The 57,671-nt window shown below is 58.7% G+C and carries 45 protein-coding genes (2 of these 45 running past the window's edge); 27 read left to right on the plus strand and 18 right to left on the minus strand.

The genetic code is table 11. The features are described from left to right. Both IPH10_11605 and IPH10_11610 read right to left on the minus strand, forming a co-directional pair. On the minus strand, positions 1-1,869 hold the 5' portion of the coding sequence (locus tag IPH10_11605; protein MBK6911551.1) for a hypothetical protein. The gene continues 765 nt to the left of window position 1, outside the view; only the first 1,869 of its 2,634 coding nucleotides appear in the window; the start codon lies at positions 1,867-1,869; its stop codon lies off the left edge, out of view. Positions 1,870-2,078: 209 nt separating this feature from the next. Next, the gene (locus tag IPH10_11610; GenBank protein MBK6911552.1) at positions 2,079-3,929 is read right to left on the minus strand and encodes a T9SS type A sorting domain-containing protein; all 1,851 of its coding nucleotides are present in this window, start codon (positions 3,927-3,929) and stop codon (positions 2,079-2,081) included. Between the two features lie 306 nt (positions 3,930-4,235). Between IPH10_11610 and IPH10_11615 the strand changes: the two genes are divergently transcribed. Further along, on the plus strand, positions 4,236-5,702 hold the full coding sequence (locus tag IPH10_11615; GenBank protein MBK6911553.1) for a deoxyribodipyrimidine photolyase: 1,467 nt from the start codon (positions 4,236-4,238) through the stop codon (positions 5,700-5,702). Between the two features lie 299 nt (positions 5,703-6,001). Here the strand turns inward: IPH10_11615 and IPH10_11620 are convergent, their stop codons facing one another. The 3 genes from IPH10_11620 to IPH10_11630 all read right to left on the minus strand — a co-directional run bounded on the left by IPH10_11620 (position 6,002) and on the right by IPH10_11630 (position 8,429). Beyond that, entirely contained in the window at positions 6,002-6,502 is a 501-nt protein-coding gene (locus IPH10_11620) for a transposase (protein MBK6911554.1), read from the minus strand. Between the two features lie 719 nt (positions 6,503-7,221). Further along, positions 7,222-7,734, minus strand: a complete 513-nt coding sequence (locus tag IPH10_11625; GenBank protein ID MBK6911555.1) for a hypothetical protein — start codon at positions 7,732-7,734, stop codon at positions 7,222-7,224. A gap of 53 nt (positions 7,735-7,787) precedes the next feature. Further along, positions 7,788-8,429 (minus strand): hypothetical protein, encoded by a 642-nt coding sequence (locus IPH10_11630; protein ID MBK6911556.1) that lies wholly within the window; start codon positions 8,427-8,429, stop codon positions 7,788-7,790. A 444-nt stretch (positions 8,430-8,873) separates the two neighbouring features. Between IPH10_11630 and IPH10_11635 the strand changes: the two genes are divergently transcribed. From IPH10_11635 to IPH10_11665, 7 genes are all read left to right on the plus strand, one after another. Next, positions 8,874-14,681, plus strand: a complete 5,808-nt coding sequence (locus tag IPH10_11635) for a glycosyltransferase (protein MBK6911557.1) — start codon at positions 8,874-8,876, stop codon at positions 14,679-14,681. 76 nt (positions 14,682-14,757) lie between these two features. Continuing rightward, on the plus strand, positions 14,758-15,183 hold the full coding sequence (locus IPH10_11640; GenBank protein MBK6911558.1) for a methylglyoxal synthase: 426 nt from the start codon (positions 14,758-14,760) through the stop codon (positions 15,181-15,183). Between the two features lie 138 nt (positions 15,184-15,321). Beyond that, positions 15,322-16,755, plus strand: a complete 1,434-nt coding sequence (locus IPH10_11645; GenBank protein ID MBK6911559.1) for an OmpA family protein — start codon at positions 15,322-15,324, stop codon at positions 16,753-16,755. A gap of 144 nt (positions 16,756-16,899) precedes the next feature. Continuing rightward, entirely contained in the window at positions 16,900-18,465 is a 1,566-nt protein-coding gene (locus IPH10_11650) for a tetrathionate reductase family octaheme c-type cytochrome (GenBank protein ID MBK6911560.1), read from the plus strand. Then, the gene (locus tag IPH10_11655) at positions 18,462-19,100 is read left to right on the plus strand and encodes a cytochrome b/b6 domain-containing protein (GenBank protein ID MBK6911561.1); all 639 of its coding nucleotides are present in this window, start codon (positions 18,462-18,464) and stop codon (positions 19,098-19,100) included. Before IPH10_11650 ends, IPH10_11655 begins: the two co-directional genes overlap by 4 nt. Further along, positions 19,100-19,621 carry a YeeE/YedE family protein gene (locus IPH10_11660; GenBank protein ID MBK6911562.1) on the plus strand — a complete coding sequence of 174 codons (522 nt, stop codon included), beginning with the start codon at positions 19,100-19,102 and terminating at the stop codon, positions 19,619-19,621. Before IPH10_11655 ends, IPH10_11660 begins: the two co-directional genes overlap by 1 nt. A gap of 18 nt (positions 19,622-19,639) precedes the next feature. Beyond that, positions 19,640-20,833 carry a YeeE/YedE family protein gene (locus tag IPH10_11665; protein MBK6911563.1) on the plus strand — a complete coding sequence of 398 codons (1,194 nt, stop codon included), beginning with the start codon at positions 19,640-19,642 and terminating at the stop codon, positions 20,831-20,833. A 97-nt stretch (positions 20,834-20,930) separates the two neighbouring features. Here IPH10_11665 and IPH10_11670 read toward each other — a convergent pair whose 3' ends face one another. The 3 genes from IPH10_11670 to IPH10_11680 all read right to left on the minus strand — a co-directional run bounded on the left by IPH10_11670 (position 20,931) and on the right by IPH10_11680 (position 25,321). Then, positions 20,931-22,409 (minus strand): DUF438 domain-containing protein, encoded by a 1,479-nt coding sequence (locus IPH10_11670; protein MBK6911564.1) that lies wholly within the window; start codon positions 22,407-22,409, stop codon positions 20,931-20,933. A gap of 174 nt (positions 22,410-22,583) precedes the next feature. After that, positions 22,584-24,611 (minus strand): carboxypeptidase regulatory-like domain-containing protein, encoded by a 2,028-nt coding sequence (locus IPH10_11675; GenBank protein ID MBK6911565.1) that lies wholly within the window; start codon positions 24,609-24,611, stop codon positions 22,584-22,586. A gap of 80 nt (positions 24,612-24,691) precedes the next feature. Continuing rightward, entirely contained in the window at positions 24,692-25,321 is a 630-nt protein-coding gene (locus IPH10_11680; protein MBK6911566.1) for a helix-turn-helix transcriptional regulator, read from the minus strand. Between the two features lie 156 nt (positions 25,322-25,477). Here IPH10_11680 and IPH10_11685 point away from each other — a divergent pair, with 156 nt between their 5' ends. The 8 genes from IPH10_11685 (at position 25,478) to IPH10_11720 (ending at position 34,130) form a co-directional block, all read left to right on the plus strand. Continuing rightward, complete coding sequence (locus IPH10_11685) at positions 25,478-25,663, plus strand: DUF378 domain-containing protein (GenBank protein ID MBK6911567.1); 186 nt, start codon at positions 25,478-25,480, stop codon at positions 25,661-25,663. Positions 25,664-25,700: 37 nt separating this feature from the next. Further along, on the plus strand, positions 25,701-26,267 hold the full coding sequence (locus IPH10_11690; GenBank protein ID MBK6911568.1) for a fasciclin domain-containing protein: 567 nt from the start codon (positions 25,701-25,703) through the stop codon (positions 26,265-26,267). Positions 26,268-26,373: 106 nt separating this feature from the next. After that, positions 26,374-28,974 carry a DUF4397 domain-containing protein gene (locus IPH10_11695; protein ID MBK6911569.1) on the plus strand — a complete coding sequence of 867 codons (2,601 nt, stop codon included), beginning with the start codon at positions 26,374-26,376 and terminating at the stop codon, positions 28,972-28,974. Between the two features lie 173 nt (positions 28,975-29,147). Beyond that, complete coding sequence (locus IPH10_11700) at positions 29,148-30,554, plus strand: MBL fold metallo-hydrolase (GenBank protein MBK6911570.1); 1,407 nt, start codon at positions 29,148-29,150, stop codon at positions 30,552-30,554. Between the two features lie 82 nt (positions 30,555-30,636). Next, positions 30,637-31,134, plus strand: a complete 498-nt coding sequence (sixA, locus tag IPH10_11705) for a phosphohistidine phosphatase SixA (protein ID MBK6911571.1) — start codon at positions 30,637-30,639, stop codon at positions 31,132-31,134. Then, on the plus strand, positions 31,134-31,847 hold the full coding sequence (locus tag IPH10_11710) for a thymidylate kinase (GenBank protein MBK6911572.1): 714 nt from the start codon (positions 31,134-31,136) through the stop codon (positions 31,845-31,847). The genes sixA and IPH10_11710 overlap by 1 nt, the downstream gene beginning before the upstream one ends. Continuing rightward, on the plus strand, positions 31,840-32,568 hold the full coding sequence (locus tag IPH10_11715; GenBank protein MBK6911573.1) for a thymidylate kinase: 729 nt from the start codon (positions 31,840-31,842) through the stop codon (positions 32,566-32,568). The genes IPH10_11710 and IPH10_11715 overlap by 8 nt, the downstream gene beginning before the upstream one ends. Then, positions 32,565-34,130 carry a Ppx/GppA family phosphatase gene (locus tag IPH10_11720; protein MBK6911574.1) on the plus strand — a complete coding sequence of 522 codons (1,566 nt, stop codon included), beginning with the start codon at positions 32,565-32,567 and terminating at the stop codon, positions 34,128-34,130. The genes IPH10_11715 and IPH10_11720 overlap by 4 nt, the downstream gene beginning before the upstream one ends. An 83-nt stretch (positions 34,131-34,213) precedes the next feature. Here IPH10_11720 and IPH10_11725 read toward each other — a convergent pair whose 3' ends face one another. The 8 genes from IPH10_11725 to IPH10_11760 form a co-directional block, all read right to left on the minus strand. Next, entirely contained in the window at positions 34,214-39,076 is a 4,863-nt protein-coding gene (locus IPH10_11725) for a carboxypeptidase-like regulatory domain-containing protein (protein ID MBK6911575.1), read from the minus strand. A 337-nt stretch (positions 39,077-39,413) separates the two neighbouring features. Further along, positions 39,414-40,778 carry a vanadium-dependent haloperoxidase gene (locus tag IPH10_11730; GenBank protein MBK6911576.1) on the minus strand — a complete coding sequence of 455 codons (1,365 nt, stop codon included), beginning with the start codon at positions 40,776-40,778 and terminating at the stop codon, positions 39,414-39,416. A gap of 69 nt (positions 40,779-40,847) precedes the next feature. Further along, positions 40,848-41,378 (minus strand): dCMP deaminase family protein, encoded by a 531-nt coding sequence (locus IPH10_11735; protein MBK6911577.1) that lies wholly within the window; start codon positions 41,376-41,378, stop codon positions 40,848-40,850. A 205-nt stretch (positions 41,379-41,583) separates the two neighbouring features. Then, positions 41,584-42,120, minus strand: a complete 537-nt coding sequence (locus IPH10_11740) for a hypothetical protein (protein MBK6911578.1) — start codon at positions 42,118-42,120, stop codon at positions 41,584-41,586. A 24-nt stretch (positions 42,121-42,144) separates the two neighbouring features. After that, positions 42,145-42,543 (minus strand): glycosyltransferase, encoded by a 399-nt coding sequence (locus IPH10_11745; GenBank protein ID MBK6911579.1) that lies wholly within the window; start codon positions 42,541-42,543, stop codon positions 42,145-42,147. A gap of 52 nt (positions 42,544-42,595) precedes the next feature. After that, entirely contained in the window at positions 42,596-43,180 is a 585-nt protein-coding gene (locus tag IPH10_11750; GenBank protein ID MBK6911580.1) for a hypothetical protein, read from the minus strand. Between the two features lie 9 nt (positions 43,181-43,189). Beyond that, positions 43,190-43,813: a hypothetical protein gene (locus IPH10_11755; protein MBK6911581.1), complete on the minus strand. Its 624-nt coding sequence runs from the start codon at positions 43,811-43,813 to the stop codon at positions 43,190-43,192. Then, complete coding sequence (locus IPH10_11760; protein ID MBK6911582.1) at positions 43,792-44,202, minus strand: hypothetical protein; 411 nt, start codon at positions 44,200-44,202, stop codon at positions 43,792-43,794. The genes IPH10_11755 and IPH10_11760 overlap by 22 nt, the downstream gene beginning before the upstream one ends. 220 nt (positions 44,203-44,422) lie before the next feature. Between IPH10_11760 and IPH10_11765 the strand changes: the two genes are divergently transcribed. From IPH10_11765 to IPH10_11780, 4 genes are all read left to right on the plus strand, one after another. Beyond that, positions 44,423-44,968 (plus strand): hypothetical protein, encoded by a 546-nt coding sequence (locus tag IPH10_11765; GenBank protein MBK6911583.1) that lies wholly within the window; start codon positions 44,423-44,425, stop codon positions 44,966-44,968. Positions 44,969-45,071: 103 nt separating this feature from the next. Continuing rightward, a complete protein-coding gene (gene mutY, locus IPH10_11770) occupies positions 45,072-46,154 on the plus strand; it encodes an A/G-specific adenine glycosylase (GenBank protein ID MBK6911584.1) in 1,083 nt (360 codons plus the stop codon). A gap of 153 nt (positions 46,155-46,307) precedes the next feature. After that, on the plus strand, positions 46,308-46,937 hold the full coding sequence (locus tag IPH10_11775; GenBank protein ID MBK6911585.1) for a GyrI-like domain-containing protein: 630 nt from the start codon (positions 46,308-46,310) through the stop codon (positions 46,935-46,937). Between the two features lie 112 nt (positions 46,938-47,049). After that, the gene (locus tag IPH10_11780; protein MBK6911586.1) at positions 47,050-47,961 is read left to right on the plus strand and encodes a hypothetical protein; all 912 of its coding nucleotides are present in this window, start codon (positions 47,050-47,052) and stop codon (positions 47,959-47,961) included. A 41-nt stretch (positions 47,962-48,002) separates the two neighbouring features. Here the strand turns inward: IPH10_11780 and IPH10_11785 are convergent, their stop codons facing one another. Together IPH10_11785 and IPH10_11790 are read right to left on the minus strand one after the other, a co-directional pair. Further along, positions 48,003-49,430 carry a fibronectin type III domain-containing protein gene (locus IPH10_11785; protein MBK6911587.1) on the minus strand — a complete coding sequence of 476 codons (1,428 nt, stop codon included), beginning with the start codon at positions 49,428-49,430 and terminating at the stop codon, positions 48,003-48,005. 98 nt (positions 49,431-49,528) lie between these two features. Further along, the gene (locus IPH10_11790; protein ID MBK6911588.1) at positions 49,529-49,861 is read right to left on the minus strand and encodes a DUF3467 domain-containing protein; all 333 of its coding nucleotides are present in this window, start codon (positions 49,859-49,861) and stop codon (positions 49,529-49,531) included. 97 nt (positions 49,862-49,958) lie between these two features. Here IPH10_11790 and polA point away from each other — a divergent pair, with 97 nt between their 5' ends. The 7 genes from polA to IPH10_11825 all read left to right on the plus strand — a co-directional run. Then, positions 49,959-52,712, plus strand: coding sequence for a DNA polymerase I (gene polA / locus IPH10_11795; protein ID MBK6911589.1), 2,754 nt, complete (start codon positions 49,959-49,961; stop codon positions 52,710-52,712). Positions 52,713-52,784: 72 nt separating this feature from the next. Then, positions 52,785-53,219: a hypothetical protein gene (locus IPH10_11800; GenBank protein MBK6911590.1), complete on the plus strand. Its 435-nt coding sequence runs from the start codon at positions 52,785-52,787 to the stop codon at positions 53,217-53,219. Continuing rightward, positions 53,216-53,578 (plus strand): hypothetical protein, encoded by a 363-nt coding sequence (locus tag IPH10_11805; GenBank protein ID MBK6911591.1) that lies wholly within the window; start codon positions 53,216-53,218, stop codon positions 53,576-53,578. The genes IPH10_11800 and IPH10_11805 overlap by 4 nt, the downstream gene beginning before the upstream one ends. A gap of 500 nt (positions 53,579-54,078) precedes the next feature. Next, positions 54,079-54,372: a hypothetical protein gene (locus IPH10_11810; protein ID MBK6911592.1), complete on the plus strand. Its 294-nt coding sequence runs from the start codon at positions 54,079-54,081 to the stop codon at positions 54,370-54,372. Between the two features lie 112 nt (positions 54,373-54,484). Continuing rightward, a complete protein-coding gene (locus tag IPH10_11815; GenBank protein MBK6911593.1) occupies positions 54,485-56,131 on the plus strand; it encodes a hypothetical protein in 1,647 nt (548 codons plus the stop codon). A 2-nt stretch (positions 56,132-56,133) separates the two neighbouring features. After that, the gene (locus IPH10_11820) at positions 56,134-57,348 is read left to right on the plus strand and encodes an MFS transporter (protein MBK6911594.1); all 1,215 of its coding nucleotides are present in this window, start codon (positions 56,134-56,136) and stop codon (positions 57,346-57,348) included. Then, positions 57,348-57,671, plus strand: the start of a protein-coding gene (locus tag IPH10_11825; GenBank protein MBK6911595.1) for a DUF4433 domain-containing protein. 327 nt of this gene lie beyond the right edge of the window; 324 of the gene's 651 nt are visible here — the first part of the coding sequence; it begins with the start codon at positions 57,348-57,350; the stop codon falls past the right edge of the window. Before IPH10_11820 ends, IPH10_11825 begins: the two co-directional genes overlap by 1 nt.

Raw genomic sequence — 57,671 nt, forward strand, 5'->3', positions numbered from 1 at the left:
CGTGTAATCACGCAGGTGATAACCCAGCTCGTAAATGCCCGCCGGCTGAACGTCAACGGCCATGTTGTAACGGCTGTTCAGCGGTACGTTGATCGGCGAACGCGTCGTGTCGTTGCTGCGATCCTGCTCGCCAAGATACGACGAGTAGACGCGAATGCGGTACGAACCCGCCACGTCCGGAGTCCACGTCGCCGGGACCGTCAGGAACTGGTTCGTCGTCAACGTGCCCGTCGCCTGCTTCAGCGAGTCCGTGCCCTGATTCACACCCGTCGGACGAGTGTAGAGCTGACGGTAGCGCAGCGCGTTACCGATCGTGTTGGCGCCCGCGTTGACGTAATCAAACGACCACGTGCGAGCCAAGCCAACCGTCACCGGGAACGGCACAATCATGTTCCGCGTCGCCGCGTCCGTCGCGAAAGCGCGCGTCGCGATGAAGAACGGATAGTCTATGTAGAGACCCGAACCTGTGCCGCCGTCATTGTTGCAATCCGTCTGCAAACGGAACTGCAGGCGAATCGTCTGCTCACCGTACGGCGTCAGGTCAATGTCGCCCGAAACACCGCCGGTCTGCAGACCGCGCGTACGACCAACCCAGCCCAGCAGCGAATTGCCGGCATCCGGATAAACGTCGCCCGTCAACGCCGTCGTGCCGTAGTCATAGGCAATGCGCGTCCACGTCACGCCGTCGTCCGTCGAAACGTAAATTTCGTACAAGTCTTCCAGCGAATTGTCGTCGTCGCCGTCGCTGTCCAGCAGGTCCGCCCAGACATAGTAACCAAGGCGCAAACGCTGCCAAGCGCCCGGACCACCCTGACCCGGAAGGGCCGTGTCCGGAAGCGTGATCGGCGGCGAAATCAACGCGTTCTCGATCAACGACAAACCGCCGTGCGACGCGTGCCACGCGTTCACCTGATCCGGAATCATCAACATGCCCGTCGGGGCCGTGCTGTCCGAAAATGCCCACGTGTTGCCCACCGGGGCCACCGGCAGTGCTTCAATCGTCCAACCCGTCGTGTTGTCACCATCATTCGCCAACAGCGTGGACGATGAGTTGGTCACGCGAATCGAGTCCACGATCAGACCAAAGTACGACGAATCGTCTTCGGCGCTGAAACCCGGATCCGAAAGCAGTCCGTAGCGGAAACGCACGTTGCTCTGACCCGCATACGCGTTCAGATTCACCGTCATCACGGTGTACGCACCGGCATTCGCAACGCCGCCCCAGCCCGCGTAGCAGCCCTCGAAGCACCAATCGTCATAGGCAAACGCGCACGTGCCCGTGTACGGAAGCGATACATCGCTGGCCGCCGGAATCGTCCACGTGTTGCCGCCGTCCGTCGAAACCTGGACATTCCAAACGTCCCACATGTTAAACGGAACAGGCTCGCCGCCCGGAGCTTCAAGTTTCCAACGAGCCTTGAACGCCAGCGTAATCGGCGCGCTCGAACCCGACAAGTCCAGCGTCGGGCTCTCAAGATAATGCTGCTGGTGGTTCAAGTAACCACCCGGAGCCACCAGGTTGTCCGTGACTGCCGCATCGCCGCACCACAGTGCGGGAGCGTTCGGATCACCGAACGGAACCGCCGCCGACTGCCAGTACGGCGTGCCGACAAGAGTGTAGTCCGTCGTCGTCCAGCCCGTGGACGTCTCCATATCGGAGATAATCGTTGTCGAGTCGAAGGCGTCAAGACCATGGCGCGGAGTGCGCGAGATAAACGCATCCAGCGGAATCTCGACTTCCTCTGCCGTTTCCAGCGCGTAACCCGTCGTCGAGGTGCTCGCCGGCGCCATCACGAGATTCGCTCCTGCGTACGCAAAAGCAGCGATTCCTGTGATCAGCGCGAGCCGGAAAATAATTTTGCTGACCATGCACTTCTCCGGAAAAAGATTGTTTTTGTTTCGGTTGGGACCGGTTCGCCCGAAAGCATACCGGAAAAACGTGCGGGCATAAGAGCCTGCTCCTATGCCCGCATCTGGTACTTGATTAGACACCGGACGGATAGACCGAGGTGCAGTGCACAACGATCTATCCGCCTCAGTTATTCCATTCTACGGGACCAGAATCGGGCGATGAAGGGTTACTTCATCAACACCATCTTCTGAGTCGCCGTGAAGCCGTTCACCGACAGCTTGTAGAGGTACATACCGCTGGCCAGACCCGAAGCGTCGTAGTCAACGCTGTAGCTGCCCGCGTCCATCGCGCCGTCAACAAGCGTCGCAACTTCGCGACCGTCAACCGTGTAAACCTTCAACTGAACCAAACCGGCTTCGCGCACGGCGTATTCAATCGTCGTCGTCGGGTTGAACGGGTTCGGGTAGTTCTGCGAAAGCGCGTACTCGGTCACAACACCCGCGCCGGCCATCGGCGTCGCGGTCTCGATCTGCGTGAACACCGTCGCGACACCCTGGTAGTCATAAGCCGTCAGCGTGTACGAATAGCTCTGGCCGTTCACCACGTTGTTGTCAACGAAGTTGTAACGGTGACCCGATTCGTTGTCGCCCAGACCCGCGACTTCGGCGAGGAATTCGCCGTTGCGCGTGATGTCCCAACGCTCAATGTTGCTCTCCGAAGCCGTCTGCCAGTTCAACGTCACCTGACGGTCGCCGGCCACCGCGTCAAAGCTCGTCAGCTCAACAGCCAACGGAGCGTCGCCCGCGAAGTCAACCTGAACCGGGCAGCAGCACGGATAACCGTCAACATACAGCGTGTAGACGTCCGGGAAGAAGCAGCCCAGACCGCTGCTCGTGAAGTCATAGGTCTGCGGAGCGTTGATACCCGGGTACTGCGGCGTGCCCCAGTAAAGCGGGCCAAACGAATCCGTCAACCACGTGCGCAGACGAAGCGCCTGTCCCGGCGGGCACAGCGGCGTCAGCGTCACGGCGAAGCAGGCTTCCGGTAACTGCGTGTCATACGAGAACGTCAACACGGCATCACCGCCACGGCCCGTGAAACGGCGGGTCGTCGTCGCCGGGGCACCGGCGTCAAAGTAGTAGTTGTAATCGCTGGTGAACTGGCAAAGGTCCACAACACCGGTCCACGGAGCAGAGTCAATCACGATCGGATCCGAAGCGTCGTCACCCGGGTAAACATTCGGACGAGCCACGCAGCTCGCGACCGTCTCGCAACCCATTTCCGGAGCCGCAAAACCGTTCACATAGAGGGTCGCGGCGCCCGGGAAGCAGGCCGGGAAGCCCGGCGACGGGACGCACGTTCCGCCGTAACCAATGTCAAAACCGGACAACAGGAAGCAATCGTAGCCGACACCGGCGGGCAGCGAAATCCAATTGTCGCACAGACCTTCCGGCGGCGTCGAAGCCGCGGCCTGCGTGTGCCAGCCCATCTGAGCAGCACCACCGGTACCGGTGTAACCGGTCTGGCGAGCCACGACGAAGAACGGACGGTCAACACAAACACCGACGGGAAGATTGAACGGAACGAAATTGACGGAATTGATAAACGCCGAGTCGTAGACCATCGTCAGCGTACCGGTCCAGAACACATTGCCCGGTCCCTGGCAGTCTTCCGTCGCCGAACCCGAGCTGAAATCCTGCGGGCAGGCCAGCGTGACTTCGTACGTACACACCGCGCCGACATTGGCGAGGTCGCCCGTATACTCCGTCATGAACAGGTCAATGGACGAAACGAAGAACGGATAGAACGGAGCCGAGCAGCCGCCCGTGCCGCGCTGATCCACTGCGGGGTCAATGTACATGGCGTGCGCCGAGCCAGTCGGGCCCCACGTCGCTACGTTCCAAATGCTGAAACCAGCCGCTGTGTCCGACAATGCGGACAGCGAGCATGAGCCGTCGCGGGCCGACGAGCGGACCAAAGCCTTGTCAACCGAGAGGGCTTCGCCAACCTCAGTGGCCAATGCCATCGAGGCTAAGCTCATGCAGGCCAAAATACACAAAATCAAATACTTACGCATACCGGGACTCCTTTTTGAGGATTTACGTTCACCAAGATCGGTTTATTGCCTATTGTTGCGTCTTCAGATGTACCCAGGATCGGTATGTAAAATATACTAAGGCTACTTAATCGTCAAGGCTTTGTGTAGCACTCCTCAAAAAAGTTGCACGAGGTCTCATAACAACCTCAGACCCACTTCAGGGTACTAACTTGCGGTTCTCCTTTAGTTTGCTTTAATAACCCTCAGGATTTCGACAGGTTGTCATATGGAAACAGAGGCATGACCTCCCCACCTAAGTCACCCAAACCTAATAATAAACAACTAATGACCCTCGCGCCGACCCCCCGTGCGCTACGCCTCCGGGCTGTGAACGGCTCTTCGCAGCAACCCGGCCGTTTTGTGCTTTATTGGATGCTCGCCCAGCGCCGGACGCACTACAATTTTGCCTTGGAACGCGCGGCGCAGTGGGCTGAGCATCTGGGCTTGCCGTTGCTGATTCTCGAGTCGGTGACGCTGGTTTATGAACTGGCCAGCCCGCGGCAGCATGTCTTCCTGCTGCAGGGGATGCTCGACAACCAGCAGCGGCTGGCCGGGCGCGGCGTGACTTACTACCCGTTTGTCGAGCGCATTCCCGGCGAACGCGGTGATCTCCTGCGGGCTTTGGCGGAACAGGCGGCGGTCGTCGTTACGGACGATTACCCGATGGCGATGCATCAGGAGTTGATTGCTGAGGCTGGGCGCGAGTTTTCGTGCAAGGTTGAGGCGGTGGATTCGTGCGGGCTGTTGCCGTTGCGCGCGGCGGAAGTCACATTTCCGACGGCGTTTGCGTTTCGCAGATTTTTGCAGAAGAATCTGCGCGAGCACTTAGCAGTTTTTCCGGTAGCGGATCCGTTGGCGAAAGTGAAGTTGCCGAAGCTGCAGATTGACTCGCGCATCACTTCACTGTGGCCCGTGGCGCAGGTTGAACCATTGCTTGCGGACCGACGCTGGATGAACGATTTGCCGCTCCTGCAGGATGTCGCGCCGGTTTCCGCTGTGGGAGGAACCAAGGCGGCGGAGAAGTTAATGCGGGAGTTTTTGACGACGAAGCTCGAGAACTACTCGGAACGCAATCAGCCGGAAGCGGATTATACGTCCGGTTTGAGTCCGTATTTGCACTTCGGGATGATTTCAGTGCAGCAGGTTTTTGGCGAGCTGGCGCAGCGGGAAGGTTGGACGATCGAGAACTTGAGCGCGAGCGTGGCGGGCAAGAAGGAGGGCTGGTGGGGCATGAGCGCGAACGCGGAGAGTTTTTTGGATGAACTCGTGACGTGGCGCGAGGTGGGTTACAATTTCAACCATCTGCGCGACGACTACAAGCAGTTCGACTCGCTGACGCCGTGGGCCCTCAAGACGTTGCATGAGCATTCACGGGACCCGCGCAAGTGGACGTATTCACTGCGGGAGTTTGAACAGAGCGGGACGCATGATCCGCTGTGGAACGCCGCGCAGACGCAGTTGCGCTGCGAAGGGCGGATGCACAACTATTTACGAATGCTGTGGGGGAAGAAGATTCTGGAATGGAGTGAATCCCCTGAGGCCGCGCTCGAAGTGATGATTGAACTCAACGACAAGTGGGCGCTCGACGGGCGCGATCCGAATTCTTACAGTGGCATCCTCTGGTGTCTGGGCCGCTATGACCGTCCGTGGTTTCCGGAGCGTGACATCTTTGGCCAGATTCGCTACATGAGCAGTGAGAATACGGCGCGGAAGGTGCGGGTGAAGGGGTACGTGGAGAGGTATGGGGGATGAGGGATCGGGTTGGCGGTGCGGTGCCGTCTGTATAGTGGCTTCGTGTCCCTTGGCGGGATAGTGGGGCGCGTATCAGCGTCGGCAAGTTTCGTGTTCATGGTCTGGCGCTTCCACGTTGGGCCGGTCACGGTTGATCACTCCGCCGGGTTCCTCGGTGGGAGAGCTGTCGCATGTTCTGTTGCTAATATAATACTGAAAATACGAAAAGTCAAGTTTTCCGCGTGTAATATTAACAGATATTTGGACATTTGGGCAATTATTGGGGAGGCGTTAGGGGGCAGACCGCATCCCTAAGCCAATCACACAAAGTCTGTGTCTAAACAAATCGTTACCGAACCCGTCTGTTTGCCGTTATGCCAATCGCGGGCGCTCGACCACGGATAGAATTGCGGCTCTGTGACAAGTCCTTTGCGCACTGGATTCCAGTGCACGTAACGCAACTTTGTCTGGAGGGCGCGCGTGCCGGGAAGCGACATGCAGTCAAATCGGCGGCGCCAGAATTTCTGCTCACGGGGATAGCCAACGGGTTTGCAATATCGGGCCGACTGACTCTTGACGCGCTTCATGAAATTAGAGACCGCCAGGCCGTCCTGCCGCTGATTCAAAATGAGATGGATGTGATCCGGCATCAAGCAATAACCGATGCAAAGCAGGTTGTAGTAAGCCCGGTATTCCTCGATGATCTCGGAGAGACGATTGCAAACCTCCGGTGTGACAAGCCAGCTCCCCCGCTCAACGATGGTCGTGGTCACAAAATACGTCGTATGCGCGACATTGTAGCGGCTATGACGGCGAAGCACGGGTTCAATTCAGTTATCTTATGCGCCCGGAGTTAGGGGCACCCGCAGCGGGTGCCGCCGCGGAATGGACGTGCCCACGACGATATACACATTATGAGTATAAATATCCGCATCACACGCCTTTGGGAGCCAAAGCGATGTAAAGCCCCGAGGCAAGATCAGCATCAGGCGTGAAAACATAATCTGCATGTCCTGCAAAAGGTTGCATGGTCGTGGTCATGACCTGTTCGCCAAGCACGTTGTAAATACGCAGACTAATTTCGCGTGAGCTGGATGGAACATCAAATTTTCGCCGTGCTGATGAATTGAACGGATGAGCAGATGCCCAGATGGCAAATTCTCTGCAAACACAGGTGCAGGGGTTCGGATAAACATGAGCAGGGGGGGGGGGGGGGGGGGGCGGACCATCGTAATGCAGAATCTCCCGCAAGCAACAATCGCCTTGCCACGGGCGGTTCCCTGGAAAGGAGCTATGGACTCGGTGGCGCCATCATCCATAAAGTATCTACACCGTCATGCATTAAGCTATCGCCTAATGCCCGCCGCATATGTAGGGACCCAATAATTCATAGGGAAGCTTGACGACCCGGTAATCCCCTGTAAACAACTGGTAAGCTCAGGGTTAAAGCCAATGATATCCCACAGGTAAAGAGAGAATCCTCCACCCCATTGTTATTACTCATTGTTCATTGGTTGAAACAAGATAATTGAATCCGTCATCATCCAAATCGCCATTTATACTCATGCAAAGGAATTGGCACGTTCGATATCATCCCTGTAAATGTTGTATCAAAAACAGCGATTGGGTTCTGTACTCGAGAAGCGGTGCTCCGGCAAACCAAACCAAAGATTTGATACTGCACCCCAAGTTCAATGACATCAGTGCCAACGAGCTCTGCCGACCCATCACCGTTAAGATCAGGAACTAGAGATGCGTACACAACTGATGAGTGAAAAGGAGAAATCAATTGCTTGGTTGTATCGGGTTCGTCTGCTCCCCAAAATACATAAACAGAATCACTATTCACGTCGTAATGTAGAAGATCAGCATATCTATCTCCGTCCAAATCGCCCCACGACCTGATGGATAGGTCGAAAACCTTCTTCGTTGCCGGTTCAAAATCCGGGATCAAATCAAACTCTCCGAACCCAAATAAACATAGATGCATCCCGTCACGGGAAACAGGTGACCAAGTTTCGCCTGCGGCATACAGCCTTCCGTCATCGCCCATACCGTTAGCGCCTCGCCAACACCACTCAATTTCCGCCGCAAGTAGCCCGGGAGTTAAAGTATGGTCATGGTCCGCGCTGAACGCGTTAGAGCGGATCCGCCTCGTCCTATCACGGTGTCGAATGCATCGGGCGTGATGAGATCATCTACCGAGGACCAGCCATCCAAAGCAAAATCAATCAGATTGTCACCAGAAACATAAAGCTGCGCCCCCAGAGGACCGGATCTTCCGAGTTTGCAGATGGCCGTAAAGTCGAAGCGATGAACGCCATCAGGCCCAAAATGGCTGCAAAACGGGCGGCCGGATTGCCGCCATAGAGCGGAGTTTGCCGACATCGCTAGGTTTGACCCGCGGCATAGTCCCCGGGAGTGGGACTGACAACAAACACCCCAATTGTTTCCTCCCAGATATGTCCCATACAGCAATTCTGATGCAGGGCAGGGCGCAAAGCAGAGCAGGCCCCATAGGCGCCATTGCGGCAATTTCTTCATGATATCCTCAGTTGAATTCTCAATCACCGCCGCCTCGATGCTACGCCCCAACAACAAAACCGCGAACCCCACCCGTTTCAGCAAACTGAATACAGATAGAATTCGCGTTGACATTTTCGTGGCCTCGAGGCTAAGTTTTCCTGCCCGCTTCCCAAGACCTGATGGGAAGGTACTGAACGGCCGGATGGAAGTCAAGTTGTCCATATTTCCCTCGAGGTTAGAATTGCCGCAGGTTGGAGTGAAAAGAACTTCACACTTACGCCGAGTGACTTCAGAATGCACAAGCATTTGTACGAAGCACCACTGGCAAACAACAATGTAAGTGTTTCGAGGATTCCGGACAACGAATGGCGGGGCGTGTAGCGCCTGGGGAACTCGAAGGCGCTCGGTGTTCGGGGCACCCGCAGCGGGTGGTGCCGGGGGATACGGTGCAGGGACTGGCGTGTCGGGCCGGAGGCCCGACACAGGCTTAGGGGTGGACGGCCGGGGGGAATCTACCGGGTGGTAGTTTCTGCCGAGGGTGGTGGATATTAATATCTTAATTCTTTAAAAACAGTAATAAAAACTTGCGGGTGTGATGGTACAGTCCTTGCTCTTTGTTATACGACATTTTACTTCGGCTCGCAATTTGACCCAAAGGCATCTGCCATGGCCATCACCCACACCTTTCAGAAATCCCCGTTTGAGCTGCTACGGCAGCGTCGCGAGGAGCTTTTTACCAGCCGCCAATCCGGAACCGACGCGTTTCTCGGCATGTCCACAGCCGCACCGCGCGGGCTGACCAACGCCGCGCTCGGCGCTATTCAGCGTGACGGGCGCGTGCTCATGCTGGGCAACGGGCGCAGCGAAGCGCTGGCCGCCCTGGCTACCCACAATGCCGCAACGATGCTGGGCGACTGGTCGTCCAGCGCCTTGGCCGCGACTGAAGAAGCGCGGCGTCAACTGTCCCGCCGCGACGCTGAACGCGTGCGAGCCACCCTGATCACCGGCGCCCGTCTGCCGTTCGCCGACGCGAGTTTCGACGGCATCACGCTGACCGGCATCGCCTGTGAATTGGAACACGCCACGCCACTGTGGAAAGAGTGTGCGCGACTGCTGGCCAATGACGGGCAATTGATCGTCAGCGTGCCCGACGAACTGGCGCATTTTCATTCGGAATTCACGCGGCTGTGGAATCGCACGTCGCTCGAACACGAACTGATGACGTGGTTCGAAGAGGTCGAAGTGACGAGCGAAGATGGAATTTTGATCGCGCAGTGCTCGAACCGGCTGAATACGCGGCATCCGCGCATCACAACGATGATGAACATCCGCAACGAAGACCGCTGGCTGCGTGAAGTGCTCGACAGCGCGGCGCGGGTGAGCGACGCGATTGTGGTCTATGACGACGGCTCGACAGACAAGACGCAGGAGATTTGCCAGATTCACCCGGCGGTGGCAATCTACCAGCGCGGCGAAGAGAACGAGACCGACAAGGCCCGCGACAAGAACCGGCTGTACGATCTGGCGCGGGGCTGTCCGGCGGACTGGGTAATGTGCCTGGACGGCGACGAGGTTCTGGAAGCGAGCGCACCGCGCCGCATGCTCGAGTGCATCCAGAGCGCCGCGCGTGACGTGACCAAGATTGAGTTTGAGTTTCTGTACCTCTGGAATGACCGCGCGCACTATCGCACCGACGGCATCTACACCGGCATCTTTCACCCGTGTCTGTTCCGGCCGGGGACGCAGGCGTGGGATGAGCTGCGTTTTGAAGCGACCGGACACGGCGGAAATCTGCACTGCGAGCGCGTGCCGCAGAATCTGCGCGGCGAAGCGCTCCGCGCGGATCTGAAGATCGAGCACCTGGGCTACATGTACGCCGAAGATCGTCTGCGCAAGTATTACTGGAACAAAGGCAAGGACCCGAAGCATGCGCAAGCAGGCTACTACGAGCATCTGCTGGATCAGCCGCACATGACGCTGGCGGCGTGGACCGGTCGGCCCGATGCGGCGACGCCAAAGCGCAACGCGACGCAGAAGCAGACGCTGAAGCCGGACTACTACTACGCGAACGCGCGGCGCAATCTGGCCGAACGGGTGCCCCGCGCGGCGCGCAACGTGCTCGATGTGGGCTGCGGCAACGGCGCGACGGGCAAACTCATCAAGGAATTGACGGGCGCACGTGTGACGGGGATTGAGATTCATCACGAAGTGGCGGCCGTGGCGCGGCAGGTGCTCGATGAAGTGCATGTGCTCGATGTGGAGGCGCAGGAGCTGCCCAACGGCGTGATGTACGATTGCATTTTGCTGGGCGACGTGCTGGAGCATTTGATTGATCCGTGGGGCGCGCTGCGGAAGCTGGCGGCGCGGCTCGCGCCGAACGGTTCGATGATCGCGAGCTTGCCGAACGTGCGCAACCTCGGCGTCATCTCAAAGCTGCTGGAAGGCTCATGGAACTACGCCGAGTACGGTATTCTGGACAGCACGCATCTGCGGTTCTTCGCGAAGAACGACATGATCACTCTCTTCGCGCAAGCGGGATTGCGGGCGGAGGTCGTGGAGATCGTGCGCGATCCGCTGTTTGAGCAGAAGATGCCGCCGCGCGAAACGCGGACGCTCGACATGGGCGATCTGGTCCTGCGCAATCTGGCGCCGCAAGACATTGACGAACTGACGGCGCAGCAGTTTATCTTTATGGCTATTCCCGACGCGAGCGTGCTGCCGAAGCCTGAAGCGGTGGCGTCGGTCGTGATTCCCGTGTTTAACAATCTGCGATTCACGCGGACCTGCCTGGAATCGCTCTATCACGCGAATGAAACCACGGCGCATGAGATTATCGTGGTGGACGACGGCTCGACCGACGGCACGGCGGAATATCTGGCCGCGCAAGGCGAGCGGATTCGCGTCATTCGGCATGACCGCAACTACGGATTCGCGCGGTCGTGCAACGACGGCGCGCGGGCTGCGGCGGGTCAGGTTATCGTATTCCTAAACAATGATACGGAAGTGCTGCCGGGCTGGCTGGACGCGATGGTCGAGGCGCTGCGTTCCGACCGGCGCATCGGCATCGTCGGCAATTTGCAGATTTTCCCCGATACGATGCGGGTACAGCAGGCGGGTATCGTGTGCGACGAGCATGGACAGGTTCACAGCATCTACAATGGGGTGCTGCCCGCCAATCATCCGGTCGTGCAGAAGCCGCGTGAGTTCCAGTTCATCGCGGGAAGCTGTCTGACAATCTGGCGGCAGCTCTTTATGGAGGTGGGCGGTTTCGACGAAGCCTATCTCAACTCGTGCGAAGATATTGACCTGTGTATGCGGGTCACGCAGACCGGGCGCAAGATCTGGTACTGTCCACAGAGCCGCATTTATCATTACGAATCCCGAACCGTCGCCGGCCACGACAAGAATGGCGCGAACTACAGATTGCTGTTGTCGCGCTGGAAAGATAGCATGGTCGCCGACGCTGAACAAGTTTATGCATCCGACGGATTTCAGATGCTGCCGGACGGCCGCGTCATTCCGCTCGAACAGGAGACTCCATCCATGCCCGTTGCTTCGACTCCCGACCGCCAGGCGCGCGTCGCCCTTCTGAGTACCTATCAACAGCGCTGCGGTTTGGCGATTTACGCCGAGCAGCTGCGCACTGCGCTGGAAACGGCCGGGGAATCGGTGCTGGTGCTGGCCGAACGTACCGACGACGTTACCGCAGTGGCGGGCGCGGACGTCATTCGCTGCTGGTCGCGCGACGCGCAAGGCGGCGGTGAAATCGTTCCGCTCTTGCAAGCGCACCGGATTGGCGTGCTGCACGTCAATCACGGCGGGATGTTCGCGTTGGACGGGTGGCTGCTCGACGTGCTGAAGCAGGCGCGGGCGCTGGGCATTCGCGTGGTCACAACCTTCCACTCGACGGAAACGCGCGACGAACGTCTGGCGGATATTGCGCGGCACAGCGAGCAGTGCTTTGTGCATCATCGTCAGAACATCGTCGAGCTGGCGGCGCTGGGCGCGCCGGCCGAACGGATTCAGTGTTCACCGATTCCGCTTCCGGATTTGCAGTTCGCGGACCTGGCCGAAGCGAAGCTGCTGCTGGAATGGGATCCCGCACAGAAGATCGTTGCGACGTTCGGTATGATTGACCCGCATAAGGGCGTGCGTGAATTGATCGAGGCGCTGCCTGAGCTGCGCAAGTTTGAGCAGGCGAAGCTCTTGATTGTGGGCGCACCGCATCCGGACAGCGCGACGGGAACGCAATACCTGATTGAGTGCATGCAGCGCGTCAAGGAGCTGCAGCTTGAAGATCACGTGCGCTTCTTGACGGATTTCATTCCTGAAGACGAACTGACCGTGACGCTGCAAGCGTGCGACGTGCTGGTGCTGAACTATCTGAGCAGCCGGTTTGAGGGCTCGGCCTGTTTGACGCGCGCCTTGGCTACGGGCCGCCCGGTGGTTACATCCACGGCGCCGGCGCTTGACGTCGCCGCACCGGTGACACTGTGCACGACGGAGCAATTTGACCTGCCGCGAGCGATGCTGCGCGCGTTGACGAATCCGTTCCTGACGCAAGCGCTGCGCGATGCCGTGATGGATCTGGCGGCGCGCTCGAATTGGCAGGCGACGGCCGACACCTACCGCAGCGCCTACGACGCGGTACTGGCCGGGGAACAGGCATGCACCACCGATCTGTTGAAATTCTACGCGACACATCCGGACGAGATTTACAACGAGCCGTTGCAGCGTGAACGCGTGCGCTGGCTGGCGTCAAAGGCCGCGGGGCGGATTCTGGAAATCGGACCCGCCAACGGCTACGTCGTGCAATTCTGCCATGGTCATGAAGCGGTGGATATTTATCGTGAGCGACTGGATGTTGCGCGCGCGCTGCGCCCCGGCATCGCGTTCAATTACGGAAATGTCGTCTGCGGACTGCCGTATGGCGATCAGAGCTTTGATACCGTGATGTCGCCGGAGATTTTCGAGCATGTGGAATGGGAGATGGCCGTCACCGCGCTTAAAGAGTGCATGCGCGTCGGCAAGCGGGTGCTGATCACGATACCCAATGCCGATAAACCCAACTACAATCCTGATCTGGTGCATAATCCTGAGCATCGCTGGTTGGTGACCCGGCAATTGGTGGACGCCTGGCTGGCGGCCGCCGGAGCGGTGGACTATGAAATGGACTGCTCGCGCGATCTTGATTTCTACCTGCTCGATATTAACAGCACGTCCAAGACGCCGTCGCGACGGGTTACCGAACGCGCCGCGGCGCTGCCGCATTTTGAAGTCACGCCCGGCCCGCAATTGACGGTGGCCTTTGATGCGTCGTCGTTGGTTGAGGAAACTCTGCTGCAAACGGAGTCGGCGCGCTATTTTGTGGAATTGCTGAATCACCTGCGAGACGCCCGGCCTGAGTGGAAGTTGCTGCTGGCGACGGAGCGAGTGAATGAGCTTAAGCAGAAGCTCGCGCAGGCGGGCGGTGCGAACGCCTTTCAAGTGATCGGCTGGCAGCAGTTGTCGCAAGCGGATGCGCAGGCGGTATTCCTGCCCAATCCGATACTCGAAGACGCCGCCGACTATTTGCAGATGGCGAAGCAGTGCGGCATGATCACAGCGTGTGCGATGAATGATCTCATTCCACTGGCGTATCCGCAGCTTTATCTGACGCACGACCCGCTGGCGCGCGAGCGTTACGTGCAGGCATTGCGCGCGGTCAACCAAGTATGCGATCTGTTGTTCTGTACGACGCAGGCGACCTTGCAGGAGTTGCAGATTCGCCTGGGCATGCCGTTAGCGCGGCTGCGCACGATTCACGGCGGCCCGACGCTGCTGCGCGGTGAACCGCTGTCGCACTATGAGAATGCCGAGTTGCGGACGACGCTACATGGTGACACGCCGTTCTTCCTGTGCACCGGCGAGTTGGGGCCAGTCAAGAATCTGCGGTTGATACTCGAGGCGGCGCGGGCGCTGCCGGGGCATGTCAAGCTGGTGTTGGCCTATCCGCTCAACGCGCAGATGGCGGCGCAGTTGCGTGAAGCGGCGCGACGCGACGGATTCCCGGCAGAGTCATTGTTGATTCCAACGGCGTTAAGCGACAACGATCTGGCGCGACTGTTTGCGCGGGCCACGGGGCTTGTGTCGCCGAGTCTGATGGAAGGTCTGGCGCTGCCGTTGGTGAATGCGCTGTCGTTCGGCACGCCGATCATTGCGGGCGATACGCTGGCGCAACGGGAAACGTGCGGCGATGCTGCGCTCTATGTTGATCCGCTCAATAGCGGTGAACTTGCGCAGGCGATGCGGTCGCTGCTTGGCGAGCATGAGCTGCGGCGATCATTGAAACAGGCGGCTCTCGCTGAAGCGCCGCGTTTCGATTGGTCGCGCAGCGCCGAGAAGTTAGCCGTGTATATCACCGAGGCGGTGGTCAAGAGCGGCGAGCTGACACAAGTCAAACAAGGTCGGCGCTTGACAAGCCAGCCGCAATAGCGTATCTTTTCATTTTGCTGCTTTCACATTACAGCCCGCCGAATTCCGGCGGGCTGTGTTCCTCAGGGGAGTGTCCATGAACATCGCATTGATCGCGCATGACGCTAAGAAGACGGATATGGCGGAGTGGGCCGACTTCAACAGGCTCACGTTAAGCGAACACACGCTGTTCGCGACCGGCAATACGGGCAACATCGTCCACGTTGCGACGGGATTGCCCGTGCATCGGCTCAAGAGCGGTCCACTGGGCGGCGACCAACAGATCGGCGCGATGATCGCTGAAGGGAACGTGGATATGCTCGTGTTTTTCTGGGACCCGATGGACACTCATCCACACGATCCCGACGTGAAGGCGCTGTTGCGACTGGCGGTGCTCTATGATATTCCGACAGCGTGTAACAAACGCACGGCGGACTACCTGATTTCGTCTACGCTGTGGGGACCGACTTCGGCGGACCGGCGCACTGAGCGCGGTGGCGGAAGGGCGCGGGGTTTTGTGTGACAGACGCACATAACGGCGCTGACGTGTGCGGTTTGTGGACCGCTAACTGGCCTTAACTTGAAGTTCGTTGGCTAAAGTGATATATTTGTCGGTTAGTCAACGAAACTGCCCCGGAAACTCACTCTCTTGAGGTGTCACATGCGTAAAATGATGAATTTGTTTGTCTTAGGGATATTAGCTTGGCCGTTAATGGCATCGGCCCAGTTCAAAGAGCTGGGCCTGGAAGGCTACCTTGGTGTCGGCGCGGCGACGCCGACGAACGAATCAGAAGGTTCGACATTCGGTCTGAATGTCCGTCATAGCTTTGGATATCCCGTGGCAGATCCGCTGCAAGTGGAATTGGGATTGGCCTTCGCCCGGTTGCGCGCTGACCAATATTCCGGCGAGATTATGCCGCTTGATCTGCGAGCGCGCTTCGCTCCGTTCAAGCAGGAGAAGTGGTTCCCGTTCGTGTATGCGGGGATCGGCTTGCTGCACCATGACGTTTCCGACGTGCCGGATTCAGCGGACGCGGAAGCGAAGGTTGACGGTTGGAATCCCGTGGTGCCGCTGGGCGTCGGTATCCAGTATCATCTCGACGAGTATCTTTCGCTCGATGTACACGGCGGTTACAATCTGATTTTCTCGGACGACGTGAATCCGGTCTATGATGACACGGACGACGCGTACATGAATATTCTGGCCGGTCTGCGCATTCACCGCGGAAATCCCAACAAGGATACTGACGGCGATGGCATCACGGACCGCGATGAGAAGAAGCTCGGCACGGATCCGAAGAATCCGGATACGGACGGCGACGGTTTGAAGGACGGCGAAGAGTATTACACGCTGAAGACCGATCCGAAGAATCCGGACACCGACGGCGACGGATTGACCGACGGCGCGGAAGTGCTGACGCATAAGACCGATCCGCTCAAGGCGGACACGGACGGCGACGGGCTTTCCGACGGCGACGAAGTGAAAACCTACACGACCGACCCGCTGAATCCGGATACGGACGGTGACGGGCTGACGGACGGTGATGAACTGAACACCACCAAGACGGATCCGAAGCGGGCGGACTGTGACGGCGACGGATTGAGCGACGGCGCTGAAGTCAACACGCACAAGACCAATCCGCTGGATCGCGACACCGACAAGGGCAGCGTGGATGACGGCACGGAAGTCGCGCGCGGTGACAATCCGCTCAAGGCGGAAGATGACGTCGAGAAGCTCGTGGTCACCGAAGTCGGCCAGGCGATCACTCTTGAAGGCATCGTCTTTGAAACGGCGAAGGCGGATATCAAGCCGGAGTCGGAAGTGATCTTGATGAAGGCGTACAACACACTGCATCTGAACCCCGATCTGGAAGTTGAGATTCAGGGACACACCGACAACAAGGGCAAGAAAGCGTACAATCAGAAGTTGTCGCAGTCGCGGGCCGAATCGGTGAAGGCGTGGCTTGTGGCCAAGGGCATCAGCGACGCGCGCATCACGACCAAGGGTTTGGGCATGGACAAGCCGATCGCCAGCAACGACACTGAAGAAGGCCGCCAAACGAACCGCCGCATTGACTTTGTACGCACGAAATAACATCTGCGGCCGACGACCCCGGTGCGGGGTCGTGAATAAATTACCCGCGGACTGACATCGCGTAGCGCCTGCTTTTCATCTTTGTAAGCAGGCGCTACTTGTTTAGACAGGTTTAACCGAACTTTACGAAACAGACAACCTGACATGAGACGGATCGTCGTGGCCTTGGCGTTGTTGGGAGGACTGCTGCTGCTGACGCTCAGCATTTTGCCGACGCGCTCCGTGGAACGCACGCCGCTGGAAGTACTGCGCGAGCGTTACGCAATCAAACACAAATCCTCGGTGGATCACACCAAATTTGCCGTGCTCGACGGCCCGTTCGCCGCGCCGCAAGACGTGACGCGCGCTTGCATTGGCTGTCACACCGAGCGGCATACCGAGGTGATGGCTTCCTCGCATTGGAATTGGGAACGGATGGAGTATGTCGAAGGGCAAGGCATACGCAAGGTCGGTAAGAAGAACATCGTAAACAATTTTTGCATCGGCATCGCGGGCAACGAGCAGCTTTGCAACCGCTGTCACATCGGCTACGGGTACGGTGACGCGTCGTTCGATTTTCAAAACGCGTACAACGTGGATTGCCTCGCCTGCCATGACAACAGCAATGTGTATATGAAGGCCGGGGCGGGTATGCCCGATCCGACGGTGAATCTGGCGGACGTTGCGCGGCATGTTGGCAAGCCGACGCGCACGAATTGCGGCACTTGCCACTTCTTCGGGGGCGGCGGCAACAACGTCAAGCACGGCGATCTTGAACAGGCGTTGTTTGAGCCGTCGCGGGAGTTGGACGTGCACATGGCGGTGGAGGGGCTGAACATGCAATGCGTGGCCTGTCACACCGCGGAACAGCATCAGATGCTGGGGAAGTCGTATTCGGTGTCTTCGATGAACCGCGACCGTGTGGCGTGCGAGTCGTGTCACGGCGGGCTGCCGCATGTTGACGACGTGCTCAACAATCACACGCTGAAAGTCGCGTGTCAATCGTGTCACATTCCGACTTACGCCAAGGAGAATCCCACGAAGCTCGAATGGGACTGGTCCACGGCCGGGCGGCTGCGCGAGGGCGAACCGTTCAAGATTCACGACGATTCGCTCGGCGTGGAAACGTACATGAGCACGAAAGGTTCGTTCGTGTGGGGAAAGAACATCCGGCCCGAATATGCGTGGCACAACGGACGCGCATCGCACTATCTGCTGGGCGACACTTTTGATCCGGTGGATACGCTGTTGATCAACGAACTGCATGGGTCCTACGATGATCCCGACGCCAAGATCGTTCCGGTGAAAATACATCGCGCGAAGCAGATTTATGATGCGAAGAACAACTATCTGATTCAACCGAAGACCGTGTCCAATGCGCCGGGCGACAGCGGCTACTGGCGCGAGTTTGATTGGTCGCGGGCGGCGGCGGCGGGCATGAACCGGCTGGGTTTGCCGTTCAGCGGCGAGTACGGATTTGCCGCGACGAAGATGCATTGGCCAGTCAATCATATGGTGGCGCCGGCGAGTAAGTCCGTGCGCTGCATCGAATGCCACACCCGTGAGAACAGCAGATTGGCCGGTTTGACCGACTTCTATATGCCGGGTCGTGACCGCAGCGTGTGGCTTGACCGCGTGGGAGTCGGCGTGCTGGTGCTGACGCTTGGTGGAGTGTTGACGCATGCGCTGGCGCGCCTGATCGTGGCGCGGCGCGGAAAGGAGCGGCCATGAAACGCGAATATGTCTATCCGGCGTTTGAGCGGTTTTGGCATTGGTCGCAAGCCGCGTTGATTATTCTCCTGGGCGTGACCGGATTTGAAATTCACGGATCGCTGGAGTTCTTCGGCTTCGCGCAGGCAGTGAGCATTCACAGTTCAGCGGCGATTGCCTTTCTGATTCTGATTTGCTTCGCGATATTCTGGCACTTGACTTCCGGTGAATGGCGGCAATATGTGCCCTCGCTCTTGAACGTCAGAGCGCAGGTGGACTACTATGTCACGGGAATCTTTCGCGGAGCACCGCATCCGACGCGCCGCACCGTGTTGAGTAAACTGAACCCGCTGCAGAAGCTGGTCTACGCGGGGCTTAAGGTGCTGGTGATTCCGGTCATGGTGCTGTCGGGTTTGATTTACATGTTCTATCGCTATCCGCAGCGTCACGAGATCATCAGCCTGAATATCGAAGGACTGAGCACCGTGGCCGCGCTGCATACATTTGGCGCATTCATGCTGGTCGCGTTCTTTATTGCGCACATCTATCTGTCCACGACGGGGCACTCGCCGACCGCTAATCTCAAAGCGATGGTCACGGGTTACGAAGAATTGCCCGCGTCCGCCGATCACACGCCGGAGCAGGAGACGATTTAATGCAAGCTGTTGAAACGAAATACATGAACCCGTATCTGGCGGGATTTCTGCTGGGATTGGTGCTGCTGTTGAGCATTTTCATCACGGGCCGCGGACTCGGCGCGAGCGGCGCGATCAAAGACGGCATCGTGGCCATCGTGGGAACCCTCGCACCCGATCACGCGGCCGCGTCGCCGTATTATGGGCCCTATTTAGAACAGAGTGCGGGGCATCCGCTGAAGTCGTGGCTGGTGTTTGAACTCATTGGAGTCGTGATCGGCGCATTTCTGTCGGGACTCATCTCGGATCGTCTCGCCTTTCGCAGTGAAGGCGGTCCGCGCATTCAAACGCGCATGCGGTGGATCTTCGCGATACTCGGCGGCGCATTGTTCGGCATCGGCGCGCAGTTCGCGCGCGGCTGCACGAGCGGCGCAGCGTTGAGCGGCATGGCCGTGTTATCGAGCGCCGGATTCATCACGATGATGGCGATTTTTGGCACGGGATATATGGTTGCGTACTTTTTCCGCAGACTGTGGATTTAAGGAGACAGGAGCAATACCATGGGACCTTTTGTACCGGACCTGATCTCCAGTGAAATGAACCTGGTCGTCGCTTTGCTGATCGGCATCGGCTTCGGCTTCGTGCTTGAGCAGGCAGGCTTCTCGTCGTCGCGGCGACTCGCGGGTTTGTTTTACGGCTATGACTTCACCGTCCTGCGCGTGTTCTTCTCGGCGGCAATTACGGCGATGATCGGCATTATGCTGCTGGGATATGCCGGCTTGCTCGACACCGAAGCGATTTATGTCAATCCGTTGTGGCTATGGCCCGCGGTTGTGGGCGGCGCGATCATGGGTGTGGGGTTCATCCTCGGCGGTTATTGCCCGGGCACGAGTATCTGCGCGGCGGCGATCGGAAAGATTGACGCACTGTTTTTTATTGGCGGAATTTTTGGCGGCGTGTTCGTGTTTGCTGAGATGTTTCCATCGTGGGAGGGGTTTCATTTTTCCAGCGCACTCGGTCCGCAACGCGTCTACGACTCGCTCGCCATGTCGGCGGGGGTGTTCGCCTTCGTGCTCATCGCCATTGCGCTCGTCGCATTCTTTGTTACGGCGATCATTGAGAAACGCACGAATCCGAACGCGCCGTCGCGGGCCTTTCGGCCCAAACCGCACGCATTGGCGGCACTGGCGGTGCTGCTGATGGGTGCGCTGTTGATCACGCTGCCTGATCGCAAGTCACGTATCATCGCGGCGGTAACAGTACCGGAGTACGCGGCGACGCATGAGGTACAGCGCATGTCCGGCGACGAATTGGCGTTCCGAATCATGGACGGTGCGACGAACATGCAGATTGTGGACGTGCGCAGCGCGGATGAGTTCAAACAGTTTGCGCTCCCGCGCGCGGTGAATGTGGGAACACGAGATCTGTTCGCCAAGGAATGGCAGAAGCTATTCGCGCAGCGGCACGTGACCAAGGTGATCGTCGCCAACGATGATAAGGATGCGGCGACGGCCTATCATGTGCTGCGCAAGATCGGTTATGACAATCTGGCCGTGCTTGACGGCGGCTTGACCCAATTCAAGCGCGAAATTCTTGAGAACGACCCGCCCGCAACGACGGCCGGCCGGCATGCGGCGGATGTGCAGGAGTTCCGCGCGCAAGCCGGTCCGATGATTCGTAAGATGATTGAAGCGGAGCGCAACAAGCCCGCGCCGGTCGAGAAGAAGGCAAAAAAAGTCGCCGGCGGTTGTTGATCCGCGGCAAGTTACTGAACGACAGCGGCCCGCTCTGGTTAGAGCGGGCCGTATTTTTTTAACTCATTGCTGGTGCGGCGGTGAACACCGTCCGCCGCTACTCTTCGGCGAGCAGGCGGCGTTCACCTTCGAGCTTGCGAATATCCGAGACATCCTGCACAACTTCGAGTGAACCTCGATAGTTGTCCTGCGCATCACGAATGGCAAAATAGCGGATGTGCACGAATTTCGGGCCGAAGGGGATCCAGAACTCGGCGACGCTGCGTGTGCCCGCGCGGAAATCGGTTAGGATCTGATTGACGATATGCACACTCTTGGGCGGATGGCAATTTTGCACTTTGCGGCCGATGGCATCGGGCGTGCGCGCGAAGATTTTGTGCGGTTGATTCGAGTAGAAGCGCACGGCGTCGTGCTCGTCCACATACGACAGCTCGACAGGGAGATGCGTCATGATGAGATTCACCTGTTCGAGCGTCAACGCGCCGACGTTCATGTCGAGCACGCCGGTCCGCTGGGCGCCCGCGGACGCCGCCCGTTTGGCACCGGGTGCATGTTCCCACTCGTCGCCGACGCTGAAGGCTTCCATGAAGCCGATTTCGTGCTCCGCGAGCTTGATGCCAATCCAATCTTTCTCACTGAGCAGCTTGAGTGCGGTCGGCAAGAGGATCGTCTCTTCCTTTTGAATCATGCTGGAAACGGCATTGAGCAGCGGCGGCAGATTCGCGGCAACGAAATCGGTATCGTGCTGTTCGACCGCTACGCGCACGGCTTTGAGTTGCGCGCGGATGTCGTCATGCACGGCCCACATGACTGTGGACGGACCGGTAAACCCATAGCGTTCCAGATAGGCGAATAGCTGGTGTTCTTTGCGCAGGTAGTGCTTGTCAATCTCGGCGAGTTTGCTCAAATAGGTGGCCAATTCGCGCCAGGCCTCGGGGTGCGCGGCGGGCGACGGCGCGTTGTGGGTAGCTGACAAGATCGCGCGAAGATGTGACACCGTGAGTTCGATCAGTCTGTTTTCGGAGACGAAGGAATGCACGGGGTGCCCGGCCGGCGTGACGAGCGGTTCCTGCTTTACGGATTGTTGCACGACTTGCAGATGCACGTCGCACATGTGCTTGATCTCGCTGACAGGAATGCCCTCCTTGATGAGATGCTGTTCCATCTCGGCGATTTCACCGGGCAGCGATTGCTTGACCAACTCCGCAAACTCGCGCTGTGCCGTTGGCAGATCGCCGCCAGCGTGCAGCTTCAACATGATTTGCCGGAAGGCGGCGAGGCGCTCAGGACTCACACCGGACGCGCCGGGATTGTCCACCATAATAATGCGGCCCGTATGCCGTTGAATTGCCGCCGCGATAAACTGCATCATGGCCTCTACGTTCACGCCGCCGCGCAGGGCCGCCATTTCGAGCGTGGCAACGCCCGCCATCATCTGCCGCATTTGCGGATCGCGCAATGCCTGATAGTGCGGATTGAAGTTACTCAGCTCTTCGATCAGGAAGGGAAAGGCCTCCAACAGATCACCGACGATAGTTGTGGGAGTCAAGTGCGTAAAGGCAGCGGGCGGGGTCATGGCAAAGGGGTTGTGTGTCGTGTTGACTGAGACGCGGTGAAGCGCGACCTCAAGGATATATGGATTTCTTTGTCCAAATTTACGCAGTTTGGTTCACAAACGCAAGACCCTCACACGGCAAACGGCCCGCTCAATTGGAGCGGGCCGTCGCGGTTTCAAGGGAAATGACCAGGGCTATTTGAGCAGCAGCAGCTTTTGCGTTCGGACAACATCAGTGGTGCGCAGCAGTGCGATATACACGCCGCTGGCGGCATCCTTAGGACGGAATTCGCGCGTGTAGCTGCCTGCGGCGAGCGTGCCGTCCACCAGACTTGCGACCAGTCGGCCTCGCACATCGTAGATAAGCAAAGATACTGGCCCGGAATGCTTGAGTTCAAATGCCAATTGCGTGGCCGGATTGAATGGATTGGGATAGGCTGGATGCAGCACGGTGGTCTGCGGAAGGTGCGCCAGGTCACCCAGCTCCAACGGAATCACCAGCGTCACGGTCAAAATGAACTCCGAACCCTCGGCGTTATGCACAAACCGAACCTGCTCCGTATAGTCGCCGGCGGGCGGCAAGGGTTCCGAAATTGTCAACAGCATTCCCGTCGTTTGCTCCGGAGCCAGTGTATCCGACCGCGGCGTCACCGTTAACCATGGCACGTCTTCCTCGACAACAAACTCAAGCGGGCAGTTGCCGTTAGCGTTGGCCACGAGGAAACTGCGCTCAATCGTCTCGCCGGCCCACTGCAGGTTGAGGGATGTTGTGTTGCAGAGAAAGGTCGGCGCGTTGAGCGTGAAATCGCGAAGTTGATCTTCGTCGCCGATGACCACAACGTCCGTCACCGATGTTGCGCAGTATCCAGCTTTTTCAATGACCAGTTCATACATACCCTCGGGCAGCCGCAAATCATACTCGCCGCCCGGGAGCGTCGTCGTTTGAAATGCGCCGTCACGTGTGCGCACGGTGGCATTGAACACGGGTTGAAAATCGCGCGCACTGCGCACCACGCCGGCGATGCGGCCGTTGCCGCGATCGGGACCGGTCTTGATCACGATGCTGTTGATAGGAAAGAACGTGTAGCCGCGATCGGCGGCAAGCACATAGCTTGAATCGGGAGCAAGCGCAATTGCGGTGTTGGCAACGTCAGAGTTTCGATCTTCGAGCAACAACAGCTCGCGGAGCCAGGCTCCGTCGCCTGAAGGCCCGACCCCGGCCACGACGTGTGTCAAACGCAAACCGACTTGGCCATCCGGCACGGCGCGAATACCGCCCGCGGCATAGCCGCCCGCAGGCGTGCGACAAAGATCGCCAAAGTAATAGGTCGCGCTGTCCGCGTACACGGGCCAAGGGAGAACGGTGCTGCCGATTAGCGTGCCGTCCGGCGCGACTTGCAGCAGCTCGTTGGCCATGCGTTCGGTCGAGGCGTCATAGGTGCGCAGTAGAAACGCTGCACCGTCGCCCGCGTCGGATACGAAGCCGTAGATGGCGGCGTACCGTGTTTCATACTCATTAGCATCTATGAGATTGCCTGCGGCATCCAGCCGCGCGAAGACAGCCGATTCAGGCAGGTCGCCCGCGAGGGTTTGTACGCCGAGGTGCAATTCTCCGTTCACAGTGCGGGCGTGCCTGATTTGTTCATCGCGGCCGCTTACGTCCAGCATGCGGGTCCACAAGGTGTCGCCATTCATGTCGAAACGGGCGGCGGCGATATAGCCGCGAAAGAACGACGAGTCTGTGCCGTTCAATCCCAGATAGAAGCCGTCGGGGGCCGCCGTAATCAGCGGATAAGAGGTGGCCACGATGACGCCCGGTGGAAGACTCAAGATCGTCAGCCATTCACGCTCACCGCTGGCCGAGTATTTTGCCGCGAACGAACGCTGCGGCAGGCCTTCGCTATACTTGGATCCTGCGCCGACGCAGCCACCGTCAGGCGTTGGCAGGACCGAATAGAAGAACTGTTGATCGTCGGCCAGCGTGTAGCTTGTCCAAAGCAAGTCACCTGTGCTCGAACGCTTTTGCACCCAGCCTGTTCCTCGCCCATTATCGTGATTATAGGTTGTGCCTGTGACGAAGACTGCGCCAGATGCACTGACTTCGCAGTCAATTGCTTGAATGGTTATCGAATCGGATGCGTTGATCCGCGTCCACAACGTGTCCGGCTGTGGTTGTGCTGAAGCCGCGGCCACGAGAAGCAGTAATGCAAGTAAGCGGGTCATGGTGTCTCTCCAGTGTTGCGCGCGGGACCCTATTCCCTTGTCAAGTTTTTATAGATGACGGCACGGCAGGCCGCCGAGTGTCAGGGGACGGTCACCACGATCGCCTGGCACTCGGAAGCGCCGATACGGCGGTAGCTGTGGGGGAGTCTGGCATTGAAATAGGCTGTGTCAGACATAGCCAACTCGACCTCTTCGCCTTCGACTTTCAGGCCCAAGGTGCCAGTTAGTACATAGATGAACTCGTAGCCTTCATGCGTATGCTGCGGCGGGCTTTCCTGGTCCGACATCTGAAATGTGGCCAGGTACGAGCTCGACTTGCGCTCGGTCGCGGGATAGTCCAGGCATTGGAAGCTATATAACACCTGCTTGGTGTCGAGCTTCTCATCAAAGTCCATACGTTCGGCGGACCTCGTAATGGCAATACTCTGATGCCGGGTCGGGTCGTTGAAGAAATGATCCAAGCCGACCGAGAAGACCAGCGCGATACGCGACAGGGTTTGCAGCGTCGGTACGACATGGTTGTTCTCGAGCTTGGAGAGCATCGCGGCGGACAGGCCCGTGTGCCGCCCCAGTTCGACCAGTCCCATGCTCTTGCGCAGCCTGAGCCGCCGAATTTTTTCGCCGAGGGCGTACTGCGAGAGGTACGGCGTGAGGGTATTTACGGCTTCCGGGCGGTCGTTTTCACTGGGTGAAACATCTGAATATGACATCTATTGTCCTATTTAACTCAGTTCGTACCGACTTGAAACTATCAACTTCTATTCAAAGTTATTTTAATGTAGGTCACAAACGGTAAAATGTCAAGACCCTGACTTGATTTTTTCAAGGTGAATTGTGACGCAAACCAACTAAAAGCAAAGGATTGTATGAAATCCCTCGATGTCCTCACCAAAGTCCTCATCATTGTGGGTGGCCTGAACTGGGGACTGGTCGGCCTCCTGAACTTTGACCTCGTCGCCACCCTCCTCGGTGACATGACCGGCCTTGCGCGCACCGTCTATGCTCTGGTCGGCATTTCCGCCGTCTACCAGATCTTCCGCTTCAAGAACTAAGATACACTTATCACTCGACTCCCAGGAGAGCTCACAGATGACACGCACACTTTCCCTCTTCGCCATCACGGCGATCATCGCGTTGGCCACGAACTTGTTCGCGGGCGAATGCGCCAGCAGTTCGAGCAAATCAACTCATTCCAATGTGACGCTGGCCGCAAACCAAGGCCAGGGCTCCGCCATGAACGCTGAGACCAAGGATATCGTGGCCACGGCCATCGGCGCGGGCAGTTTCAAGACGCTGGTCGCGGCCGTGCAGGCCGCTGGTCTGGTGGAAACGCTGCAAGGAGCCGGTCCGTTCACCGTGTTCGCGCCGAATGATGAAGCGTTCGCTAAGGTGCCGAAGGCCACGCTTGATGCACTGCTTGCCGACAAAGCGAAGCTCGCCGCAGTGCTGACCTATCATGTCGTGGCAGGCAAAGTCATGGCCGCCGATGCGATTAAACTGGACGGCAAAGAGGCTGCCACAGTCAACGGCCAGAACTTCAAGATCACGGTCAAAGACGGCGGCGTGATGGTGGATAACGCGAAGGTTATCGCCACCGACATTCCGTGCAGCAACGGCGTTATCCATGTGATTGACGCGGTTATTCTGCCGAAGTAGTTTCGTTTCACAGACTAATGGTTCACGCAGCCCCGTCCGCGATCTCACCTTATCGTTACAGGGGAGGGGCACATGCAGTCACATCAACTTCTGATTGAGGAAATCCATGTTTCACAACATTGCACTGCTACGCAGACTCGCTTTGCTCATGCTGCCGGTGTTGTTCATCTTCGGATGCGACAACGACGACGACAACGATAACAATGATCCGCAGCTCCAGTCGAGCTATGTGCGCGTGGCGCACTTGTCGCCGGACGCTCCCGCAGTGGACGTCTGGGTGGACGGGAATATCGTGCTGGAAGACGTCGCGTATAATGGCGTCAGCTCGTATCTCGAATTGACCGAAGGATCGCACCAGATCACAGTCGTCGCCGCGGGTACGACGCAACCCGCTGTGATTTCCGAGGCGGTTACGCTGATGCCGAACGTTTCTTATACGGTCGCCGCTACGGGGTTGCTCGCGGGAACGCCTGCAATTGATGCGTGGATTCTGACCGATGACCGCACTCCGGCCAGTGGTCAGGCGAAGGTGCGGTTCGCCCACGCTTCACCGGATGCACCCAATGTAGACATTTGGGCAGTTGGGGGGGCCAGCCCTCTCTTCGCCAACGTACCGTTTCGCTCGGCGGGCAACTATCTGACCATTGCGCCGGGCAGTGTACCATTGGAAGTGCGTGTCGCCGGAACAGATGATCTGGTCGTACGCTTCGCGGGCATCACGCTCGATGGTGGCCGCAATTACACAATCTTTGCCAAGGGTTTGGCGAATCCCGGAAGCAATCCGAATACGCTGTCTGCGTACGCACTGGTTGACGCACCCGGCGCGGGCAATCTTTCGGTGAATCTCGTGCCCGTGAACGTGGACTTCTCGCGCCTCCGCGTTGGCCATTTGTCGCCGGATGCTCCGGCCGTGGATGTTTATGTGGACAACGCGCTTGTACTTCAAGATGTGCCGTTCCGCGCTTTCAGTGACTATCTCGCCGTGGAATCGGGTACGCGTAACATCCGCGTTACGCCTGCGAATAGCACCACCGACGTCATCAACGCCAACGTCACCGTGGCCGCGGACCTCAATTACTCCGTCGTGGCAATGGGCCTTGTTGGTGATGGAACGCTGACTGCGAATGTCTACACTGATGACCTGATCGAAGGCGCGCAAGCCAAGGTGCGCTTCATTCATGGCTCGCCAAATTCTCCGGCGGTGGATGTTCGTCTCCGCGAAGGTGGCATACTGTTCGGCAATACGTCCTTCGGAAATGCTGCGAACCTGATTGAAGTGCCGGCCGGCACGTACGATTTCGATGTGACCGTGGCCAATACACTCGACCTGGCGCTGCTAATTGACAACGTGCCGTTGGCCAACGGCGTGAACTATACCGTGTTTGCCACTGGATTGCTCGGCAGCGAAAGCACTCCGCTGTCGGCGATTGCGGTGGTGGATGACATTGAACAAGGTGGCGAAGTCGTGGCTCTGGAAACGAGTTCACCGGAGTATGCCGCGATCCGCGTCGCGCACCTCTCGCCTGACGCGCCGAACGTGGATGTGCACGTTAACGGTCAGACGGTTTTGACCAATGTTCCGTTCCGCGGCTTCAGCAGCTATCTGAACGTGCTGGCTGAGCGCCCGACTGATATCGAGGTCTTTGTTACCAATACAACGACGAATCCAGTCATCAGCGCGACGCTGACGTTCGCCGCCGAACAAGCCTACACAATCGCTGCGACAGGCTTGGCCGGTAATGGCACGCTCGGACCGATTGTGCTTGCGGATGATCGCGGCACGACGGGCGACAGCAAGATCCGATTCATTCACACCGCGCCTGATGCACCTGCGGTGGACATTACGTTGACTGACGGCACTGTGCTGTTCGGAAACGTTGAGTTCAACGAAGCCGCGGCGTTCATCAGCGTGACTGCGAACGAATATGATCTGCAAGTGCGGGTGGCGGGCACGAATAGTGTTGTGCTTTCATTTGGCGACGTTGCACTCAGCGGTTCCACCAACTACTCGATCTTCGCCACGGGTCAACTGGGCGACGGCACGCTGACCGCAACGGTCGCCGTGGACGCGCCGGGCAACGGCAGCACGTCGTTGAATCTCACGCCCGCGACGGCGGAGCTGCGCGTGGCACATCTGTCACCTGACGCACCGAATGTTGACGTATATGTAGACGGCACGCGGGCCCTCGAAAATGTCCCGTTCACGGCGATCAGCGGTTACCTGACCGTTCCGGCCAAGTCGCAGTCCGTGCAGGTGTTCGTGGCGGGCAGCACCACCAACCCAGTGATTAGTGAAACGCTGACGTGGCTGCCGGGTGCGGCTTATACAGTTGCGGCTACGGGTTTGGTCGGCGCCAATGACCTCTCCCCCATCGTGCTGAACGACGACCGCAACGGCAACCCCAACGGTGATGCGCATGTGCGTTTCGTGCATACGTCTCCGGACGCGCCTAATGTCAACATTCGCGTAGCCAACGGCGGGCCGACATTGTTTGAAAATGTACCATTCCGCGCGTTCGCTGAATACATTGGCGTAGGTCCGGCAAGCTATGACCTCGAAGTTGTCGTGACCAGCACCGGGCAGGTCGCGCTGTCTGTTCCGGCGGTTGTCTTGAACAGCTCGACGAATTACACGATCTTCGCCGTTGGTCTGGCGGGGAACGGCACACTGGCCGCCCTGCCGGTGGTGGATTCGGACCAGGACTAAACGACTCTGCGCGGCGGCGGTGCCGGTTCGCACCGGCTGCGGAGCCTCCCCTGCCTCAGCGGTGCAGCCGGGCCGCCCTGCCGGACATGAGCACGCCCGTCGCTTGACGGGCGTGTTTTTTGTCGGTATCTTGAGTGAATTGGCCATCACTTCACGACGGGCAGGAACGAACTATGCGGATTACTTTTCATGGCGCGGCCGGAGGAGTTACCGGCTCGAAGCACCTGATCGAAGCGGGCGGACGGCGCGTGCTGCTGGACTGCGGCATGTTCCAAGGGCGCAGACAAGAGTCGCTGGAACTCAATTGGGGGATGTCGCCCGAACTCGAAAACGTTGACGCCGTCTTGCTGTCGCACGCGCATCTTGATCACTGCGGTCTGCTGCCGCTACTCGTCAAGCGAGGGTACGACGGCCCGATCTTCTGCACATCGGCGACGCGCGACATCACCGAGTTCATACTCAAGGACAGCGCGAATATTCAGGAACACGACTTCAAGTGGTTTCGCAAAGAGAACCTGGCGCTGGCCGGACCGGATCAGCCACTGTATGTTCCCGACGATATTCAGGCGACCATGGCGATGTTCGAGCAGGTACCCTTCGCGAAAAACAGCGGGCCATGGCAGACTTTGATTCCGGGCGTGCGCGCGAAGTACTACCAGGCCGGACATATTCTCGGTTCGGCGTGGATCATGCTCGAATTCGACGGCGACGCCGGCCCCGAACGGGTAGCGTTCTCCGGCGATTTGGGACGATTTCACACGCCGCTGCTGCTTGATCCGGAGTACTCCGATGAAGAGTGTCCGGTCCTGCTGCTGGAATCCACCTATGGCAACCGCGAGCATAAGCCGCGCGAAGTCGCGTTTGAAAAACTGCGGCAGGCGATCTTGCGCGCGACGGAGCGCCGCGGCAAAGTCGTCATCCCGGCCTTCGCGCTGGGACGCACGCAAGAGCTGATCTACGTTCTGCATCAGATGCACAACGCCGGGGCGATTCCCGACATACCAATCTACATTGACAGCCCGTTGGGAATCAACATGACTTCGGTCTACCGGTCGTACAAAGATCAATACGACACGCAGTCCAAGCGCGATTTTCCGGCACCGGGCGACGGGCCGCTGGTGGACGACAAAATCCGGTACACGCGGGCGGTACGCGAATCCATGGCGCTAAACAATCTCGAAGGGCCGTTTGTCGTGATCGCTTCGTCAGGGATGATGGAAGGCGGGCGCATTCGGCATCACCTGCGCCATTGTATCAGCGACGAACGCAATATTATTCTGATCATCGGCTTCCAGGCCGAGCACACGCTGGGCCGTAAGCTGGTGGACGGCGAGCCGCAGGTACGGTTGTTCGGAGACTGGTACGACGTGCGCGCCGAAATTGTCAAGCTCAATGAATTCTCCGCGCATGCGGACGCCAAAGAGCTGCACGCGTTCGCGGGAAATATGACAGGTTTGCGCAAGGTTTTTCTCGTCCACGGCGAACATGAACAGGCCCATGCGCTGCGCGACCGCCTGCTCCATGGCAACGCGAGTCTCGATATTACTATCCCACAACGCGGCGACTCGTTCGAATTGTAGATGCTCGTTGCAGGTTCCGAGCGGAGTTCGTATATTACATAGTGCAAGTGACGAATTGTTAAGATTTTGTTAGCGCACTACTGTGATTATTTACCTTGTTCGCCACGCCATTGCCGTCGAGCATGGCACTCCGGGCTTCGCCGACGACGAACGCCCCCTGACAGAAGAAGGCATTGACCGGATGCAGCGCGGCGCGCGCGGTTTGGCGCGCTTCGTGGACCCGCCTGAACTCATTGTGTCCAGTCCGCTCTTGCGGGCGCGACAGACGGCCGAGATCCTGGCGGTGGCCCTGCAATCGCGGCATGCGTTGACCGAGTGGACGGTCCTGACACCGGACGCGACGCCGACGCAGACGATGACCCATGTCAACAAGCATGCCTCCGAGAACTCGACCATGATGCTTGTCGGGCATGAGCCGCATCTGTCCGCGCTCGCGGCGACGCTGCTGGGCGCATCCGCCGACGCGATTGCCTTTAAGAAGGGTGGCGCGTGCGCGATCGAGTGTCCGATCAAAGTCGCGCGCGGCACGGGCAAATTGCTCTGGCTCCTCACTCCTAAACAACTCCGCCAGCTTGCCTAATGCGACAATTTGAACAACAACACCCCTATCCGGGAAAGCTGATCATCGTCGAAGGAATTGACGGTTCCGGAAAGTCCACGCAGTTGAATCTGCTGCATAAGTGGCTCGAAGGCATGGGCCGCCGCGTGTTTTTTACAGAATGGAACTCCTCGCCGCTGGTGAACGAGACGATCAAGCGCGGCAAGAAGAAGAACCTGCTCACGCCGACGACATTCAGCGTGCTGCATGCCGTCGATTTCGCGGACCGGCTCGCCCACCTTATTATCCCGCCGTTGAAGGCAGGTATGATCGTGTGCGCGGACCGCTATATCTACACCGCGTTTAGCCGCGACGTGGTGCGCGGCGTGGATCGTGAATGGGTACGCGATATGTACGGCTTCGCAGTGCGCCCGGATATTGCCATGTATTTCCGCGTGCCAATAGAAGTCTCGCTCAGCCGGATACTCAGCGGCCGGACGGCGTTGAAGTTTCACGAAGCGGGCATGGACTTGAACCTGAGCGATGATCCGCACGAGAGCTTCCGGCTGTTTCAAACGCGAATCCTCGAAGAGTACGACCGAATCGCCCCGGAATACGGCCTGTCCGTGATGGACGCAACGCTGCCGATCACGGATCAGCAGGAGCGATTCCGCAGACTCGTCATGGAAAAGCTCGAGCATTTCGATCCGCAGCCGGTGACGCGCGTGAAGAAGCGGAGGGCGGCAAATGTCTGAGGCGCGCTATTTCCACGGCAACGGCCAGCCATACTTGAAGCCCGGCGAACTCGCCGGCAAGCTGATCGTCGTCGAAGGCACGGACGGCGTGGGCCGCTCGTCGCAGATCGCCGACATCAAGCAGTGGCTTGAAATCAACGGCCACGCCGTGGTGACGACCGGGCTCACGCGCTCTGCGCTGGTGGGCAAGACGATTGATCAGGCCAAGGCGGGGCACACGCTGAATACGCATACGTATTGCCTGCTGTACGTCGCCGATTTTGCCGACTGTCTCGAACACGAAATTATTCCGGCGTTACGCGCCGGCTTCGTGGTGATCGCGGACCGCTACATCTATACGCTGATGGCGCGCGCAATTGTGCGCGGCGCAGATCCGCAGTGGATCAAGTCGGTACTCGGATTTGCTCTGCAGCCGGACGCGGTGTTCTATCTGAAGATCAGTCTCGAAAATTTGATCCCGCGCGTCATTAACAGCGACCGCATCTACGAACACTACTGGCTCGAAGATTCGGCCGAAGGGCTTGACTATTGGGAAGCGGGCATGGACTTGCGGTTAGGCGAGGATTTCTACGACAGTTTCCTTGAGTACCAGCGGCGCAAGATGGTGCTGTTCGAGAGCATGGCCCGCGATTACAATTTTGAAGTCGTACCGGCTTCACGCGGATTCAACCAGGTCAACCGATTGCTCAAACAAGGTTTCCTGCGCGTCCTGCAGCCATGAGTTCCGGCGCGCCCGACCGCATCGCCGTCGTTGACGTCGGCACGAATTCCATCCATCTGCTGATCGCGCGTGTGATTCCCGAGACGGGTGGATTTGAAGTGCTGGATCGCGACAAAGAGATGGTGCGGCTGGGCGCGGGCATCGGCCCGCTGGGCGAGCTTACTGACCAGGCGATGACTCGCGGTATCGCCGCTCTACGAAAATTTCAGGCGCGCGCCCATGCGGCGGGCGCCTTGTTGCGTGTGGTCGCAACGAGTGCCGTGCGCGAGGCGACCAATCGCGAGGTGTTTGTCGGGCGCGTGCGCAAAGAGCTTGGCCTCGCGATTGAAGTGGCCAGCGGATTTGAAGAGGCGCGGCTCACGTATCTGGCCGTGCGCAAGGCGGTGGACCCCGGCTCGCGCACGATTCTGATGGTGGACATTGGCGGCGGCAGCACGGAGTTCGCCGTCGGGACTGGCGACGAGCTGCTGTTTGACGACAGTATCAAACTCGGCGCGGTGAGGTTGATGCAGGAGTTCTTCCCTGACGGTAAGACCGACGCGCGGGCCGTCGCGGAATGCCGCAAGCACTGTTCACTCAGTCTCAGCCCGATTCGCCGCGGCTTGATGGGTTGTACGTATGATTGGGCGGTCGGATCGAGCGGCACAATTCAATGCCTGGGGCGGATGATCCTGGCCGAGCGCGGACTGCCCCCAACCGGAAGGCTGAATCGCGTCAGTTTTTCACGTCCTGAATTGGGCACGGCGATTGAGCGCATGCTGGCCGCGAAAACGACCGCGGGCAGGGCGAAGTTAAAAGGCGTGGACGAGGGCCGGGCCGACGTTCTGCCGGGCGGAGCACTGCTGCTGGAAGCGGCTTTCCATGAACTTGAATTGCAGACGCTGACGATTTCCGAGTACTCGATTCGCGAAGGCGTGCTGTTCGACAGTATCGCGCGACTCTATCAGCGCGACCAGTTCCTGTCGCATGAAGGTCAGCGGTATCGCAGCGTGATGCACTTGGCGCACCGCTATCACTTTGAGCCGACGCATTCCGAGCATGTGACGCGCCTCGCACTGTCCATCTACGATCAAACCCCGGAACTGCACGGCCTCGGCGATATCGAGCGCGAGCTGCTTGAAGCCGCCGCGCTGCTGCACGACATCGGACTTTATGTGTCGCACGCTTCGCATCATAAGCATTCGTACTACCTAATCCGCAATTCACAACTCCTGGGTTTTGCGGATTACGAGCAGCAGATCATCGCACTGGTCGGGCGCTATCACCGCAAGTCTCCGCCGCGCAAGAACCATCTGGAGTTCATGAGCCTGCCGCAGCCGCAGCAGGTGATTGTCGCCAAGCTCGCCGGGATACTGCGCATCGCGGACGGCCTTGACCGGGCACATGCGTCATCGGTGGCGGCGGTTCATGTCAACACTCAGGCGCGCGATGTGACGATGCGGTTAACAGCCACGCCGTCACACAAACTTGACTATGCAATCTGGGGCGCCGAACGCAAGAGCGATCTGTTTGAAGAGGTTTTCAACCGCAAACTGCAGATTGTCGCCGACAGCACAAGTTGAACCCGCGGTGAACGCGGCGCATAATAACAGCAGACCCCGCTCATTGAGCGGGGTCTGCTGTTTTCCACCGATGCCGTCGAGAATTACTTCAGCAACAGCATCTTCTGCACGGCGCTAAACTCGCCTGCGTTCATCTTGACGAGGTACATGCCTGTCGGCAGGTTTTCCGCATTGTACAACACAGAGTGGCTGCCCGCCGGCATCGTCTGATCCACTGGGCGCGCGACTTCCTGGCCGGCGACGTTGTAGATCGTAATCAAAACGCGCGACTCGCTGGGCACATCAAAGCGCAGCGACGTCGAAGCGTTGAACGGATTCGGATAGTTCGACTTCAGGGCGAATTCGGTCGGAATCACCGAGTTATCGTTGGCGTCAAGCGACACCGTAATCGTCACCGGAATCAGATACGGATTGTTGGTGTCGTTGTGGTTCACCGTGATCGTGGCCGTGTAGTCGCCCGGAGCGAACGCCGACGTGGCGCCATTGACCGTGATCATCTGCGCCTGATTGGCATTCACGTCGCCGCTGGCCGGATTAACGGTCAACCACTGCTGATTGGTCGTGATTTCGTAGGACACTTCGCACGAAGCGGCCGGGTTCGTGATTTCAAACGAACCTTGCGCGTTCTGACCGACTTGCGTGAGAATATTCACCGTGCTGACGCTGAAGGTCGCGTTCGGCTGACGGAGACTCGCATTGCGCGTCGTCGTGCCGCCGTCATCCACCACCACATCTTCGAAGATCTGGTCGCAGTAACCCTGTTTGTGCACGCGGAGCGTGTACGAACCGGGCTCAACCGAATGCGCGAAGTTGCCCTGTGCGTCCGTCACCGTAAACTCGTTGAGCTCTTCAACCCACACTTCGGCGCCGGGCACCGGAGCGTTGGAGCCAAACTCGCGCACGAGACCAGCCACCGCACCCGACGGGCCGGCCCAGAAGCCGACGCCGGTCTGATTGGCGGGCTGGAACGCGCCGACGCCGCCTTGCCACAACGCGATCGCGTCCGTACCATCGGAGTTTTCAACACCGACCGTGCCCAGCGTCGCGCCCACGGACTGATAGTAGAAGTAAATCGACGTCGGCGGTGCGAGAACGATCTGCATCGAGTACACGTTGGCCGGGTTGCCAAACTGCGGCACATCAACCCACGAGATGATCAGACGATCATTGGCCACGTCGTCATACATGTAGACATCGCCGCCTGTGCCCGGATTCAAGTCCATCCAATTGATGGCAACGGTCGCGTTGGGTTCAGTCGCGGACGGCATCGTGCCGCCGAGACTGTTGCTGATGCTGGTAAACGACAGCCAGCCGTTCGAGCAGACGCTGAACTGGTTGTAAGCCGTTCCGTAGTACGTGAACTCCCACGGCAGGGCCATGAGACCGGAGTTGATGTCGTCGGCGTTGACAATGACAGTGCCATTGGCTGTGATATCGGTCCATTCGAAGTCCACAACTTCCCACGGGCTGACAACGGCGCCGATCGCGGCATCCGACGGATCGGACACGTTCGGCACTTCGTCAACGGCGGTCACCGTCCACGTGTAGAACGTCTGCGCGTCGGGCGGAGTATCGGTGTAAGTCAGCACACCGGCAGCCGTGGTCCCGATCTGCGTGCCGTCACGATAGACACGGAAACCGGCGAGGTCTACAAGGTTGGATCCGTCCGCATTCGTGGTGGGAGCCGACCAGGCCAAGGCCATCTGCGTCGTGCCCAACGGATTGGCGGCCAGTCCTGTCGGTGCGGCGGGGCGCATGTTGCAACGCGCCGTGATCGTCGGGTTGTTCGTGGATTCCTGACCGTTGTCGTAAAGCGCGCGGACTTCGTACGTGTACTGCGTGTTCTCGACGCGGTTCAGATCGGTGTACGTGGTCAGTGTCGCGAGAATTTCGGCGATCTGCGTGCCATCGCGACGAATGCGATAGTGGGTCACGTCGTCCAGCGCATGACGACCGTCACGGTCGCGCTGCGCGGGCTGGATGTTGGCCGGACGCGAGGCAATCGCACGCGCGCCGCGGGCCGTCATATCCGCCAGCAATTCGGGAGAAGTCGAGGTGGTCAGTGCATTCGGGACGCCCACGATGCTGCGCGACACGCCCTTCTCGCTCTTGATCGTTACTTCGCGGATGGGCAGGGATTCTTCCGTCACATTAATCGGAGCGGGCGACAATTCCACCAGCGCACCGAAGTCGCCGATAGCGAAGCAGCGCAGCATCGGAATGCTGAGCAGGCCGGGCTCGAACGCCGTCCATGCAGTACCATCGAAGCTGTACTTGAAAGTGTTGTTGATAAACGGAGTGTCGTTGTCGCCACCCAAACCGAGCGGGTTCGCGCCAATTTGCCGTACGCCAACCCAGAATGCCGCACCCTCGGTTGTCACTTGTTCCGCCAATTCGATGTCCTGGAACGTGCCGGGGCCGGCCTTGGTAAAGGTCGTTACACCCAACGGCTCGAAAGTCGGAACGCCGGCGACGTCATTGAACACGGCAACTTCCACGTCCACGTCAAACGGAACGGCCGCGTCGTCACTCCAGAAGGGCTTGACACGCGTGACGGTCGCGGTGCCACCGGTCGTCTCAAACTTGGCCGCCATCCAGCCAAAGGTCGGGGTACCGCCCCACCAAGCGATACCTTGGACTTCGTTCGTGCCGTCGTCATAGGATAGCTCAAATTCCGGCGGCGTTCCCGGAGCAAACCAGTTCAGCACGATGCGATCATCGTAATTACCGCTGGCCGAAGTACCCACCGGCGGCAGTGCGCCGTAGAGAATCGTGATCGGGTCTGTCGCATCCGATTCCACCGGCGTCGAAACGCCGTTGTCACGCGCGGAAACCGCATATTCGTAGATTCCGGCAACCGTCAACGTCTGCGTATAACCCGACGTACCCGGCGTGCCCTGCTGCACCCACGTATCTTCACCCTGCAAGCGGCGATAGACCGGATAGACATCCACCAGCGGATCGACCGAGTCGTCCCAATTCAACGTCACCAAACCCGTCGTGCTGTTGACCGAACCCACGAGGCCGGTCGGCATCGGCGGATCGAGGCGCATCAGCGACAGATTGACGTTCGTTGCACCACCTGTGCCGAGGGCGATGGTAGTCACCGCATCATGGTAACCAACCAGTGAGCCGGTAATGATTCGATTTCCGACGAGCACCTGCGGCAGCGAATAGGCGCCGTTGCCGGCGGGATTCGTCGTCGGGTTGCCAATACCATTGGCCCGTACCGATACCGAGGTCACCGCACCAGCACCGCCATCCAGCGATACCGTGCCGGACACCGACGCAAACTCAGGTTCACCGAAGCCCCACAGCGTGAGGTCGTCAATATAGAAGCCCGGAGGCGTGACGGAGCCGTCCGAACCAAACGCGAAGCGAATGATCGGCGTCTGGCCCACGTACGCACCCAAGTTCACAGTAACAAGCCGCCAGCCCAACGTGGATTGGTCACCGCTCCACGCAACTTCGTCGGCCATGCAGGCGTCATTGCCATTCATCGCGTCTTCATTGTAGACCGGCGTAACGTCCGTAACGATTTCCCAAGTCGCGCCGCCGTCCACGCTGACTTTGATGTTCATACCGTCCCAGAAGTTCTCGCTATTCTGCCACATGCGGAATTCCATCGTGGCTTCCGACGAACCTACGGTCAACTCCTGATTCAAGTCAAGATTGTAGCAGGCGAGGTTCGCATAGTTGCCCGCGATAATTGTGCCCCAGCAATGCGTTCCGCTGAAGGGCGAGGCCGGACCGACCGCGGAAGGCGTGCCCCATTCCCAACCGGCGTCAGGGACAAGCTGGCCATTGTCCGCTTCAAAATCCGAGAAGTAAGACGGATTACCAACGACAGCGGTCACCGTAACGGCGGCGCTGAAGAAGGCTCCCCCCGCCGCGCGAAGGTTGAAGGTGAAGCTGCCCGAACCCAGGTCGCCGGTCGTGTACGTTTCCGTGCCCGCGCCAACGGTCGCGAGCAGCGTGCCCGTTTCCACCGGTCCCAGCCACACTTGAATGCCGTTCGGGGTAAGGGGGTTGCCGTTCGTGTCCGTGGTGGGATCGTCCCACGTAAAGGTCACGTTGGTCTGACCGGGATTCGCGACGACGTTCGTCGGCGGATTGGGAACACCGTCCGGCTGCGTGATTTCCCAAGCCGAACCGCTCGTGACGCACGCGGCATTGTCAAAGCAGATTTCTTCGCCTTCCGTACCGCTGGCGTTCTCGATACCAATCGAGCAGCTTGCCGAGTTGGACACGGTTTCGTACTGCAAACGGATGTTTCCGTTTTCGTAGATAATGCACTGGAAAGTCTCGGGATTACCGGACGGGAAGTGCTGAACAGCTTCAAACTGAACGATGAAACGATCGTTCGCTTCGTCGTGATACGTGTAGATCTGCCCGGCATTGCCGCCGTCCGGATCGAGGTCGTCCCAGAACATGAAGATCGCGCCATTGGGATCCGTCGCCGACGGAATCGTGACATTGCCCAGGCTGCTGAACGGGCTCGTGCCGAACGCCAAGTAGCCATTGGATGCCAACCACGCATTACCGTACGTGACATCGTAGAACGTGAATTGGAACGGCAGGACGATCTGCGTCTGGGCGTCGTCGCCCAACGGAACTGCGGTGCCGAGGTCCACGATGTCAAACCAGTCCATCGCCGCTTCAGTTACAACGTAGACATCCAACGGGCGGCGCGGCGTGCGCGGCTGCTCGTTTTGCGGCGTGCCCTTGAACTGTCCCCATGCGGTTGCGACATCGATATAGCTATCGCTTTCCGCATTGATACGCTCTGCAAGGTCCAGATCCGCCCGGCTGAAAGTCAGACCCTGTTCGACCTTGCCCTTAATGTACGCGACTTCGGCTTCGGTAACGGCAAAAGCCGCCGTCGCCAATGCCAATAGCAGGAATAGTGTGGACACCCCCCGCCAAAGACCATTACGAATTCTCATCTGCACAGCTCCTTATAGCTTGTGTATAGTCCCGAGACAACCTTTAAAATTACCGCAATCACCCACAAATGTCAATGTCCAAAGGCGCATGGCAAACCACTTTGTGGATTCTGTGTGATTCCCGCACGATTCCGGGCCAAGTTGTCGTACGATTCGGCAGGCACTGTCGCAATTGTTATATAATCAAACTATTAGTGCCTCCGACAGCCATGATGTACAGGCCGCCGTCGTCCGCCACGTACGGCCGCCGAGCTTCGTGGCTTTCTTGTGAAACCCGCGAAAAAAAACCGGGCCGCGTTGTGCGGCCCGGTTAATCGTCAGGCAATTGCTTGTTTCATCAAGAATTTGCGCGGAATTGGAGGGCATTGACAGCCGCACCGATGCACTCACCCTGCGACACGCCGACTTCGCAAGCCGTGCGGAAGTGAATCCCGCCGTAGAGGCGTGAGTAGGCCGCTTCCCAAGCCGCATCCTCGAAGCTATCGAAGCTGCGCGCGGGGAGGCCATACGGGTTCGCGGTCGTGTCCGAGAAAGCGACTACTCCAAAAAAGTCCGTGAGAACGACATAAGCCGCGCCACTCTGCGTCGAGTGACCGCTGGTGCACTCCGGGAATGGCGGCGTCGCGATCGGGGGAAGCCAGCTTTCCGCGCCCGGGATCAAATCGTTGATCGCCGTCACTGGGCGGAGGTAGTTCATCTGGTACTTGGCATTCCAACAGGAAATGAAGGCATCGTTCACGGCCAGGCCGACCTTGCAGTAAACTTCGGCTGCATCTGCAAGATCGCCATTCTCCATATTGAGAATCATGTTCGTGATATTCATCCAATGGCCCGGCGGAGTCGTTGTGCCGCCGCCATCCGCCCAGAAGCGCGCGATGGTCTGCTGCTCGGGCGTACTGTCGGCACCGGCGGTCTGATAGACTTCCATCATCTCCAGGTAGAAAGCCGAGGTCGGATCGGTCGAATAGGCCGGCGGTGCGACCGGATAACAGTCGGCGTCCACGTTGTCCAACACAAACGGCCGCATCTCGCCCCAGCACGGTTCAACGGGGCTGGTCACCATACCCGGAGGGGTCGGTTCCCAGAGTCCGGGACCGGCATGCGCCGTCCAATCGTAGCTGCAATTATGCAAGGTAGCATAGCCATCCTGCTCGGCGCACACTTCAATGACCGTGGCGACCAACTGGCCATAGGACTCGGAGCGCTCAAGCACGGTCGGGTCCACCGTTTCCGCGTACTGATTATGCAGCGCCGTGAATTGCGCGTCGGCCAATGGAATCGCATTGGCATTCCCGTTAAACAGGAACGTCAAAATATCATAGGCAGCCTTGTTGACGACCGACGGCCAATGATACTCAAGGTTCGGATTCGTAGCGGGAACCGGCGGCATGCCGTTGATTTGGCCGTGCAGCGAAATGTGGTTAGGCATGCCGTTGACAACGCCCTCGTAGATCGCCTGTCCCAAATAGCCGTAAGCGCGCGCCGCAACCGGCGGCGTCACCGGCGCCACTTTCACCATCTGCCGACTCGTCTGCACCCACGCGTTGGCAACATCGTCACCATAATCCGCGGTCAGCGGATACGTCGGCTGCGGATCATCATCATCGTCGTCATCCTTTTCGCAGCCGGCCACAAACACCGCCGCCGCGACGATCACGCTAAATACAATCCAGCGCGATACACTTGCTCTCCATCTCTTCATGCGTTTCCCCTTTTTCTGGTGGTTAGTTCTTGCGAGCGATTCGTGGCGCGAGGCTCGCGATCGGTGAGACTATTTGGTTCCTTTGTCCGCGTCTGTTTCCCAACCATGCGGACCAACCAGCGGGGCGCGAAAACCGCTGACGTCAAGCAAATCAACTTTTATGCCAACATTCTCCAGCACGCGGCGGCTGCGTTCTTCGCCCGGGTAGCTGCCGAATACTTTCACGTGTTTAATCCCGGAGTTTGCGATCATGCGAGCGCAAATCGGGCAAGGAAATACCGTCACATATATGTCGGCGCCGTCCACCGGCACACCGTTGCGGGCACATTGCAAGAGTGCATTCTGCTCGGCATGCAAACAGATGCACAGCTCCAGCCGCTCGCCCGATTTGATGCCTTCGATGTCCCGCTCACAGCCGCCCAGTTCATCCGGATGCGGATGCCCCGCCGGAGGACCGTTATAGCCCGAGGCCAGAATCTGATTGTTGCGCACGATCAGCGCCCCCACCGCGCGGCGCAAACAGGCCGAACGCATGGACACCAGATTGACGATATTGTAGAAATATTCGTCCCACGAAATGCGATTGGTCTTGGTGCTCATGTGCGCGCCGTAGGTTCCCAAACGAATTTGCGATCGCCCTGCTTCAGATATCGAAAGAACCCCAAGAACAGCGCCGCATTCATTGCCACAAAGTGAAACAGCGATGTAACGGGCGGCAGCTTAATACGGAATGCAACTAAGAGAGCACCGAGCGCGGCAATCGCGTAACCTATCAATTGAACTACCAGTACGCCGCGATACAGGATCAATTTCCCGCAAAGACAAGGCTCGTGACAAGGATCGCGATCATCAAAAAGGGCATCGTCCAGCGAATTGCCTTATGCGAAGTGAACGTATAGGCAGCGATGCCGTAGCGGGGCAGCAGCACGCGCCAATATCGCGCTAATGTCTGGAAATTCCCGGCGCCGATACGAATCCTCCGACGAAACTCCTCCCGAAACGAGCGACTTGCATGTTCGTACGCTTTCGCGTTCGGGTCCCACACCGCATGCTTCCCAGCTAAGACAGCCCACAACATGGGCGTGGTGTCATCGTTGGCCGAGCCCGGTGCAAACGGCTGGTATAAACTATGCCGAATTGCCAAACACATGCCCGTACCACCGGAAACGCCGCCGACCTGACTCTCGAGTGCTTTCGTAACATTGATGTGCGCTGCGTACTGCTCACCTTCGCCTCCGAAAACCGCGTCGGTCACTGGCATAATATACCAGCCGGCGGAAACTACGCCAATGCGAGGATCAGCAAAGTGACGGCAGCATCTTGCGCAAGACCTGAGAATCAAGCTTGACATCGGCATCGGTGATTACTACGATATCCGGCCTGAGTTTCCGCGACAAGGCGATTCAGGACCAAGTGGCTTCCCATTGCGACCGTCCAATCGAACTAATCGGAGACGCGGATCGACAAAACTCTTAACAATTTCGTCCGTTCCATCCGTGGACCCGTCTGATCCGACAATTATCTCCAACTTCTCCTGTGGATAGTCCTGCGCGAAACTGTTGCCAATTTTGCGGGCGATGACGAGAGATTCGTTGTATGCCGCAATTAGCAGCGCCACACTCGGTAACTCATTGTCGGGTTGCTCCGGCGGATCCAGATCATACTTCCGCGGTAATAGTCGCAACGATAATGGGTACAACACGAGAGTGTGCAGCAGCAGGGTGATTGATCCCCACAAGACAATTTGCAAAGTCAGATCGAGCACATGCACTCACACAAGAGGGTTGCCAATGCCTGCCCCCTGCTGAATTCTTCCACTACGACCGCTCGAGCGCGTCGAAGTAGCGCTTGCCGCCCATGACTTGCGGACGCAGACGCTGCGCCGCTTCATGAGGCGGCATACCGCCTTGCAGGTCCAGAAAGGCCTTGCGAAAGGTCTCGGGCGCTTTCAACGTCGGATCGTTCAAGTCGAATACGCGAATCAGGCCTTGCAGGCCATGCAGAAGCAACTCAGTTGACAGGCCGCCCATCTGTTGCTGAGTGCTTTGCAGGGACCAACTTTCCGGTGTGATGTCCCCGAAATAGGCCGGCAGCTTCTTGCTCGTCATGAGCTCGGATGGCGCGGCACCGTTGCACAGCGCATCGCACGAATCAAACAGCGCTAACCGGAGATCCGGGCGCGTTTCGCTCTTAAGCTGAACATCACTCAGGAAGTCGCCGTGACGGGGCGTGAACCGCTTGCCGCCCGTCTCGATGACCAGCCGGTATTCGGATCGAGGCGACATGTAATGGTGGCGCGAACCGACGTTTTCAATCGTCACGCGGCCTGTCTCCAACTCGGCAATCACGTGCTTGCCCAGCGGCAGTGATTTGGTCTTTTCTGTAAGATCTAAGTAGCGCACGGCGTATGTCTATGGTTTGGCAGTTTTCAATTTGAGACCGGCACCCTGCCGGTTGAGTTCAAAGATGGTCAGATCAAGCAGATCGGCAAACAAAGAGAGCTGGTCGGCATTAATGATGCGCTCGATCCGCCCGGCGTGCTGGACGTCCGGCCATTCGACACTCAACTGCTGCTGCGTGCCGAAGTGCAGCAGGTTCAGAGCGAAACCCGAGCGCGTGCGATAGGTGACAAGGGTCTCGGCGCGCTCGGTGCCTGCGATGTTCTTGGAGGTCTCGATGGCATATCGGGCCGCGCCGATCAGTCCAGGCAGTTCAGCGGCATCCGCCAGCGCCTCAATCAGGCCCTGCTCCCCCGCCGTTAAGCGGAAATTCACCGCAAAAAAGCGCACGGTATCACCGGGTTCGAACGCGATGTCGGTCAGAACCTGCAAGACTTCACCAGTTGCCTTCTCTTTGCGCCCGGCCACCAATTCAATACTACCTACAGGCAGACGGTCACGGAAAAGCGTCCGGCCCGGCTGGGTCAACTGCCATTCATAGTCCGTAGCAATGACCGGAACAGACTGGGCCCAGGCACCGCCGCTCAGCAACAAGAAAAATAGTAGTCCCCGTTTCAGTCTTGATGTTGCCAGCAACGGTCGCTCCCCGGTTCGGACTTGCGCTTGCAGCGTTTCCCTTTGCTCGTCACGGCAACACAGCGCTGGCGAACCGCTGGTTTGGTGGTCTCAAACCCGGCCTGATCCAGCGGAGCGGCTCCCATCCGGCCGAGCACGTCGCCGACCGGAACCCAGCCTTCGAGCACTATTTTCGCCCACCCTGCCACAGTATCTACAACAGACAGTCGGCTGGCGGGCGAAAAAGTACCGGCCACCGGCCCGGCGGGAATCACGTAAATTGTTTTATCAACTGAAATTAACGTATCGGCAGTGGGCGGGACTCGCATTGAGTCGGGCGGCTCCTGAGCGCGGACCGCCGGGCTTCCGACCCAAAGTAGCAGGCCTATCAGCCAGATTGTTCGCCGCACGCCCACTCCTCCGGAATCTTCTCGCGCTAAATTGAGTTAAATATAGCAGTTTCCCCCTCCTCCCGCAAGGTGGGTGCAAATCACGGCGAATTACTCCACTTAGCGCCAAAACCGCCCTCGGCAGCCCCGCGCAGTTGGGGAGCGGGGTTCTGGCGGTTGCGCTCGCAAGAGGAGTTTATTATATTGTGAATTCACAGGATGAGACCCTAATCCCGAACTCGTGAAATCGCTCGACCTTGATACGCTTCAGCGCTACTCGCGCGGGGAGCTAAGCCACAAGACGTTCATGGCCGTTCATCAGGACGCCGGTGAACTGCTCGACCTATTGTTTCAGAATCTGAACAAGGCTGAGCATGTGGTCTCGATTGAGGACTGGCCGTTGCCGCGCCGTCAGCGCCGCATGGGCCAGTTCTTTGTCCTCAAGACGATGATGCTGTTCACGCCATTTGTGCTGATTGTCGGCGCGGCGATTGAACCGACGGCGCGTGTGCTCGGTCTATCGCTGATGTTCGGCTGGCTGGCGCTATGCCTGCTTGGAGGAAGCTATCTGCTGTGGGATCGCCAGCGTGCCAAGCGATCGCGCGACGGCAAGTCGGTGTTGGTCATCACAAACCGGCGCATGATGCGGATCTGGCTTGACGGATCGGAAACCGTGCAGGCGTGGTGGCTGACGGATGATCCGAATAAAAAAAAACGGCTTGAACCAGTCTCCGACACCATAAAATTGCTGTTGGAACTCGATCTCGGTAAACCCTCCCACAACTAATCGCGCGCCGCTTGTGGTCTCCACCACAGGCGGTTTCTCATTGAATGACCAAATTTGACAGCGTAACAGCGCGGGCGACCGGCGCAGAGTCACAGGCACGCGCGTGAGTCTGTCCGCAACGGCTCTATGCAGTCTCGCCGAGTGGTTTGAACGCGTCAAACGCGATTTGCCGTGGCGTAACACGCGCGATCCATATCATATATGGATCAGCGAGATTTTGCTGCAGCAGACGCAGGTAGCCACGGTGGAGCCGTATTATCATCGCTTCCTCGCGGCGTTTCCCACGGTCGAAGCGCTGGCCGCCGCACAGTTGGACAGCGTCTTGAAAGTCTGGGAAGGCTGCGGATATTATGCACGCGCGCGCAATCTGCATAAGGCGGCCAAACAGGTCGTGGCACAGGGCGGCGGTATTCCACGCACGAGCGGGGAACTGAAAAAACTCGCGGGTATCGGTGAGTATACGTCGGCGGCGATTGCCTCGCTGGCGTTTGGGGAAGCGGTTCCCGTGCTGGACGGCAATGTCGAACGGGTGATCGCGCGAGTGACCGCCGAGCACGGCTTCATCACTGAGCGCGACGTGCATCAGGGACTGCGCCGCGTGGCCGAAGAGTGGATGCAGACTGCGGTCAAGGCGCGCCTGGCGCCAGGCGCGGTGAATGAAGCGCTGATGGAGCTTGGCGCAACGGTGTGTAAACCCCGCGAAGCGCTGTGCGACAACTGCCCGCTGCGACGCGCGTGTGCCGGGCGCAAGACGCTTAAGGACGTTACCGTGCTGCCGCGCAAGCCTGCGAAACCGACCACGCCGCACTATGACATCGGCGCGGCCATCGTGCGCAAACACGGACGCATCCTGATTACGAAGCGGCCCCTGCACGGTTTGCTGGGCGGACTGTGGGAATTCCCCGGCGGCAAACAAGAGCCGGGCGAGTCTTTGCAAGAGTGCGTGCGCCGCGAGCTGCGTGAAGAGCTTGCCATTGACGTCGAAGTTGGGGCGCATGTGATCAGCGTTAAGCACGCCTACACGCACTTTAAAATAACGCTGCATTGCTTCGAATGCACCCACAGCGGCGGTGAGTTACAGCTTGTGCATGCCGCCGATGCCAAGTGGGTATTGCCCACGGAGCTGCGGCGCTATGCCTTTCCCAAGGCTGACCGCGTAGTGCTTGACCTGTTGACAAAAAACTAATTGCGTTGCAGATTCCGGCGAGGAACCGCGCTTCGCGCTAAATCCCCGCTCGGCGAATATCTCGCGCGCCTCGAAGCCGCCGGACAATTCGACACACATCGTATCACTTGACTGAAATAACCTGATCAACCGACACTGCACAAGAGGGAGAAAATGAAGTACCTGAGTCTCGCAGTCCTGATCCTGACCGCTTGCCTTGCCAATCTGAGCCGCGCCGAAGAGAATGGCTCGGCCCAACCGGCCGCCACCGCGAAGATCGTCAAAGAGATCGCGTTTGAAACCAAACCCGCCATGATTGCCGCGACCGCCTATGTCAAAGCCGCCGACTTCGCCCCCGAAGGCGGATGGGGCGAGAAAGACTACGAAGGCGCGATTGACGCCATGGTCATGAACGGCTCGACGCGCGTGATCAATTACACCGCAGAGAAGAGTATCCAACCCGCCGGCGCTATGTTCGCGGTTTGGTATCAAGACCCGACCACGACTAAGCCTACCGATCTCACGTCGAAGTGGTGCGTCCCGATTGCCGACGACAATGAGCCGACCCCCGAGGTAACGGTCGAGAAGCTGCCGGCGATGGATGCCTTGACGGTCACCTATGAAGGTCATCCGAACTCGGCGATGAACGTCTGGACTGAATTGACCAAGTACGCGGAAGCCAACGAGTACGAGTGGACGGGCGCACCGATGGAAGTCTATCACTCCGTCGGCGGCAAAGAGCCCGGCGCAGACCGCTGGAAAGTCGAAATCGTCTGGCCGGTCAAGAAGAAGAAGAAAAGCTGATCAATTATCTTGTCGGGGCACCCGCTGTGGGATGCTCCCGCGTGTAGATACAAAAAGGCCGGAGCGGTGCGCTCCGGCCTTTTGAGTTGCATATATAGAGGAAAGCTGTAACTTGTCTAATATGGAAACCTACTTCATCGTGGACGGCGGCGGAACGCAAACCCGAGGCTGGGTGGTCGCCGCTGACGGCACCATCCTCGGACAGCACAGCGCCGGTCCTTCTAATGTGGTGCGGCTCGGGCCGGTCGGGTTGCGCACGGCGCTGTCTGATTTGTTGACGCTGCTGCCGGAAGCGCGCGCGGCGCGGGAAGTCGTGTGCGGACTGGCCGGTGTAGGCCGCCAGAACGAACGAGATCTCGCCCTGTCCGTGGCGCAGGACCTGTGGCCGAAGCTGCGTCCGCACGTCGTCACCGACGCCCATCTGCTGTATGCCGGCGCATTTTGTCGCGGCGAGCGCGGCATTCTGTTGATTATCGGCACAGGCTCGATTGCCTTCTACCAGAATCCGCACGGCCACGAATTCTTCCGAGCGGGTGGTTGGGGTCCGCTGCTCGGAGATGAGGGCAGCGGCGCGTGGATTGGACGCGAGGCGCTGCGGCATTGCTTATGGGAAGGTGAACGCGCTGAACTGTCGCCGTTTCACGCCGCCGTACTGGAAAAGCTCGGCATCGAATCCACGCAGGACATCATTACAAAGGTCTATCGCGAGGACTTCGGACCGACGCGCTGGGCGGAACTGGCGCCGCTTGTGTTTCAATTCGCGGGAGGACAGCCGGACGTGATGGACATCTTGCAGCACGCCGTGCTCGAACTGGTGGATCAGGTCGAACGGCTGTTGGAAGATATGCCGCAGAATACGGCGGCGTTGCCGCTCGTGATCAGCGGGGGATTATGGGAACAGCGGCCCGTACTGGAGCCGCTGTTCGTAGAGGAAATTCGTTTGCGTAATCTGCCGTTGCGGATCACCGAGCCGGACGGCGGCGCGGTGGAAGGCGGACTGGCCATTCTGGCCGAACGGAGGTAACGCCTGGGCAGCGCGGCGCATGGAAGCCGCGTCCAGGCCGGTCAGTTGCGGATCTCGTAGTCCATTAATTCACGACGAACAATCAGGTCCGCGCCGACGTATTCTTCTTCTTTGATGATGCCGATCGTCTGCGGCTTGAGGTAGTATTTGATGCTGTAATTGCTGCCGCGGTCGAACCGCTGGTAGATCGTCACACCTGTGTACGTCGTGCCGTTGACGTTCACAGTCACGTTACTGGTAGCCACGATCACGCTGTCGCCTTCAAAGTTCCAGAAACCCGAACCCGGCGGCGAGCGCAAGAGCAGTTCACCCGACGCTCCGCCGAGCGGAAACTCATCCTGAAAGAGGCCGTTGGCAAAGTTGCGCCAGTAGAACAGCGTATCGGTCGTGTCGTCAACAAACTCCACGACCAGATAGTAGTCTATGCCGCCAGGATAGGCGACTTCGCGGACTTCGCGGCGGGCTACATACACCGGGCCGTCGTTGGGATCCACCTCGTAACGCCAGTAGTTCGACAGACAGATCGGCACGGCGCCGTCCGAGCAGTAGCGATAATCCGCCTGTGCAATATTGGACCAGGCTGAAGTGCCGAACGAATTATTCGCGCGCACTTGATAGTTATAGATCGCGACGTTCTCGGCCAGCGTGTCGAAGTACTCCACGGTGTTGGCCGCCACCGTATCTATCGTCTCCCAGAAGTTGCCGGCCTGGTTGCGACGGATGTGGAACTCGGTCTCGTCGAGTGAGTTGTCCAGCCACGAAATACGCACACCCGTGCCGACGGTAACAATGGCCGTCAGCTCGGAGGGAGCGTGCGGCGCGCCAAGCGTCGGCGTGGTGACCGAGGCGGAGTCGAGCGACCATGTCAAAAGATTTCCGAGCTGCGCACCGACACGATAATAGTATTCTGTCGCATCCGCACAGGTCGAATCATTGTACGACTCGATGTTGTCACCAACTTGACCAACATTGGCCCATGCACTTACGGCCGTGCGACGACTGACTACAAAGGTCACGGCAACAGGCGACGTATCGGACCAGCCAACCCGCACCACGGTTGGCGCAAGCGCTTCGGCGATGACGTTGGCGGGAGGCGGAGGCGGATCGTCCCCGGACGTGCTGACCGTTAATGTGTTGGATGGGTCGCTGCGGCCCGCGCTATTCATGGCGAAGATGCGGAACTGATACTCCGTCGCAGCCACGAGGCCGTCCACAAGATAGGTCGTGATATCGGCATTCACCGTGGTGTGCAGATGCCATTGCCCGCTGATCGCCATTTCCAACTCGAAGGTCTCTTCGTCGTTGGATCGGTCGTTCCAAGTCAGGCGAATCGAGTTCTGGGTGGTCTGGGTGGCGGCCAGAAGATTGGGCGCCACGGGGATGACTGCGCGAATCTCCTTCTTGTCCTCGTCGCAGGACAGCAGGAGACCGGCCAGTGAAAGCAATACGAAGATGCGATACGCAGTCATGGGTCCTCCGGACGCCAATCTTTTATTGGTATGTTCTGACACTGTCCATCGCGGACGAAAGCACAGCGGGTCCAGCGTCTACGCTGGAGCGGGCACGGTTACTTAACTTCGGGTTCGCCGCCGGCGCGGAAGCCAAACTGTCCGCCGGATTGCGGCGGGCCGCCGTGCAGTTTGATTTCGCCGAACTGCTTTTCGTAGCGGTCGAGGTTCTCTTTGAGCGCGTTCAAGAGAAACTTGCAATGTGAAGGCGTCATGATGATGCGAGCGTGGACCGAGGCCTTCGGCGTCCCGGGCACCATGCGCGCAAAGTCAATGAAAAACTCGGCAGGACTGTGCGAAATTAAGGCGAGATTCGAGTAAATGCCTTCGGCGACCTTCTCATCTACGCTGACATTGATCTGATGCGGGCGCTGCGGCGTGGGTTCCGACATGGTTATCCTCTTGTTCTAACGATTGTTCCAAAAAACTCCCTGACTCTGCAATGAGGGGCTTTGTGCTCAAAAAGTCAAGCCCGAAATCCTGTTTCTTATGACTGACCGCGAACACACCCTGTTCCTGATAGATGGCTCGGCCCTGATGTACCGCGCCCATTTTGCGTTTCTGCGCAATCCGCTGGTCAATTCGCGCGGCGAAATCACCTCGGCCATCTTCGGCTTTCTCAATACACTGATCTCGCTCATTGAAAAAGAGCAGCCGACCCATCTGGCTATCGTCTTTGATACCGCCGAACCCACGTTCCGGCATAAGGCCTACACTGAATACAAAGCCACCCGCCAGAAAATGCCCGAGGAGCTGGTGGACCAGTTGGGCCGATTGGATCAGGTGCTGGCGGCGACTGGTCTGAAAATTCTGGCCCTGCCCGGTTGGGAGGCGGATGATGTCATCGGCACACTGTCGAAGCGCGCCGATGAGCAGGGCTATCTGGTCTATATGGTGACCGGCGACAAGGATTATCAGCAGCTCGTCACCGAACAGGTTAAGCTCTACAATCCGAAATCCGACGGCACCCTGATCTGGTCGCCCAAAGATGTCGAAGAAAATTTCGGCGTGCCGCCGCAGCAGGTCATTGATGTGCTGGCGCTGATGGGCGACACGTCGGACAATGTCCCCGGAGTGGCGGGCGTGGGGCCAAAGACGGCGGTGAAGCTGGTCAAGGAATACGGATCGGTCGAAGCGGTGCTGAACGCCGCGCCGACGATGAAGCCGTCTAAATTGCGGGATGCGCTGATTGAATATGCCGAGTCTGCGCGCATGTCACGTGAGTTGGTCACCATTGACTGCGACGCGCCGATTCAAGTCAACCTCGACGAGCTCACCGTCCAGCCGCTCTATAATCCCGAGATCGAACGCCTCTTGACCGAGCTCGAACTCTATCGTCTGCTCGAACGTTTGCGCGGCACAGCACCCGCCAACTTGTTGCATGAAGCCAACACACAGGCGACGCAACGGGACTATCACATCGTTCGCAGCGCCGCAGAATTCCGCAAATTGGTGGAGCAGTGGCGGCGCGACAAACCGCTCTTGTCGTTCGATGTCGAGACCACGGCCGCCGATCCGCTGCTGGCGGAATTGGTCGGCGCGAGCTTCGCCGTCGTGGAAGGAGAGGCATACTACATCTCAATGGCGCACTTCGACGGCGCGCCGCAGGGCACACGCGATTTCATCCGCTACGGACAGATGGCCGAAGGCGCACTCGCTGCTTATCTGGAGATTGCCGCCGAACTGCTCGAGGACGCGAGTGTGCCCAAAGCGGGGCAGAATGTCAAGTACGACGCCCTCGTATACCTCTCGTATGGCATCGTCGTCGCCTCTCTTTCGTTCGACACGATGATCGCCGCGTACCTGTTGAACCCCGGCAGCCGCTCGCTCTCGATTGACGAGTTGACGCGCGATTACCTCAAACTGTCCAAGATTCCCACCTCGGATTTGATCGGTTCGGGCAAGAACCAAGGCTCGATGCTGGACGTTGATCTGGAAAAAATTGCCGACTACGCGTGCGAGGATGCCGACTATGCGCTCCGGCTCGTGCATGCGCTGGAACCGCAGCTCGGCACGCAAGCAACGCTGCTTTCCGACATCGAAATGCCGCTCACTGCGGTGCTGCGCGACATGGAATTTACCGGCGTTCGGCTCGACACGGCCCTGCTCGCGGACATGTCCAAGGAACTTGAACGTGACCTCGCGCGGTTAGAAGAGGAGTGCTGCGCGGCGGCCGGAGAGAAGTTCAACCTGAACTCGCCCAAGCAGCTCGCGGCCATCCTCTTTGACAAACTGCGGCTCCCGGTCCAGAAGAAAACCAAGACCGGACCTTCGACCGACGTGGATACACTGACGGCCCTTGCGCCAATGCATGAACTGCCGGCCAAGTTGGTGGACTATCGGATTCTGGCCAAGCTCAAAGGCACGTACGTAGACTCGCTGCCGGAGATTATGCACCCGTTCACGGGACGCGTGCATACGACCTTCAGTCAGACCATTGCGGCCACCGGAAGATTGTCGTCGAACAATCCCAATTTGCAGAACATTCCCATTCGCACGGAAGTCGGCCGACGCATCCGTGAAGCGTTCATCGCAGGCGAATCCGGTTGGCAGATTTTGTCGGCCGACTACGGCCAGATCGAACTGCGCATTATGGCGCATCTGTCGAACGACGAAACGCTGATTGCGGCCTTCCGATCGGGTGGCGATGTGCACCGTGAGACCGCCGCCAAGATCTACGGCGTCGCGCTGGCGGATGTGAATTCAGACATGCGCCGTGCTGCCAAGACGGTCAACTTCGGGATCATCTACGGCCAGACAGACTTCGGCCTTTCCGAGCAGCTTGGCATTCCGCGCGCCGAGGCCAAGGCGTTCCGCGAACAGTATTTTCAGCTCTACCCCGGAGTCCGCGACTTCATGCGCCGGACCGTCGAGACATGCCGCGAGAACGGCTTCGTGGTGACGCTGCTGGGCCGGCGGCGGCAGATCGCCGACATCGCGAATCCCAACCGCCAGGTCCGCGAGTTCGCCGAGCGCATCGCCATCAATACGCCGGTCCAAGGGAGCGCCGCGGACATGATCAAGCTCGCGATGCTGCGCATCGCTCAACAGCTCAAAGAGGAAAAGTTTGCCGCTCGCATGCTGCTGCAAGTCCACGACGAGCTTGTGTTCGAAGCACCGGCAACGGAAGTCCAACGACTCGCCGAAATGGTCCGGCGCGAGATGGTGAACGCACTGCCGCTCGCCGTTCCAATTGAAGTTGACGTCGGCTCGGGAGCGAATTGGCTCAAAGCACATTCGTAACTTTTTTCTGGCAAGCACTTGCGTTTTGCTTTATCAAGAGTTATATTTTGCGCGTCATGGGTCAGGTGAGCCATGTCCGTTGATCGTGCAGTGATCTTTGAATGGAGCGTGCATCCGCCGCGGCAAGGTGGCTACCGGCGTATCGTCTTCGTCCTCACGCTGATCGTGGTCCCCATCGTCATGCTCAAGGTTTTCGAGCATCCGCTCTGGGCATTCTTTGCCACGGTCTTCTTGCTGGGAACGACGACGGCCTACTGGCTGCCGACGCGCTACACCATCAGCCATGACGGCATTCTCGTCCGTCGCTGGTTCTGGTCACGGCGCAAATTGTTCCGCGACCTCAAGCGCATCGAGCGCGATCCCAACGGCCTGTTCGTCTCGCCGTTTCCCCAGCCGTCGCGGCTGGACGGGCATCGCGGTTTGCTGCTGATGGAGCCGCCCAATTCGGACGCCGTTCTCGATTTTATCCGCCAACGCATCGCCGGGTCGCCGGAGCACGGATCATGAAAGATGTCACCGCGCCCGACTACCTGAGCCCCGAACAAATTGAGTTGTTCGCGCGCTTGGCCGATAAAGTGGTAGGCTTGGGCTTCGCCCTGCCGGCCATTCTGTTCCTTGAGACCACTCGACCACTGAACTTCGTCGGGTCGCAGGTCATGCTGTTCTTTCAGCCCATGTTGCGCTCCTTCTTTACTCTGCGCGACTATGATCTGCTGCAACAGGCGCTCGAACGGCGCGAGACGCTCGGCTATCTGACCGAGCTGATTGAGGCCCGCGATGAAGCGGCGCACGAGCGAGAGCGTGAGCAAAAAGCCCAACGAAAGGCTGAGAAGCTCGCGCGCAAAGCGGCTAAACGCAAATCATAGCCGCGTACAACGATCTTTCATGGTTTGTGTTGCCAAAGAATTTGAAAATTTTCTGCGACGGCAAACTTCCCGATTGATCGTTTGTAAGTGTTCTGATTTTCAGAATCTTACATTGATAGCTCCGCTGTGATTCGGCGGCGCATGCGGTACATGGGTCGGCCAATCCGGCCCCCATCTGCTTAACTTTGCTGAAAATCGGCCCATTTGTTGCTATAGATTGCGACGAAAAGCCGAATCCTGAGACTGGGCCTGTCCACGCTTGACGGCCCACCAGACATACGCGATGAACGTCCCCGCGTGGGGTACGCGATCATAGATACTGTGCGACATCTTTCGAGAAGCCGCCGGTACAGACGCCGAAATGCTCGCCGCACGAGCCCGGAGTCTGCACAGTAGGAAGCATGCGGAACTCGGGCAGCGCAGCCGCTTCCTGTCTGGACACAAAACATCCTGTTCTCGAACGAGTCTCTGCCCGATCACTCAGCGAAGGAGAAATCCGCATGAGCCCTGCCAAGAAGGCGACCAAGAAGAAGGCCACCAAGAAGAAGGCCACGGCGAAGAAGGCTACGAAGAAGAAAGCCACCAAGAAGAAAGCCGCCAAGAAGGCCACGGCCAAGAAGGCGACCAAGAAGAAAGCCACCAAGAAGAAAGCCGCCAAGAAGTCTACGGCTAAGAAGGCGACCAAGAAGAAAGCCACCAAGAAGAAAGCTACGGCTAAGAAGGCGACTAAGAAGAAAGCCGCCAAGCGTCGCAAGAAAGCCACCAAGAAGGCTGCCTCGCCGATGCCGATGTAATTCGGTTTTCGCTTGCTTGAATACGCAAACGGTCTGGAGTAATCCAGACCGTTTGTTATTTTACGCATAGCCTGCTATATTCTGTCTATAACTTTCCCTTATGGAGTCCTGCATGTCCCCGCAAGCCCTTTTTAAGAAATTGCTGCTGCGTCCGACGCCTGATGAGACGCTCGAACTGCTGCGGCAACTTGCGCTCGTCAAGCACACGGCCAAAACGCTGCTGGTGTATCATGATCAATTGCTGTTTTACAAGGCCTATCCCGTATCGGATGCGGTGCGCCGTCTGGCTGATCGCGAGTTGGCGCACTTCCACGAGCGCATCACACCCGAACTGTCCGATCTCATGATGCAGACGGGCATCGTCGGGACGAAGCTCTACTACGCTTTCGATTATGGCAATGCGCGCTTCGTTCAGGGGCAGTTGGGACGACAGGTGGAACTGGACTGGGAAGATTACGAAAACAAGGAGCACGACCCGCTGGCGGGCCTGCTATGGCTATTGTTGGAACCCGCCGAGGCGGACGCCGCAGATTCGGAAGCGCTGACGGTGCGCGACATCCTTGAACGCGCCGCCGGAGGGGATACCGTGTTGTCTTTGCTCTTGGATCGCTTCGCGCAGGCCTTTCCGGGGCAGGTCGGCGATCATCTTTACAACGAGGCCAGCCTGATGGTCGGGGCGACGTTGACGCCTGCGGGACCGTCTCGAACGCGCACAGCCCTGCCGCGGCCTAAGGAGCTGTGGATCTGGTCGCCCGAGTTGGCCAAGCAGAAGTACGATTTTGCCACCGAAATTGCCAAGCCGCTCGAACTCCCGCCGCCGGTCTCGCCCAAGCGCGGCCAAGAGCTGCTCAACGTCGTGCATGGCACGCTCACGGTGCGCCTGCGCGAGTATTACGGCGCGACACACGGCAATCCAGCCGAGCTCTACGAGATTCAACTGGATCGCGGCGGCACATTGTTGCTGTGGTTCAATACCGTCGAATGGCGGCTGCCGATAGAAGCCGGTTGGGGCTTCATGATGCTCAAGAACGGTGTGCCCATCAGCTACGGCGGCGGCGGCATGCATCCGGCGCGGCTGGAGATTGCGCTCAACCTGTTTGACACCTTCCGCGGCGGTGAGGCGGCCTGGATCTACGGCTCACTCGTGCGGGCCGCGCGCGCATTTTGTCCGGCGCCGTGGGTTGTCGCCCGAAAATATCAGATTGGATATGAAAACGACGAGGCCCTGGCTTCGGGTGCCTACTGGTTCTATGACAAGCTGGGCCTGCGCTCGACCGACGCGAAACTGCGCAAGCTCGTTGAGGCCGAACGCAAGAAAGTGCTGGCCAAGAAGGGCTATCGCGCACCGCTGACCTCGCTCAAAAAGATCGCTGACGCGGATATCGCCTTGAGTCTGAAACACCAGGAAACCGCGCTTTACAAAGAGTATCCGCTGGAAGATGTGGCGCTGCTGGCGGCGGATGTGCTGGCCAAGCTCGGCCCCCGCGATGGCGGTTTTTCAAAACGCATTCTGAAGGCCGTGGAAGATCGGCTCGGCCAGGCGTTGCCCGCGATGACGCCGCACGAACGCTTCTGGGTGGCGCAGCAGGGCGCCTACCTGCTGGCTCTTGATGAGTCAAAGTCGTGGAACGCCTCGCAGCGCACGACGTGGCTGGCCATGGCTCGTGGCAAAGGTGGTGCACGGGAATCTGAATACCTATGGAACGCCGCCCAACTGGCGGGTTTCTGGGACGCCCTGGCCCGAGCGGCGGCGAAGTAGCTGTGAACTCACTCCGCCAGACCTTCCGCGCCTTTCGGCATCGCAACTACCGCCTGTTTTGGACTGGTTTCGCACTGTCCATTACCGGAACGTGGATGCAGACGCTGGCGCAAGGCTGGCTCGTCTGGCGGCTCACTGAATCACCGCTGTGGCTCGGCGTAATCGGCGCGATGTCCCAGCTTCCGTCGCTTCTGCTCGGCTCCATCGGCGGAGTGCTGGTGGACCGCGCACCAAAACGAACGGTGCTTTTTGTCACACAAACCGGTTTGGCTATCTGTGCGCTCCTCCTCGCGATTCTGACCTTTGCCGGTAGGATTACCGAGTGGCACATCCTGATTCTGGCCACCATCTCCGGCATCTTCATGGCCGCCGACGCGCCGGCGCGGCTGTCGTTTGTCACGGATCTCGTCGGTAAAGAGGATCGGCCTAATGCGATCGCGCTGAACTCCTCGACTTTTAATGCCGCGCGTCTGGTCGGGCCCTCACTGGCCGGAATTATGGTACCACTGGTTGGCGAGGGCGCCTGCTTCCTGGCCAACGCCGTGTCGTACTTCGCGCTGATCGTCACGTTGTCGCTGATGCGCAATCTCCCTGATCCGCGTGGCGATACCAGCGAGCCGATTCTGAAGCAGTTGCGCGACGCCTATACCTTCGTGCGCCGCTCGCCGATTCAGCGCGTTCTGATTCGCAACGTCATCATCTTTTCCATCTTCGGCTTCGCCTACACCACCTTGTTGCCGATGGTCGCCGACATTGTGCTCAACACAGGCGCCGAAGGTCTCGGTGTGCTGATGGCCGCCGGAGGTATCGGCGCGCTGTTGGGCGGGCTGTGGCAGGCCTCGATGGATCAGGAGAGCAAACGCGGCTGGGTTGTGATGATGGGCATGGCCGGACTTGGTCTGGGATTGCTCATCTTTTCGCTCTCAAAGCAATTTGAGGTCTCGGTCATCGCCCTGGCCATGTCGGGGTTCTCGGGCATCGCGATGCTCGCCTCGACCAACACGCTCCTGCAGCAGCTCACGCCGGATCATCTGCGCGGGCGCGTGCTGGGATTCTATACATCCAGTTTCTTAGGCTTCGGCCCCATTGGCGCGTTCCTGCTCGGTGCATTGGCCGATGCCTTTGATGCGCGGATCGCATTGGCCGTCACGTCGAGCATCTGTCTGGCGGTCGCGGCTTACACGATCGCGCACTATCGCCGCTTGCGTACCGTGTGATGCTATTCGGTCCGGTTACACCGGCGCGGGAATTGGCGCGCCGTGAAATTGATCTTCTGCTGCACAGCACGCACCTGACCATCAACCTGCCGCAAATGTTCGCAGACGGCCTGCTCGACACGGCGCGCGGCCTGCGCACACGGCTCGGAGACAAGGCTGAGCGCCTGCTCCACGATCCGGCGCGGCTCGAGAAGTTCGCCGTCGGTCTGGACTATATTAATGCGTCGGTAACGACGCCGAACTTCGAGTTGCTCTATGCACGTTCGCGCTCGGCGTGGCAGGTTGAGTGGGTGCATCTCGTGCTCGACCTGAAGTTGGTCGAA

The sequence above is a fragment of the bacterium genome (assembly GCA_016702305.1).
Classification (GTDB): Bacteria; Electryoneota; RPQS01; order RPQS01; family RPQS01; genus JABWCQ01.

What these genes read in the sequence shown, in the direction of transcription:
- IPH10_11610 (MBK6911552.1), bottom strand. Translation starts at nt 3,929, where the DNA reads ATGCGTAAGTATTTGATTTTGTGTATTTTGGCCTGCATGAGCTTAGCC.
- IPH10_11615 (MBK6911553.1), top strand. Translation starts at nt 4,236, where the DNA reads ATGACCCTCGCGCCGACCCCCCGTGCGCTACGCCTCCGGGCTGTGAAC.
- IPH10_11625 (MBK6911555.1), bottom strand. Translation starts at nt 7,734, where the DNA reads ATGGGCGATGACGGAAGGCTGTATGCCGCAGGCGAAACTTGGTCACCT.
- IPH10_11630 (MBK6911556.1), bottom strand. Translation starts at nt 8,429, where the DNA reads ATGGACAACTTGACTTCCATCCGGCCGTTCAGTACCTTCCCATCAGGT.
- IPH10_11635 (MBK6911557.1), top strand. Translation starts at nt 8,874, where the DNA reads ATGGCCATCACCCACACCTTTCAGAAATCCCCGTTTGAGCTGCTACGG.
- IPH10_11640 (MBK6911558.1), top strand. Translation starts at nt 14,758, where the DNA reads ATGAACATCGCATTGATCGCGCATGACGCTAAGAAGACGGATATGGCG.
- IPH10_11645 (MBK6911559.1), top strand. Translation starts at nt 15,322, where the DNA reads ATGCGTAAAATGATGAATTTGTTTGTCTTAGGGATATTAGCTTGGCCG.
- IPH10_11650 (MBK6911560.1), top strand. Translation starts at nt 16,900, where the DNA reads ATGAGACGGATCGTCGTGGCCTTGGCGTTGTTGGGAGGACTGCTGCTG.
- IPH10_11655 (MBK6911561.1), top strand. Translation starts at nt 18,462, where the DNA reads ATGAAACGCGAATATGTCTATCCGGCGTTTGAGCGGTTTTGGCATTGG.
- IPH10_11660 (MBK6911562.1), top strand. Translation starts at nt 19,100, where the DNA reads ATGCAAGCTGTTGAAACGAAATACATGAACCCGTATCTGGCGGGATTT.
- IPH10_11665 (MBK6911563.1), top strand. Translation starts at nt 19,640, where the DNA reads ATGGGACCTTTTGTACCGGACCTGATCTCCAGTGAAATGAACCTGGTC.
- IPH10_11670 (MBK6911564.1), bottom strand. Translation starts at nt 22,409, where the DNA reads ATGACCCCGCCCGCTGCCTTTACGCACTTGACTCCCACAACTATCGTC.
- IPH10_11675 (MBK6911565.1), bottom strand. Translation starts at nt 24,611, where the DNA reads ATGACCCGCTTACTTGCATTACTGCTTCTCGTGGCCGCGGCTTCAGCA.
- IPH10_11680 (MBK6911566.1), bottom strand. Translation starts at nt 25,321, where the DNA reads ATGTCATATTCAGATGTTTCACCCAGTGAAAACGACCGCCCGGAAGCC.
- IPH10_11685 (MBK6911567.1), top strand. Translation starts at nt 25,478, where the DNA reads ATGAAATCCCTCGATGTCCTCACCAAAGTCCTCATCATTGTGGGTGGC.
- IPH10_11690 (MBK6911568.1), top strand. Translation starts at nt 25,701, where the DNA reads ATGACACGCACACTTTCCCTCTTCGCCATCACGGCGATCATCGCGTTG.
- IPH10_11695 (MBK6911569.1), top strand. Translation starts at nt 26,374, where the DNA reads ATGTTTCACAACATTGCACTGCTACGCAGACTCGCTTTGCTCATGCTG.
- IPH10_11700 (MBK6911570.1), top strand. Translation starts at nt 29,148, where the DNA reads ATGCGGATTACTTTTCATGGCGCGGCCGGAGGAGTTACCGGCTCGAAG.
- IPH10_11710 (MBK6911572.1), top strand. Translation starts at nt 31,134, where the DNA reads ATGCGACAATTTGAACAACAACACCCCTATCCGGGAAAGCTGATCATC.
- IPH10_11715 (MBK6911573.1), top strand. Translation starts at nt 31,840, where the DNA reads ATGTCTGAGGCGCGCTATTTCCACGGCAACGGCCAGCCATACTTGAAG.
- IPH10_11720 (MBK6911574.1), top strand. Translation starts at nt 32,565, where the DNA reads ATGAGTTCCGGCGCGCCCGACCGCATCGCCGTCGTTGACGTCGGCACG.
- IPH10_11725 (MBK6911575.1), bottom strand. Translation starts at nt 39,076, where the DNA reads ATGAGAATTCGTAATGGTCTTTGGCGGGGGGTGTCCACACTATTCCTG.
- IPH10_11730 (MBK6911576.1), bottom strand. Translation starts at nt 40,778, where the DNA reads ATGAAGAGATGGAGAGCAAGTGTATCGCGCTGGATTGTATTTAGCGTG.
- IPH10_11735 (MBK6911577.1), bottom strand. Translation starts at nt 41,378, where the DNA reads ATGAGCACCAAGACCAATCGCATTTCGTGGGACGAATATTTCTACAAT.
- IPH10_11775 (MBK6911585.1), top strand. Translation starts at nt 46,308, where the DNA reads ATGAAGTACCTGAGTCTCGCAGTCCTGATCCTGACCGCTTGCCTTGCC.
- IPH10_11785 (MBK6911587.1), bottom strand. Translation starts at nt 49,430, where the DNA reads ATGACTGCGTATCGCATCTTCGTATTGCTTTCACTGGCCGGTCTCCTG.
- IPH10_11790 (MBK6911588.1), bottom strand. Translation starts at nt 49,861, where the DNA reads ATGTCGGAACCCACGCCGCAGCGCCCGCATCAGATCAATGTCAGCGTA.
- polA (MBK6911589.1), top strand. Translation starts at nt 49,959, where the DNA reads ATGACTGACCGCGAACACACCCTGTTCCTGATAGATGGCTCGGCCCTG.
- IPH10_11800 (MBK6911590.1), top strand. Translation starts at nt 52,785, where the DNA reads ATGTCCGTTGATCGTGCAGTGATCTTTGAATGGAGCGTGCATCCGCCG.
- IPH10_11805 (MBK6911591.1), top strand. Translation starts at nt 53,216, where the DNA reads ATGAAAGATGTCACCGCGCCCGACTACCTGAGCCCCGAACAAATTGAG.
- IPH10_11810 (MBK6911592.1), top strand. Translation starts at nt 54,079, where the DNA reads ATGAGCCCTGCCAAGAAGGCGACCAAGAAGAAGGCCACCAAGAAGAAG.
- IPH10_11815 (MBK6911593.1), top strand. Translation starts at nt 54,485, where the DNA reads ATGTCCCCGCAAGCCCTTTTTAAGAAATTGCTGCTGCGTCCGACGCCT.